This window comes from Paraburkholderia sp. TE9906 (assembly GCF_056279605.1).
Genome location: NZ_JBWCCT010000006.1, coordinates 1 through 57,671, shown reverse-complemented (window position 1 = coordinate 57,671; position 57,671 = coordinate 1). Strand labels below are relative to the sequence as shown.

Genomic DNA, 57,671 nt, shown 5'->3' with positions numbered 1-57,671 from the left:
CTTGCGGCGCAGGCCGCGTCGGGGTTCATCCGTTACGATCCCGAGACCACCCGTTATCGGCTCGATAACGAAATGGCCATGTGTTTCGCGGAAGAGACCAGCCCGACTTTCATTCCGGGCTTCTGCGACTGCGCCGAAGCCATGTTCCGCAGTTTGCCCAAACTTGAAGCGGCATTCCGCACGGGCCTCGGTGTCGGATGGCATCAACATCATCCATCGCTGTTCAAGGGCACGGAGCGCTTCTTCCGTCCGGGCTATGCCGCGCACCTGGTTGCCGACTGGATACCCGCGCTCGATGGCGTCGAAGCGGTACTCAAGAAACGCGGCGCAATCGTTGCCGACGTCGGCTGCGGACATGGCGCATCCACGATACTGATGGCGCAGGCTTACCCCGGCGCGACGTTCGTCGGCTTCGACTATCACGAACCGTCCGTGCAGAGAGCGCGCGAACTCGCTAACGAGGCGGGTCTCGGCGATCGCGTCACCTTCGAAGTCGCGAGCGCGCAGGCGTTTCCCGGCAACGACTACGATCTCGTCGCCTTCTTCGATTGCCTTCACGACATGGGCGACCCCACGGGCGCCGCGGCACACGTATTGCGGTCGTTGAAACCCGATGGATCGTGGATGATCGTCGAGCCCTTTGCGAACGACAGGCTCGAAGACAATCTCAACCCGGTGGGGCGCGTGTTCTATTCGGCGTCGACGATGATCTGCACGGGTGCGTCGTTGTCGCAGGAAGGCAGACGAGCGCTCGGGGCGCAGGCCGGCGAGGCGCGTCTCAGGGAAGTCGTGACGGCGGGCGGCTTCACGCGTTTCAGGCGCGCGACGCAAACGCCGTTCAATCTGATTTTTCAGGCGCAGGCTTGAGCGCTGTTGCTTCGACCGCGGGCCGCCCGTTGCGGCCTGCTCGTCACAGTGCTATAAAGCGGTGTCGGAAAAGGCAGACTTGGTTTGGTAAGCCCAAGTCCTTTCGGTAACGAAAGCTCTGGTCTTTGGCCTCGTGCATGAGATCCCCACGACGAACATCGGACGCTATAGAGGCGCCCGAACGTTCGTCCGTGTGGCTCTCAATCTGAGGAACGCTCCGGTCGGACATCGACAAAGGAGTCGTTCATGCACAAGCCTCATCCCCCTATCTATGACGTCGTGATCGCCGGGGCCGGTCCCGTCGGCCTCTTTCTCGCCTGCGAGCTGCGCTTGCAGGACCTCTCGGTCCTGGTGTTGGAGCGAGCCGAAGACCCTCACTCGCCCTTGAAGCGCCTACCGTTCGGAATGCGCGGCCTTTCGGCTCCCACGCTTGAAGCCTTTTACCGCCGCGGATTGCTGGACGAACTGGTCGCGGCGCAGCATGCGAATGATGACGCCGGCAAGACTGCAGCGGCAGCGCATTGGCTCCAGCAACCGCGCCGGCCAGCCGGCCATTTCGCGGGCATCCAGTTCTATCACGACGACGTCGACACCTCGAAGTGGCCATATCGCCTGCCGAGCCCGGCCGACACCAGCATGGCAGTCACCTTGGAGACACTCGAAACCGTCCTGGCCCGCAGAGCCAGCGCGATGGGTGCTGAAATCCGGCGCGGCGTCAGCGTCGACGGTTTCCTCGCGTCAGACGCGGATGTGGCCGTTCATGCTGGCGGGGAGACTTTTCACGGGCGCTGGCTCGTCGGATGCGATGGCGGCCGCAGTTCGATACGCAAGGCAGGTGGCTTCGAATTCGTCGGCACCGATCCTGAGTTCACTGGCTATTCCGTCGAAGTCGAGGTGGCCGATCCGCAAGCGCTGCGCCCCGGCCGGCACTATACGCCGGCCGGCATGTACACCTATGCGCGTGCCGGCACGATTGCGATGGTCGAATTCGACGGCGGCGCATTTCACCGGATCCAGCCGATCACGCTGGAGCATGTGCAGGCGGTGTTGCGCCGCGTGTCGGGCACAGACGTCACCCTGACCGGCCTTCTGCTCGCTACCACCTGGACGGATCGCGCCTGTCAGGCCACAGCGTATTGCAAAGGACGGGTGCTGCTCGCCGGCGACGCCGCCCACATCCATTCGCCCTTGGGCGGCCAGGGACTCAATCTCGGGCTCGGCGACGCCATGAACCTGGGTTGGAAGCTGGCGTCCATAATCCGTGGCGACGCACCGGCTGGCCTGCTCGAGAGCTATCAACTGGAGCGGCATCCGGTGGGAGCACGGGTTCTCGATTGGTCGCGCGCGCAAGTCGTACTCATGCGGCCCACTCAAAGCACGCGCGCGCTCGAAGCCATTATTCGTGATCTCATCGAGACCCGCGATGGCGCGACGTATTTCGCCGAGCGCGTGTGGGGCGTGTCGCTCCGCTACGATCCTGGCGGCAGTCATCCTCTGGTAGACCGCAGCGTTCCTGATTTCGAACTGGCCGACGGAACGAAGGTCGGCAGCCTCCTGCGCGAAGGAAAAGGCCTGTTCCTGGACTTCGAGCCAGGCGCATCGCTTAAAACGCTTACGCGCCGCTGGCAAGAGCAGGTCACCTACATAGCACGCGACGCCAGGGATCGGCTAGGCCTGCGTGCTCTGCTGGTGCGTCCTGACGGATTCGTCGCCTGGGCAAGTGAAACCGTCCCTGACGATGAGGAGATCACTCAGGCCATAGCGCGATGGTTCGGCGAACCTGATGGCCCAAGGATGCGAAGGACAACATCGCCGACTACTACGTAGCCCTATTGAAAAGGTAACGGAAAACCGCATCGAATCAACTTCGCCTCGACGGGCCGTGCCTGACGGCCAGCGCGCCCCACTAGTCCCGACCGCTCGCCCGGTGCGCCGCTTCCTGCACGCCCCGTACAGCCGCCGCCACGATCAGCCCGGTGAACACCATGCCGATCAGCCCAAGCCATATTGCGTCGATCCGGCCGAACGTCGACGTAGGGACGACGTCGCCGTATCCGATGGTCAGCGCCGTGATCGCGCAGAAGTACAGGGTTTCTCCAAACGGCGAAGGCGTTCGCTTTACCGTCTCCACGGGATCTCCCATGTAATACATGGCGAGCGCCAGTAGCAGGAACAGCAACAGAATGCCAGCAAGAATCGAACGGAGATACCACAGCGTTCTGCCGGATTCCCGCAAGATCTCACGTGCTTGCACGCGCACGACCGCGTCGCTCGTCGTATTTCCCATTGCAAGCTACCTCCTTGACTGTGCTCTGACGGACGCCCATGTGAGCGGCGAGCAGAGACACGGATGATGCGCGCAGCGTCCTCACGCGGGACGGCGTTGCTCGAAAATCAGCAACATCAGACACGCGTACACCGTGACGGCCACGAAGAGCCCCATACGGACCGCGAACGCCGTATAAACATCCTTTCCCGCCGCACTGTCCTGCACCGATTGGCCCAGCAGAATGATCATGGTGACCAGGCTGTTCAGCCAGAAGCCCGGTGAATAACGCGTCGGGCTGAGGCGATAGAGCTTGCGTCCCACCAGCAGGCCGAACAGCAGCATCCACAGATAAAACATCCACAGGCCCACAAAGAGCCTGAGCGCAAACCAGAACACGATCGCGAGCAAGCCGCCGAGCAGCGTGGAGCCGATGAGATCGCGCGCTGCGCTACGAGCCGTCGTGGTGCAGCTTTGTCGACCGAGACTGACCGACTTCATAATGATCGGCATGTAGCTCGCTGGATCGGTGATGGCGAGCAGATACGCCGGCATGACCACCAGCGCCGCGCGCAGCGCAATGCGCACAGCCTCGCGGTCGGGCATGGCCTGAGCGGAAGGCTGCGGCCCCGTGCTCGCGGGCTCGGGAAACAGCACATGAGTCAATGCCGCCACCAGCACGGCCAGCACCAGGCCTTTCACCAACGCGCCGACGACCGTCACCGCCAATGGGAAGTCAGCGGTTCCCGCAGCGGAGACCATCGTCAGCCCGGCCACCAGAAAAGTGGAGACCAGGTTATTCCCGCCGCGCAATCCATAGCGAAACGCCAGGAAGAGCATGAGGCCCACAAGCATTACACCGGCGAATGCGTAATGGCGCAGCAACGGAACAAGAAGCAGCCCGCTGCCCGTCGTCAAAGCCACAACCAGCGCGAATACGACGCCGGCCTTGAACGACAGCGGCCGGTTTTGCGTCGCGAGAAGGAAGACGGCGAACACCGGCGCGATCACCGGGATCGACAGGTCCAGCGCGAAGCTGATCGTCAGGCACAGTGCCGTCCCTGTAGCAATGCGTAGCGTACGTCGCCCGAGAAGCTGAAGCCTGTGTTCCATAGATGCCGTGGCCAGTCATTCAGTAAAGGTAGGAGACCCAACTCATCACGCGCAAAAACACACGACCCAGCGGATTGAGCGGATTGCCCGGATCTGGAAACGCCATCACCTCCGCCTGCCCGCCGACGCGAACGTTGCGAAGGCGCGCCCTCTCACCCGCTTCGAACTCGACGATCACCGGAAAGCGTTGCGCGGGGCGCAGCCAGTCGCGGCTGTTCTGTACCGTGGGCAGACTGCCGGGCGGCGTGCTCTGCCCCACGCTCACGCCATATCCGATACTGCGCAGCCGCCCCTCGAAAACCTCGCCCGGCAGCGCGTCGAGCGCAATCGCCACGGGCGTGCCAGGCCGCAGATGCCCCAGATTGTTTTCGGTCAGATCCGCACTGACCCACACGTCGCGGATTCCAATCAGCGTCATGACCGGGCTGCCCGCCGCGACGAACTGCCCGACTTCCGTGCGCAGATCCGTGATGACGCCACCTGAGCGCGCCGTGACGCGGGTGTTGGCAAGATCGAGTTCGGCCTTTTTCAGCGCCGCGCCAGCGCTGCGCAACTGTGCGTTGTCTGCCTCATGGCCGCCCTGCTGCTCGCGAGCCCGCTCCACTTCGGCGCGCGCTGCCGCCACCTGGCTTTGGGCCTGCTCGTGAGTCGCTCGCGCCACTTCGAGGCGCCGCAGCGAGACGGTGCCCTCGTCATCGCGATACAGCCTTTCGAGGCGCTCGCTATCTTGCCGTGCCTTGATTTCATTCGCGACGGCTGCGCGCAACGAGGCGAGCGCCGACTCGATCCCGGCCGTGCTCGCGCCGATCTGCCGGCGCGTCGATTCGAGGTCGGCCTGCGCGCGATCGACGGCGATCCGGTATTGCTCGTTATCGACCTCGAAGAGTACGTCGCCTGCTTTGACTTCCTGGTTGTTATGCACGAGAACGCGCGTCACTCGTCCCGATGCTTCTGCGGCGACGGAGACGACGTAGGCCTGAATACGCGCCTGTTGCGTATAAGGGGTGAAGCGATCGGCGAGCAGATACCAGATCAGGCTGACCGCGATCACGCAAACGACCCACTTCACCGCTTTGCCCGAGGGGTCGGCGGCAGGCGCCGGCGACGGTGGCTTCGCCGGTGGGCCTGCGGTGGGCTCGGGCTTGTCGCTCATCGTGACGAACCCTCGGATGAACGGGCGGTGGCGGACGGCGCATTCGTTTCGTTCAGCAAGTCGCCCCAGTCGGTGCGCTGCTGCATCTGCTGACGCGTCGCGGAATCGACGAGCGGCTGTTCCGAGTACCAGCCGCCTCCTAGCGCCTTGTAGAGCGCAATCAGACTGCCCACCGCGTTGCCGCGGTTGACGATGTACGCGTCCTGCTGCGCGAACAATGCACGCTGCGCGTCGAGAACGCGCTGAAAGTCCGAGTAGCCTTCCCGATAGATCGTATTGGCAAGCTTGAGCGAGCGCTGCGCGGCCCCTTGTGCGTCGTTCAGGATCGTGTCCCGTTGCCACGCGGCGATGATGGTCGTAGCGGCGTCGTCGGCCTCTCGGGCCGCTTCGCGCACGGTGTTCTGGTAGGCGACGGTCAGCTCCTGCAGCCGGGCGTCCTGCACGCGCACGTTGTTGCTTATCTTGCCGTGGTCGAACAGGTTCCACGTGACGCTTGGGCCGCCGATCAGGGCCAGCGTGCTCGGCGAACCGCTAACGGAACTCGCGCTCCAGACGAGGGAGCCTAGCAGCGATACGGAAGGGTAAAAATCGGCCTCCGCCACGCCGATAAGCGCGGACTGCGCGGCCATCTGCAATTCGGCCGCACGCACATCCGGACGGCGCAGCAGAAGATCGGCCGGGACATCCTGCAGCACGGCCCGATCCACGAGTGGCAGTACTTCCGCTTTGTCCGGCTGCACATTCAGTTCCGGCAATGGACCAGGCGGGCGGCCGAGCAGCACGGATAGCGCATGATGCGCGAGCACGATCTGGCTCTCGAAATCGGGGATGCTGCTCAGCGTGCCGAGATATTGCGTCTTCGCCTGCTGCAAGTCGAGTTCATCGGTCTCGCCGCTCCTGAAGAGCTTTTGCGCAATCTCGTAGCTGCGCTTTTGCAACTGGGCGTTCTCGCGCGCAATGCGCAGGCGCGCCTCGGCCGTGCGTAGCGTGAAATACGTATCGGCGACCTGCGCGTGCAGCAGAACCAATGCGTCATCGCGATTGGCTTGCGCCGCGAAAAACGAAGCGTTGGCCGATTCGATTGCGCGGCTGAAGCGCCCCCAGAAATCCAGCTCCCAACCCATGCTGAAGCCCGTCCCGTACTGCCAGTAGCCGCCTGAGTGCGGATTGACTCCATCCGAGCGTTTGCGCGTCGAATACAGGACGTCGGCATTGGCCTGTTGTACCTGCGGATAGCGGCCCGCGACCGCGATGCCCAGTTGGGCGCGCGCCTCGAGCACGCGCAGGCCCGCAATCTTCACATCGCCGTTGTTTGCATCGGCCTGTGCGATCAGACTTTCGAGGTTCTGGTCCGCGAAGATCCGCCACCATTGGCGAATGTCAGGCTGGGTTGCCTGCTGGGTGACCTGCTCGATTGACGTGCTGCTCCAGTGCTCGGTCCAGCTTTCGTGCTGCGGGTGAAAGTCCGGTCCGACGCGCATGCAGGCGCTCAGGCAGCCCGTGGCGAGAAGCGGCCAATACAGGCGTGCGTGCACTGCCGCCGGGGACACGGATCGCCTCCGCAAGCATCAGGCGTGATGCTCTTCTTTTAAGCGCGCCGGCTTCCCCTGGTCTTTGACCCATCGCCAGAACAGCTGATAACCCACCGCGAGCATGACGGGCCCGATGAACAGGCCGATGACGCCACCCGTCACCATGCCCCCGAGCGCGCCGATCAGCACCACAGGCATGGGTACGGCGACGCCGCGGCCCAGCAGCAATGGTTTGAGCACATTATCCGCAAGTCCCGCGACGAACACGTAGACCGAGAAGATAACCGTCATGGTACTCACGCCTTGCGTGACGATCACGAACGCAATCACGGGAACCGTGATCAGCGTGGCGGGCAACTGCATGATGCCGATCAGCAGCACCGCCAGTGCGAGCAGGCCCGCGCCGGGAATTCCCATGAGGACGAACGCGATGCCGATGAGCAGCATCTGGATGAACGCGATCCCCACCACGCCTTGAGCAACCGCGCGAATCGTGGCCGTGCAAAGTTCCGTGATTTGCGGGCCGTTCTCGGGACCGGAGATGCGCGAAGCAATCTGCACCGCACTGTTGTGGCCTTTCTCACCATGCGCCATCAAGATCCCGGCAACGATCAGGGCAACGAAGAAAATCAGCAGCCCCGCGCCCAACCCGGTTACCGTTCCGAGCACAGCGAGACCGGCCTCCTTGAGTTGCGGAGCGAACTTCTGCACCAATCCTGTGAGGTCGATCGAAGCCTGCTGCCAGAAGTCGTAGACGCGCTGGCCAATAATCGGCCAGCCAGCCACCGATTCGTCCGGAGGTGGAATCTGGAAGGTGCCGCTCTTGAAAATGGCCATTCCATGCTCGATCGAATTAGCCACCGCGACGCCCAGCAGATAGGTCGGCACGAGGATGATGCCGAACGCGACGAGGATGATCAGCGTCGAGATCAAACCATCCTTGTTCGCGAGCGTACGCCGCAGCCTGACCTGAAGCGGATACAGCGTAATCGCGAGGATCAACGCCCATACCATGAGGTTCAGGAACGGGACGAATATCCGGAAACAGAAAATGGCCAGAACGGCAACCAGTCCTGCGCGAATCAGCACATCGAGCAATTCTCTGGACTGAACCCGTTCGGTAATCGGTGTGAGCAGCATCACTTGCCTCCCGCAGATCATCTTGAGAATCCGCTGGCGGCAATCCAGGGCACGTCCATCACCATGGCAGTCGGAACAGAACCATGCCGCCGCGCAGTCATGCAGTGCAGTTCAGTGCAGGCATCAGATGTCCAGCCTGCTGACCTTCGTGCCTTCAAAGCTAAGGTTGGCCATCAGGCCCGAGTTCGTCAGCACGAAACCGACGATCGGCGCATTGGTCGTTGCCGTGTCGAGAGTACCGTTGGCACCCGTCTTCGCCACCGCTACCGAACCATCCACGCCGGCTGTCCAGCCCTTGTCGCTCGTGCGGAATTTCTGGAGCGCGTCATCGGTCATGAACATCATGATCACTGCCTTGGACTGCGCGCCAATCTGCAGGCCGAACGATGCGGTACTGGTCTTGTAATAGCCGACGGACTTGCCTCCCTGACGGAGCGCGCCTTCGCCATATTCGCCGCCCACGACGAGTCCCGCCGCGATCACCGAAGGAAACACGAGAATGGCCTTGGCCTTGTCTGCCTGCGCCTGCGCGCCCGGCGTCGTGCTGAACAGCTTCTTGAGCGCGGCATCGACGCCGGCGTCGATTTCCTGGCGCTTGCCGGCCGCTTCCGTCGGTGTCGAGGTCGTGTTGCAAGCGGCCAGCGAGGCGGCCAGTGCGATGCACGTGAGCGATAAGAAGGCACGACGTTCCATGAGACTCTCCTCCGATGAAGTGCGGCAGAGCTGGATCCGACGCACATGAGAATGCTTGTCTACATCTATTGAAAACGCTTGAAGCAACGAACTCATGCTGGCTGAGGGTTTGCGTAAATCACGAAGGGAAGCGGTAGCGGCTTCTCCGCAGGCATCCTCTCTGGACTCTCTGCGTCAACGCGTTCGGACGAGTCAATCAACGTCGTGATGGGAAGTCTTTCAGCTCTGGGAGATTGGGCCAGGCGGGCTCGACATGTCGCTGATGTCAAACCGGTACGCATGTGCCACGGTCCGCAACAGCCCTGCCGACATCGACATGGCGATCGCCGAACAAAATTGCATCGGATCAAGGATAGGCCTGAGGCAGGGCGGTCGATATTGGACCTTGGTCGTATGCCGAGGCGAGAAGTACCGACCGACGGGCGCTTCACTAGCGCCAAACCCTGTTCTCTTCGTCATCCATTGCGGAATGACCAGACGGTCCGCGTGATGTACTGTCACGCGCCGCCAACGGCTCGATATCCCCGCCTGTCTTTATCGCTGGCCAACCACCGATGGTGACGTCACCGATTCTTCGAAAAATGTTAATAGCCGTCCGTTCGTGGCATATGTATGCGCCGCACGTCAGGTCTCGACAGGTACGCTAACGGCAGGTGATCGTCATTGCCGATCGCTGTCGACGCCTCGCCGTTGCGCACAAACACGGCGAGCAATGCGGCCATGACATACGCTGGCAGTCTGAATGAATTGGCCGAACTTCCCGAAGAACTCAGGAAGCCTTATGAAGGTGGTCTTTCAGTTACGTAAAGTGAGCACTGCAACGGCCGAAGGCACCCGGCGATCAGGCTGATCGCCGGGCCCATTCCCTTTCCGCCTGTTCGCCGCCGCTCAATGATGGGCACCCCCGCCCGCATCGTCCAGTTGTCGCATCACGGCGTCGAGATTGAATGACGCAGGCTTCTGGCGCGGAGGATACGCCTTGAAGTTGTCGATCTGCGACGCCACGACCGCTTGCATCGCATAGAGCAGATAAGCGTGAGAGATCATCCAGTCGTAGTAAGTGTTGGAGCTTTCATCCGCGCGCTCGAACGGGTCCCGCCGAAGATTGAACATCTTCGGAATCCGCAGCCGAACGAAGGGTTCCGCCCAGCACGCCAACTGTTTGGCACGCTGTTCCAGCAATACCATTTTCCAGTCACGCACACGGACTGCCATCACGTCGCCGTCGTCACTGATATAGAAAAACGACTCGCGCGGACTCTCGTTCACTTCTCCCGTCAGATACGGGAGCATGTTGAACCCGTCCAGGTGCACCTTATACGTTTTCCCGCCGGCCTTGTGCCCCTTAAGCAGCTTCTCCTTGATCTCCGGTTCACCGGCCGCCGCGAGAAGGGTCGTCATCCAGTCCTGGTGCGTGACGATACCGTTAAGCACCGTACCGGCAGGAAACTTCCCCGGCCATCGGACGAACGCAGGAACGCGCCACCCTCCTTCCCAGTTGGTATTCTTTTCAGAGCGGAATGGAGTGATTCCCGCATCTGGCCAACTATTGAAGTGCGGTCCGTTATCCGTCGAATACATGACGATGGTATCGTCGGCAATTCCCAGGTCATCCAGTTTCGCCAGCATCTTGCCGATGTTCTCGTCGTGCGCCACCATCACGTCGTTATATTCTCCCTGTCCGCTCTTTCCCTTATGCTTCTCGGCACAGTGGGTCCGGAAATGCATTGCCGTCGTGTTGTACCAGAGGAAGAACGGTTTGCCATCCTTATTAGCTTTATCGATGAATGTGCAGGCACGTTCGGTGGTTTCGTCATCGATCGTCTCCATGCGCTTTTTGGTCAGCGCGCCGGTATCCTCGATCGTTTGACCACCCTTGCCATCCGACTTGCAGTGGAGCACGCCTCTCGGACCAAAACGTTTCCTGAATGCTGGATCCTTCGGATAGTCAGGGTCCTCAGGCTCCTCTTCCGCATTCAGGTGATACAGGTTGCCGAAGAACTCGTCGAACCCATGCATGGTCGGCAAAAACTCGTCCTTGTCGCCCAGGTGGTTCTTGCCGAACTGCCCGGTGACGTAGCCAAGCGGCTTGAGCATCTCCGCGATAGTGGGGTCTTCAGCCGATAATCCGACATCGGCCCCCGGCATACCAACCTTGGTCAGCCCCGTGCGGACCGGATTCTGCCCGGTAATGAATGCCGCACGTCCCGCCGTACAACTCTGCTGAGCGTAGTAGTCCGTAAACGCCACACCCTCATTGGCAATGCGATCGATATTCGGTGTGCGATAACCCATCTGCCCACGACTGTTGAAGCTGATGTTCCACCATCCTATATCGTCACCCCACAGAATCAGGATATTCGGTTGCTTTGTCGCCATGATTGCTTCCACTCCTTTCAGGTAAGGCCCGGTCAGCTGTGCGCGGGCGGGCGAAGAGGCTGCACCCACCGAGCAGCACGACGCTCGCTGAGCCCTGCTCTGCGCAGGATGTGACGGCCACGGACGTCTTTGGGCACATCGCTCCTATCAGGAGATGCGCCTCCCGTCATTGCTCGCCGGCTCGAACGAGCGCTGCGGTGCGTTATTGCCGTGACAGAATCTGAATTTCCTGCCGCTGCCACACGGACAGGGCGCATACGGGCCGCGCCGTTTGTCTTCGATCGCGGTCATCGCCATCACGTCGGACGGAGGCCGGCCCTCGCGAAGGAGCCTGGCCATTGTTTGCATCGCATGGCGCGAGTGGGTGAAAAACAATTCGAGCCCGGGGCAGAGATAGTTCTGCCCTGCCTCGCCATCGCGTGAAAGCGCGAAGCGGTCCTTCGGACATCCACCGTTGCACAGCGCCCTCACTTCGCAACGCCTGCACTGCGCGGTCAGCGACTCGCGCTTGTCCAGTCCGAACTTGCGCTGTTCCGGCGACGCCATGAGCTTCAACATGTGCGTTTCGTGAATATTGCCCAAGCGGTATCCGGGTTCGACAAAGTGATCGCAGGAATACAGATCGCCGTTGTACTCGAGCGCGGGGCCGAGGCCGCAGGTCGGAGCGTGAATGCACAACAGATGGCGCCCGAACAAAGCTTCGAGCGTGACATCGAACAATTGCACGAAGACGCGGCCGACGTCGTGGCGCACCCACTCTTCGAAGATGTCCATGAGAAAAAGGCCATACTGCTTTGCGCCGACTGAACGTTCCGTCACCCGATTGCCGGTCTGTGTGTACAACACGCGTTGGCGGCCGGGCTGTTCGCTCCAGCCCCGATTCGCCAGTTCGATGGTCTGTTCCGTCGCGCGTTCGATGATCGGAATGAACTGGACCCACCGTGCGCCGAGTTCATCGCGAAAGAAGCGGTACACCTCGCGACCATGGTGCTGGTTGGCGGCGTTGACCGTGCACAGGATGTTGAACTCGACGCCATGCTTGCGCAGCTGGTTCCACCCTTTCATGACCAGGTCGAAAGTACCCTGCGCACGACGATCGACGCGAAAGGTGTCGTGCAGTTCACGCGGGCCGTCGACACTCAGGCCCACAAGAAAGTCGTGCTGCCTGAAAAACTCGCACCATTCGTCGTCGAGAAGAATGCCGTTGGTCTGAAAGGTGTGCTTCACCGCCTGTCCCGGCCGACGATACTTTTCGACGAACTCGACGGCTTGCCTGAAGAATTCGACCTTCATGAGCGTGGGTTCGCCGCCTTGCCATGCGACCGTGACTTCAGGGGTGCGATGCGACTCCAGCAGCTGGCGGATATAGGTCTCCAACGTCACCTGAGACATCCGGTGCTTTTCGTTGGGATACAGCGCCTCTTTCGACAGAAAAAAGCAATACTTGCAGTCGATGTTGCAAGTCGAGCCGCTTGGCTTGGCCAGCAAATGAAAGCACGGCGGCGCATCCTCTGGTCGGCGTTCGGCGCTCTGAAGATCCTCGATACTCGATGTTGCAGTGCGAGACAGCAACGTGGCTTCCATCGCCGTAATCCCCTTGATTGTCAGCGTGACAAAATCTTTTTTGCGGCGCCGTCCGCCAGGCGCCTCAACAATTCAGCGGATACGTATCCGAAGGGTGCGGGGCGCAGACACAAACGTGATTCGTATTTAAGGCAGCTTGCGTCCGGAATGCAAACGCAATTTCGTGATTCCCGAATAAAACGCATTGCGCGAACATGCCTGTGTCGTTCATGACGATTAATACGCACACCATTCAAGCGCACAAAGCGTTGAATATTGGCAACGCCGCCGACATCATTCTTATAGAAGCAGATACATAAGTTCGGCAGCTCGCAATCGCGCCTCCCATGAACTAGATTAACGTTGACGCATGTGAACGCCTCGATCGTCGTTTGTGACTGTACCCGGAATTCGCTGCTGCCAACCGGGCTGACGAACCCATCCGGAGAGTGGTGTGGCTAACGTGGAAGCGCGCTCATCGAACCAGTTGGCCGGGGACCGCACTGACCTCGCGACGGTACGCACGCTGATGGCAGCCGACCGTACCTTGATGGCGTGGATTCGTACCGCGCTTTCGATGATCAGCTTCGGCTTTACGATCTACAAGGTACTCGAGGGATTCACGGAAGCGGGCGTTCATCTGGCCCATCCGCATAGCCCTCGAAGCATTGGCCTCTTTCTCACGGGAATGGGCACGATTTCAATGGTGCTCGGCACGATCGAGTACTGGCGAAGCATCGTCGGTCTGCGCGAGTATCAACCGGTCAGCATCTGGCGGCCCACTTTTTTCGTCGCGTTGGTGATGGCCTGTTCGGGCAGCTTCGTCTTTCTGAGCATCATCATCAGGTTGCTCTGAGCCTACGCAAGTCGCAGCGTACAGCCGCGGCCGCGCCAGCAGGGATTCGCGAATCAATGCTTTGACGGATCGAGCGCGCTCGCGATCACATGGTCGCTGTACCTATTCGAAGGTGCCAGTGTCGTGACTGAAACCGTGATGATCCTGCTGAAGATTTCCATCGCCGTGCTTATCGCTGGCGTCGGTGCGGGAACTTCGCCTTCCGAGCTGACTTATCTATGGCGGCGGCCCGGGCTCCTATTCCGTTCTCTTGCGGCAATGTATCTGCTCGTTCCCGCGGTCGCGTTCGGCCTTGTGCTGATCATGCCCATCGAACGCGGGGTCAAGGCGGCGATGCTGGTGATCGCCGTGTCTGCCGGCGCCCCGCTGCTTTCCAGAAGGCTCAAGAAACTGAATAGTCAGGAATACATCTTTAGCCTGCTGATCACGTCCTCGCTCGTCGCCATTGTCGTCGTTCCGGTGTGGGCGGCATCGCTAGCCGCCTACTTCGACGTAACGGTCGACCTGTCCACAAGCACGGTCGTGTTGGACATCGCCAAAACCATTCTGCTGCCGATCATGATCGGCATGGCGGCGCGCGCCATGTTCCCGGCCTCGTCGGCGCGCCTGTCGGACCGGGTGCTCATGATTGCCGGGATTGTCCTCGTGGCGTCCGCCATCGCCCTGCTGGTCATTCACCGGGAGCACCTGGCGGGTCTCACCTGGCCTGGCATGCTCACACTCGTCATGCTGATCCTGTTCGCCCTGCTCATCGGTCAGCTTCTTGGCGGACCCAACCCGGACGACCGGACGGCGCTGGCCATCGCCTGCGCAACCCGGCATGTTGGCGTTGCGCTGATCGTCGCAACGGAGTTTGCCGGCGTGAAGACACTGGTACTTGTCGTTGCGTATTTCGTCACCGCATTTATAGTGTCGAGCATTTACCTAACCTGGCGGCGACGCTAGCTTCTTCGTGACGTGGGTACGCCAGTCGGTCGGTCACTCGCTAGCGGCGCAAACGCCCGCCGAATCCACCACCGCCAAAGCCGCCTGCGCCGAATCGATCCGCGCCTCCGAAGCGGTCGCCACCGAATCCGCCAGCACCGCCGAAGTTGCCCGCCAGCGAACCGCGGCTCGCTTCGCCGCGCTGCAGGTCCTCACGCGCGCCGGTGCCATCGCCGGCGTCGCGCAGCGCGTTGTCGCGATTCACATAGTCTGCGTTGCTTTTCAGATCGCTCGCGTTGAAGCCGCCCTTGTCGATAGCCTGCAAGCGCTGGCTCGCCGAACCCGAGAGATTCTCGCCGGTGCGGCTCTCGAAGGTCTGCATCGCCTGGGTGCGTGAGGTGTCGTATCCACGGTAAGGTTTGTTTTGCACACCGCCGACGTTCGCGTTGCGGTTCCATGTCGAGGTACTGGCACTTGCGCTGATGCGGTTGTTGACGTTGATGCTGTTGTAGCGGTTCACGTTCACGTTGACGTCGTGATTGTTCCAGTCGAAGCCGCCCCACAGCGCGTTCGTCACCGCGATGCCGGCACCGAAAGCAATTCCCGTTGCGAAACCGGCGGCGACCGCATAGCCGGGCGGCGGCGGCAGATAGACTGGCGGATAGGCAGGATAGAGCCACGGCCCGTACACGTATGCCGGGTTGTAAGTCGGCACATACACGACCTGAGGATTCACAGGCTGAATCTGGATGGTGCTCTGCGCGACCACCACCTTCTGCTGCTCGCCCGATTTCAGATTGCCCGCCTCGTGTGCCTGCTTGCGCAGCCGCTGGACGGAATCCATCACGTCGTTCGGCTGGGCGAGAAACGTGTTGCCGATCTGCTTCACCCATTCAGGCTTCGACGCCATGGTGGCGAGCACCTGCGGAAACGCAACGAGCGACTGCACGCTCGGATCCCAGGGTTTCGATGCGGCGGCCTTGACGGCTTCGTCGCCGGTCATTTGTGTGTTCGTCTTCGACCAGGCAGCGGCGGCTGCCACTTCTTGCGGAAACGTCGTGGCCATCAGTACCTGCGCCAGCAATGGATCGGGATAGAGCGCAATCGGCGCGGTCAACGAATCGAGTTGCTGGTTGGAGACTTTAGCCGCGGATTGCGCCGTGGCCATGGTGGGTAACGCTATGGCGATGAAAAGCACCGCAATCAACGCCGCGCCAATCGCAAGGAAACCTCGCACGCGTGCTCCGATTGGTTTCACGATCCTGTACTCCTACGACGCGTGCTCATTTACCAGAGCACGCATGGCATTCATGTTTCAGAACCTGATGTGCACGCCGGCAAATGGACCCGCCGTCCTGACGTTGTAGTAGAAGGATGAGGTGTTGTAGTCCTGCGCGAGTATCCGGTAGCCGGCGGTCACACCAATGGTTTTCGACGCATCCCACGACACCGACGCCACCACTTGCCACGAATACTTGGCCCCGCCGGTACCGACATCCGCGTAGCCCATGACCGACCACTTGTCCGTCAAGCGGTAAATGCCCCGCACGCCCACCAGGCCGTCAACCCAGTCGACGCTCGTGCTGCGATCGATACCGTCCGGAAACTCGGGGCTGGAAGAGAAGGAAAGTTTGGCGTTGAGGTTCGTATAGCGCAGGCCGGCAATCAGGTCCACCGGTGTCTTGTCGCTCGCGAGAATGCGGTAGGCACCCGCCACCTGAACGATTCCATTGTCCAGTTGCAAGCGTGCCGTGCCCAGCTTCCCGCCGAGTATCGGGTCCGAGGTGGTCGAGACGTTCACGTAGAACCCATCGACGATGATCGCCCAGCGATCCTTGCGCGCTTCGAACGTGCCCATCACGCCGAAGTCGAGATCGCGCCAGATATTGGAGAAGTGGGCGTCTACGTTCTGGCCGGGAATGACGTGCCCGACACGGACATTGCCGCTCTGCCCTGCCAGCCAGAGGTACGGTGTGAACGAGAACTGCCAGCCTCCCTGCGTGCTCGATGCCGACTGATCCGCCGCCTGATCCGCGGCGTGTGCCGGTATTGTCAGAACGCTCAGCGATGCGCCCACCACCCATGCTGCCATTCGCCGCGACGATTTCGTTTGCATGTCTGCAACCTCATCCAGGCCAGCGTGCGTTTGCCGGGCACGCCGAATCGATTCACTTGCCCGCGACCATCCGGTTCAAGTCCTGCCCCTGCAGTGCAAAAACGGATTGCACGTATGCAGGCTGTTCGATCCAAAGCGTTCCATGAGGGCAAGGATCGTTGGCAGAGGCGCCCGTGTTCGGCATGTAGGACTGCGGCTGCGGGGGATGTGTACTGCACCCAGCCGGCGCAAGCGAGAGGCACTCAACCTGGGCCGAAAAAGACTAGTCGCACGCAATACCACTCCGGCCTGGCTCCTTGGGTGAGCACCCTTAAGCGCTTCACGTAGATCGACATATCCGGATCAATTGGACGTGGGAGCATCTTCGTCGACCCGGCATAGTTCTGATTCCGGGATTGCCGCGCGATGTCCCTTTCCTGTGGCTCGCAACGCAGCCGCACTGTTACCAAAGCGGGATCCGGCCACGATCACGCCGAGATCAAACGCGCTCATTGCTTCGCCTCTTGCGATGCGCGGCGCGTGCGACGAGGGATAGCCGCGCTTAAGGTGGCTTTTGATCCGCGACTCACGAACTGGCGAACTGGCGAACCGAAGTCCTTCCCAAGGATATGCCGCGCCTCGTCGTAGCACTATCGGACTTTGGTCCCATACGTTCTGCGTGGCCTCGATGCTCGGCATTCCCAGGCAACATCTTGCGGCCGCAGGCTCACACCGACCAAAGTCCGATTGGGTCCGAGCACGTTGCTTCGTAGGCTACGGCAACGGACGCGGCGGCTGCGCAAGCGCTTGCGCAATCCACACCGCCGTCAGCGTGAGCGGCCGACCGCTGCCGTGCCCTGCGCGGATTTTTCGCGCAGCGTTGAAGTCGCCGGCAGCGCCTTCGTGGCGACACCTGGCGCACCGAGTTCATCCAGCGGCGTGCGATATGTCTCCCGCGCGGTCCAGGCGGCGAGTGCGGCGAGGCCAGCGATCACGAGTGTCGCGGTGCCGATCACAAGCGGGATATCTTTTGTTCCGGGCGGAGCAATCGCAGCGAACAGCGATGGCAGCAGCGCCGTTAATGCCATCCCGATGTTCTGTCCGATCGACATGGCCGACACTCGCGTACGAGTCGGGAACAACTCGGGCATGAAGCTCGGAAACACCGCGTTGAATCCCTGATAGATCACACCCCACATCAGCACCGACGTGACGATCGCAACCGGTGCATTTTTTGCGCTGATCGCGTACAGATACACGTACGACAGCAACCCTGCGCCGACCGAGCCAACGATCACTGGAATCCGCCGCCCGATCCGGTCGGACAGTTTGCCGACAAACGGAATCACGAGCACGGCGACCAGGTTCCCGACGAGCGGAATCACGAGATACGTGTTCGCGTGAAAGCCGATCCCGTACGACGGTTGCACCGCGTACGCCGCACCGAAGATCGTTGCGACCATCGCAATCACCGCTGCGAGCGCCATGATCGCGATGCGCACGATATCGCGCCAGTTTTCGCGCAGCGCGACGGCGATCGGCGATGCGGGCACACCGCCGTTCGAATCCTCCTGAATGAACGCCGGCGATTCCGACACCTTGCGGCGAATCACGAAACCGGCAGCGAGCACGAGCGCGCTCAGCAGGAACGGAATGCGCCAGCCCCATGACGCGAACGCGTCAGCCGGCATGTAGTAGGCGAGCGGCATGAAAATCGCGGCGGCGAAGATCTGACCGGCCTGAGTGCCCTGCAACGCGAAGCTGGCGTAAAAGCCGCGCTGGCCGAACGGTGCCTGTTCGAGAATCATCGAGCTGGCCCCGGAAATTTCGCCCGCCACCGCGAAGCCCTGGATGAGACGCAGCACGACGAGCGCGATCGGTGCGAGAACGCCGACCTGATGGTAGGTCGGCAGCAGTCCGACAGCAAACGTCGAGACGCCCATCAGGAACATGCACAGCAACAGCAGATGCTTGCGCCCATGCGTGTCGCCGCGCCGCCCAAGCACGAAGCCGCCGATCGGCCGCGCGACATAACCGACGCCGTAGGTCGCAAGCGACGCGACGATCGCGAGCTTCGGGTTGCCGGACGGGAAAAACAGCTGCGGAAAAACCATCGCCGCTGCCTGCGCGTAGATAAAGAAATCATAGTATTCGAGTGCCGAGCCGATCCAGCCGCTGGCTGTCGCGCGCCGGGTCTGCTGCGCAGACGGATGGGGTGCTGCGTGTTGAGTCTGCATCGTTGCGTCTCCTGATTGGTTTTGATGTGCCGCCATGGCGAACCGATCCATCGCGGCGGGCTTGCCCGTGTTGCCGCTGCTGCGACATGCAGGCCGGTTCGGATGCCGGGCCGTGCATGCGTCGTTCGAGGTCAGTGAGCCGACGACGATCAGGCTTCCAGTGGCGTCATCTTCATGAACGCGCCGAGGTTGCCGAATTGCGCCAACGCCATTTCGGCGCCGGTCTGGATGCGGCACCCTGCTTCGCGCGCGACCTCGAGAAAACGCGTGACATCGGGCGAGGTGACCACGTCCGCAACGAGGACGCCGGCATTCAACGTCGCCATCTGTTCCGGCGGAAGCGGCAACATCTCATGACCGCTCATGCCGACAGGCGACGCATTGACGACGAGATCGAACGACGCCAGCGATGCGAAATCCGACCCGGTCACGACACCCGGGTAATGCGTCGCCAACAATGCGCGCAACCGCTGCGTGCGCGAGGCGTCCAGGTCCGTCAACGTGATCGACGCGGCACCGTGTTCGCAGAGTGACCACGCGATCGCGCTGCCCACGCCGCCGGCACCGATCACCAGCGCACGCGCGCCCTTTGGCTCGAAGCCGTGAGGGCGTGCGGCGTTCATGAAGCCATCGCCATCGACCATGTCGCCGATCAGCGTGCCATCCGCTTCGCGGCGAATCACGTTCACGCAGCCGAGCGCCTTCGCCCTATCGCTCAGCTGATCGACGCGCCTCGCCATGTCCTGCTTGTACGGGACGGTGACGACGCAGCCGCGCAGATTGCGCCATGCGCGCATCGCCTCGATGAACTGATCCACCGACCCGCTTTCTAGATCGATCGGAATCATCGAAGCGTCCTTGCCATGCCGTTCGAACCAAACGTTGAAGTTGTGCGGCGATTTCACCTGCGCGATGGGGGACCCTACGATGGCCAATAGTTCGGTCGTGCCGCTGATCATGAATTGCACCGGAAGAGCGTTGTAAGTGAGCGCTGATGATGCGGCGAGGCGCGAGCCCGGGCAACGCCGGAATCAGGCGAATAGCCCGCTTATCGGCGACTTGATGCGATAATCGCGTCGTTTTAATGCTTACACGACAGGAACCGATGAAAACGCCGCTGATCCATGAACGCGATCTGATCGTCGGCCTTCAGAAAGGGTTGGCGCTGATTCAGCTCTTTACCGACGAAACACCCCGGCTCAGCGTGCCCGACGCGGCCCGGCTTGCCGGGTTGACGAAGAGCGCCGCGCGGCGTTTTCTTTTGACGCTCGTGCACGACGGCTATGCACAAACCGATGGCCGTCATTACTGGCTCACGGCGAGGACACTGCGCCTCGGGCAGGCCTATGTCGATTCGGCGCGGTTGCCGAGGATGCTCCGGCCGATCGTGGAGAAGGTGGCGACCGAAACACGCGAACACGTGTCGGTCGCGGTGCGCGATGGCGACGAGGTCGTGCATATCGTCCGCAGCCGCGTCGCCAACGTATCGTCGCTGTCGATCCGTCAGGGATTTCGGCTGCCCATGTATTGCACCGGCAGCGGGCGGCTATGGCTGGCGTCGATGCCGGACGACGAACTCGACGCCTATCTGACGCGCGTCGACCTGCAGCCGCTGACGCCGTTTACCCGCATGTCGATCGACGACATCAAGGGGGTGGTTGCCCAGGTCCGCGCGCAGGGCTACGTGGAGCTGGATCAGGAATACGAAGTGGGTATGCGAATTCTCGGGGTGCCGCTGACTAACCGGAGCGGCGAGATGCGAGCGAGCCTGACGATCACGATGCAGGTGTCATCGATGACGCCGGCGGATATTCGCGAGCGGTATCTGCGCTACCTTTATGAAGGGCAGGCGTTGCTTCGGCCGATCATCGATATCTAAGACCATCCATTAGCCGGTTCACGCCCGTAGCAGTTGTGGTCGAAGACAGCGCCAGGGGGGTAATAGCCGCTGCCCGTGCGTGCTCGTGGACGGCGCCGCTCAAGGTCGCTCACGTCGAGGCGTCTGGAAGCCGCCCTAGGCCGACGGTGGCCGATCGGGAAACGTGTCGCCGTTCCAGGTCGCGTCGCCGGCATTCGCCACCGGGGGCCGGCGAATGTCAGCTTTCGTCGTTGACGAACGAGTCTTCTCGACCCACAAGGGACCGTCGCCTTTCTCGATAGCGGCCGTTGGTTGGGGAGGCCGAGCACGAAGTTTTGACATACATTTTTAATCTCCGGGACCAACTACATGAGGACGCTCATGCTCACTCGCGATCTCAAATTTCGTAGCACCGGCAACCTTGACGTTGCTTACGGCTTGATTACTTCTCATCCCCGTCTTTGCGCGCTGGTGATTGCCGTGATCGCCATGACTACATGGCAAGCTGCGCAGGCTGCAAACCTTGAACCGCGCACGGTTGGCCAGATCACCTATCTGTGCGGCGGGGTAGGCCGGGACGAACAGCAAGCGATGCGTGAGCAGGCCGGAAATTTCGACAGGGGGGTTCGTATCACAGACACCGCCTTCGTACTGATTGTCGTACCAGTAGAGTTGATGAGCGCGGTCCATGATCGGGCGAATCGCTTCGCGTGAGGCGCTTGAGAACGCGCCGAAAATCACATCGGGCTTGTCCGTCTGGACGAGATGCCGTGCGAGTTCCTGAAACTTGGTGTTGTCCGATTGCGTGTCGTAGGCAATCAGCTCCGCTGGACGTCCGAGAATGCCGCCTTTCGCGTTGATCTCGGCGACTGCGAGCTGCGTAGCGTGGATCTTCGGAATCGTTGCCAGTGCGAAATTTCCCGAAGCGTCTTCCAGCAAGCCAATTTGCTCGGGATCGGCGGCGCTCGATGCGAGCGAGGTCAGTGCAAGTCCTGCGGTGAGAGCGAGACGCATCCAGCCCGACGGCTTCAGCAACATGCGGGTTCTCCAGAAATGAGCGCTAGAAAAGAGGAAAAATTCGGACAAAAAAAAGCCCCCTGACGAACCGACGGTTCGTCAGGGGGCTTCTGTGCCGGGTCCTCGGGCGGACATCTTTGTCGGGCCTCGAGGGATGGCTCAAGTTTGAAGCGCTGTATTTTTGCGTGTCAACAGTGGTCAACAATCGACTCAAGCCCAAAGTCGGAGCGTGCCGAAGCACGACGGCGATCGTGACCACTACGGAGAACGTATCGACTACTCCGATTCGCGCCACATCCAGCCGATCGATCTGTTCGGCGACAGCCCGCACATTTCTCTGATCGCGGATGTCACCGTATTCCCGAGGCGGGCGCAGTGCTTGAATAGAGCGGCTGCGTCGCGGAAAAATGTCACAGTTCAGGTCGCGCCGAATACAGCACCGACCGCGGATGCCACACCCATCGACAGCGCGCTCCAGAAGGTGACCCGCAAGACACCGGGTCCCACTTTCGCGCCCCCGACGCGCGCGGCCAGTCCGCCGAGTATCGCGAGGGAAATCAACGCCGTCACCGCGATACTCACAGCGACCCATTGCTGCGGGGCGAGCGCAGTGACGATGAGCGGCAACGCGGCTCCCACAGAAAAGCTGCAGGCCGACGCCAGCGCGGCCTGCAATGGATTGGCCGCGGTCGTTTCCGAAATGCCCAATTCGTCCCGTGCGTGAGCGCCGAGTGCGTCGTGCGCCATGAGGGCCTGCGCGACCTGTTTGGCAAGCGCCATGTCGAGGCCGCGCCGCACGTAAATCGCCGCCAACTCCCGATGCTCGCGCGCGCCATCCGCATCGAGCTCCGCCTGCTCTTCGGCGAGCGCCGCTGTTTCTGTATCCGCCTGCGAGGAGACCGATACGTACTCGCCTGTCGCCATCGACATCGCACCGGCCACCAGCCCAGCCAGGCCGGTCAGCACCAGGTGGCCGTGCTCGGCGTGCGCGGACGCGACGCCCATTATCAGACTTGCCGTCGAAATGATGCCGTCGTTTGCGCCAAGCACCGCTGCGCGTAGCCAGCCAATCGCCTTGATGCGATGCGGTTCTTTGTGAGCCCTGGGCATTGGCGGACGTCAGCGGTCTCGAACCTGATCGCGCGACGGCCCCGCGTGGGGCAGCATCCGCTGCAGCACATGGTCCTTCAGGACAAAGCGGTGGAACAACGCTGCGACGACATGCAGACCAATCAATGCGAAGAGCACCCATGCGAGGATGCCGTGCACATCACCCATCTCGTGGCCAAAGGCCGAGCCCGGTTCGCTCAGTGCCGGATAGGGCACGACCCCCAGCAAGCGCACCGTCCAGCCACGTGAGGACGCGTTGATCCAGCCGAGCAGCGGCACCAGCACGAGCGCGGCATAGAGGAGAACATGCGTTATGTGCGAAACGACGCTGAGTAGCGGCGGGAGTTCGTCCGGCGTGGGCCAATGGGTCAATCGCCAGATCACGCGGATTGCCATCACGGCGACGAGCGTCGCGCCCACGCCAAGATGCCAGGCGATCAGATTAACGGGCTGCGTGTCCTTGTGGACATCCGGCATCGTCCAGCCGATCGCAAATTGCATGGCGACCAACAGGACGGTTAGCCAGTGCAGCGTGCGCGCCACTCCATCATATGCCGGACGCTTCATTTCGTAGACTTTGGCCATTCCTGCTCCTCAAGTTGTCACGACTTGATAAATTGATGAAGCGCGCAGTCTGCGAATTTTGAACCATTAGCCCGAAAAAAGCACTGCACAAAAACGACAGACGCTACCGCCTGGACCTTAAGGAGACCTGATGCCCGGCAGGGGGCGATACGGATGCTCGACTCCGCTGCTGTTTCCGCATGGCCGCGAAGGTATCGCCAGCAAGACCCGGAAGGCGGGAGGCCGAAGTGTTCCGCTCGAATCACAGAGCAGTTTTCGCCTTGGCAGGCAACGTCACGGGCCGGACTACGGACATCAGGGCGCGCCAGCCGCTTTCATCGGCGGCGAGGCGGCGCGCGACATCCAATGGGCAAATCGATGCAGGGGGAGCACGACGGCCAGGCAACGCCCGCACGCAGGGTTGATGTCGAGCTTGATACGGGCCTCGTCGCTAGCGCATGGCTCACCCGAACAGCGCTATTCCACCCGACGCCGCGTCGAAATCGCCGATGCCGTCGAAATGACCAGATCGGCGAAGCGCCGCTCGTCGCGGTCGGCGTGCCAGCGCGACCTCGCCACCGCAATGTTCACGGCGCCGACACCCCGCCCGTGCGCATTAGTGATCGCCGCCGCCGTCGAAATGTCGCTGACGAAGTACTCGTCCTCGGTGTGGGCGTACCCCTGCTTGCGAATCTGCGCGATGCGGTCCTTGATCTTGCGCGGCTGATAAACGGTTGACGATGTGTAGGGCACGAGATTCGTACGCGACAGAATATCGTCAATTTCTCCATCGGGAAGCGTCGCGAGTATCGCGAGCCCAGGGGCAGTGCAGTACGCGGGCAGGCGCGAGCCCGTAATCACATGGGCGTTGAACACGTTGCGGCTGACGATCCGCAGTACGAATACGATGTCCCTATCGTCCAGCACCGTGAGATTGGTGGCTTCCTCCGTCTCCGAGCCCAGTTGCTGAAGATACGGCGTCGCGCGGCTCACGAGCTCGTTCGATGTCAGATAATGGTAGGTAAAGTCCAGCAGCCTTGGCGACAGCTCGTACTTGCGGCTGTCGGGATCCTTGAAAAGATAGCCTAGCGCGGCGAGCGTGAAGGTGAAGCGCTGCGTCGCGCTCATGTCGAAGCCGGTGAGCGACGATATCTCCGACAAGGACAGCTGACGCTTGCTGCCGTCGAAGGCGGTGAGCACTTTCATCGCCTTTTCGACGGACTGCACGTACAGCGACGATGTACTGGGATCCACCGCCTCGACTGGCGGCTTCGTTGCCGGACTCTTGCGCTTGCGCGGGACTTTGGGCGCTTCGATCATCACATGTTCTTCTTCAGGATCATGGGTGAATTATCGCATAGCCCTAACATCCTATCGAAATCCAATATCAAACCAGCGTCAGACCGGCGCTTTGACCATGCGATCCCACGCGTCGTCCACACTGCGCGGCAGCAGATGCTTCTTGATCCGCTCGCTGGCCGTCAGTTCGAAGCTCGCCACCGCGCGGTAGTAACGCGGCAACTGGAAACTCGCGAGCCGTTCGCGCGCCCACGCATGCATGATCTCCCACGCCACCGGTTCCTCCTTGAACTGCACGTTAAGAAGGATGTCCTGCTCGCCGATCGGTGATGCCACACCGATCGCAGCACTCGCACGCACCGCCGGATGCGCCGCGAAAATCCGCTCGATCTCCCACGCCGACACATTCTCGCCGCGCACGCGCATGCTATCCGTCTGCCGGCCGATGAAGAAGAGATCGCCGTCGGCATCGCGCCGCGCGCGATCGCCCGTGTGCAGTTTGCCGTTGCGCAGCGCAGCCTGGGTCGCATCCTCATTCTTGAGGTAGGTCGGCAGAAACGTGCCATCCACCTTGCTCGAGAGCACGATCTCGCCCGCCTCGCCTCCTTTCACCGGCTGGCCGTTTTCGTCGAGCAGTTCGACCTCGATCCACGGCAGCGCGCGACCAATCGACCCCGGCTTGCCCGTGGCATTCGCAGTCGCAAAGCTCGAGCATTCGGTCATGCCATAGCACTCGCGCAAGCGCACCTTGAGGCGCTCCTGCACCGGCGCCCAGGCGGCGGCGCTGACGCCCGCGCCCCACGCGACGCGCAGCGTGTGCGCCTCGGGTTGTGCGTCCAATGGCAGTTGCATGAGGATATCGAGCACGCCGCCGAGATAATGGAGTTGCGTGGCACCCGCGCGTTCGACCTGAGACCAGAACTGCGACGCCGAAAAGCGCGGCACCGCGTGCAAGGTCACCGGCTCAAGGAACGGCAGCATCAGCATCTGCGCGCCGCCAATATGGCACAGCGGCTCCCACAGGAAGAGCCGGTCGCCTTCGCGCACGTCGGCGACGCGCAGCGCGGCCTCGCTCGCGATGCGCATCATCCGGTGCGTGAAGACGACACCCTTCGGCGCGCCCGTCGTGCCCGACGTGTAGATGACGCACAGCGGATCGTGCACGCCGATCTCCGGGCTCGTGAATGCCGCCGCCGGTTTCTGTGCATCGAATGCGGGCAGATGCACGCGTCGAGTCGTCCCGCAATCGATCGCCGCAGTCATGGCGTCGAATTCGTCCTCGATGACGAGCAGTTTCGGCTCGGCGTGCTGCAGCAGATATTCGAGGCCCGCCCCGCGCAGCTTCGTGTTCACCGGCACCCAGACCAGCCCGCTCAGCATGAGCGCATAGATCAGGTGAACGTGACCCGCGCCGTTGCCGAGCATGACGGCGACGCGGTCGCCCTGTACGAGTCCCTCGTCCGCGAACCAGCGTTGCAACTGGGCGACATGCCGCGCGATGTCGTCGCAGGTGATCGCCTGATTGTCGAAGTGCGCGACGATGCGCGACTGCTCGCGGCGCAATCCGGCCGCGAGCAGGGGCACGCAGTCGAGTTCGTCGTCTGCGTGGCGGTGAGCGAAATATGTCGAGTAGCGATGCATAGTGATATCGATTGAAAAGCGGGATTCAGCGCGCGCGGCGCTTGAGCCAGGATGAAACCGCCACGACCAGCGCGATCAGAATGACCAGCGTGGTCGACACGGCCGCGAGCGTCGGCGTGATCGCCAGCTGGATGTCGTCCCACATCTGCTTCGGCAGCGTCGAATTGATGCCACCGCTCACGAAGATCGCGATGGTCAGATCGTCGAAGGAAACGAGGAACGCGAACAGAAACGCCGCGCTCACGCTCGCCATGAGCAGCGGCAGCACGATTGACGTGATGCGTCGCAACGGCGATGCCCCCATCACGCGGGCCGCGTCGTCCAGCCGCCAGTCGAAGCGCTGGAACCCCGCCGCGAGCGTGACGACCACATAGGGGATCGCAAGCACGGTATGTCCGATCACGAGGCCGAGATTGGTACCCGTGAGTCCCAGTCGGCCGAACAGATACAGCAGGCCCACCGCGACCACGATACGCGGCACGATCAGCGGTGCGACCAGCAGCGCGAACACTGGCTTGCTCGCACGGCGCGGCATGCGCGTCATCGCGAGCGTCGCGCCGAAGCCGAGCAGCAGGGACAGCAGCGCAGTGCCCAGACCCACTTCGAACGACCGGATGATCGCGCTGCGCCACACGGGCGAATCCATGAAGGTGCCGAACCATCGCGTGCTGAAGAACTTCGGCGGAAACGCGATGTAGTCGCTCGTCGTGAACGCATAGGGAATCACGGAGAGCACCGGCGCCACGAGCACGATCATGATGATGCACGTGTAGAGTCCGAGCGGGCTCGCGGCACGCGCGGTCGTGTCCGCGTGCGCCTTGCGGCGCATCACGAATGGCGCGAAAGCCCGGCCCGCTGTCATCAGCAGCGCGAGCCTGACGCCCTGTGCGCGCGAGCCGCGCGAACGCTCCGTCACCTCGCCCGTCAACGACGTCAGCCCGACCATGCGGTCATAGACGAAAAAGATGACGACCGAGCAGATCAGAAGCACCGTCGAGAGCGCGCCGGCGAAACGCATATCGAAGAGTTCGAGCACGGCCGAGATCACGAGCTGCGCGATCATCGTTTCCTTCGGTGAGCCGAGCAGCGCCGGCACGATGAAGAAGCCGAGGCTCGAGATGAACACGAGCAGCCCCGCCGCCGCCACGCCGGGCGACGAAAGCGGCAAAAACACCGTGAAGAAACTCATGCTGCGTTGCGCGCCGAGCGTTTCCGCCGCCTGCGCGAGGCGCTCGTCGATGCCGCGCATTACCGGAAGCATCGTCATGACCGCGAGCGGCAGCATCGAATGCACCATGCCGATGAGCACGCCCGTCAGCGACGGGATGGTGCCGCTCGTCTCGTGCACGAGGCCGAGCGAGAGCGCGATGGTGGACAGCACGCCGGTCTTGGACAGCAGCAGCATCCACGCGTAAGTCTTGACGAGATAGCTGGTCCAGAAAGGCAGCATGACCCACAGCAGCCAGCGTTCACGCACGCGCTCCGGGAGCCGGCTCAGCATGTATGCGACCGGATAGCCGAGCAGAATGGACAGCGCCGCCGTCAGGAACGAGATGGCGAAAGTGATCCACAGCACCTTCGCGTAGACGGGCGTGCGCGCGATGCGCTCGAACTGCGCAAAGCCGATCTGGCCGTCGGCGCTGACGAGACCGCCTTGCAGGATCTCTCCGACCGGCACGATGAAAAACACCAGCAGGAACAGCAGCGTGGGCACGATCGGCAAAAAGCGCAGACAGCGCGCGAGCACGATGGACAGGCCACGCCGCGCAGTTTCGTTCTCGCGCTGCGCATGTAGAGCGATGGTCATGACGATTCCTCAGGCGTGTAACAGCGTCGTGCGGTGCGGATCCCACGTCAGGCCGACCCGGTCGCCGACGCGCGGCGTCACGCTGCGCTCACAGCGCACGGTCAGCTCCGTGCCGTCGCTCATGGCGAGCTGTACGCGCGTGTCGCTGCCGAAGAACACGACATCCGAGATCGTGCCGTCGACAAAGCCGCTACGCGGTTCAACGAGGCGCGGCGCTTCGGGACGCAGGAGCAACGTGTGACGCGCGGCGGGCGCACCCGCTGCGCTCATCGGCAACGGAATGCGGCCGCCCGCCGCGAGCAGGATCGGCTCGCCGCCCACGCCGCGCGCGGCGTCGAGCTCGCCTTCGAGCAGGTTCGAGTGCCCGATGAAACCCGCGGCGAAACGTGTGGCCGGACGATCGTAGAGATCGGACGGCGTGCCCACCTGCTCGATGCGCGCCTGGTTCATCAGGCAGATGCGATCGGACAGCGTGAGGGCTTCGTCCTGATCGTGCGTCACATAGACGAAGGTCGCGCCGAGTTCCTTGTGCAGGCGTCGAATCTCGGCCTGCATGTGTTCGCGCAGTTTCTTGTCGAGCGCGCCGAGCGGCTCGTCGAGCAGAATCACCGAAGGCCGGTAAGCGAAGCAGCGCGCGAGCGCAATGCGCTGCTGCTGCCCGCCGGACAATTCCTTCGGATAGCGCTTTGCGTATTCGCTCATGCGCACCATCGCGAGCGCGTCGTCCACCGCGGCGCGCACGTCCTCGCGCGACTTGCGTCGCATGCGCAAGCCGTAGGCGACGTTGTCCCACACGCTCATGTGCGGGAACAGCGCATAACTCTGAAACACCATGCCGATGCCGCGCTTGCCCGGTTCGACGTGCGTGACGTCGTGTCCGTCGATCTCGATGCGCCCCGCGCTCGGCGCGACGAGCCCGGAGATCATCTGCAGCAAGGTCGTTTTGCCGGAACCCGAAGGACCGAGCAGCGTCAGGAATTCGCCCGCCTGCACGGCGAGATCCGTCGGTTCCAGCGCGAGCGCATCGCCATAGCGCTTGGCAATGCCGATCGCTTCGAGTTTCGAGCTCATCGTGCCGTCCTCAGGAAATGATCCAGGAATTGAACCGCTCGGTGACCTTCTGGCGGTTGGCCTCCCACCATTGCGGGCTGGGCAGCTTCATGTCCTCGATGTTCTCCGGCGAGGTCGGCAGCAGCGCGGCGCGCTCCTTGCTAATGGTTTCGAAGGACTTCCTGTTGGTCGGGCCGTAGGCCAGCGTGCGCGTCAGCGCGGCCTGACGTTTCGCGTCGGCGCAGAAGCGTACGAACTGCCTGGCCGCGTCGGCGCGGGGCGTGCCCTTCGGGATGCCCCAGCCCTCGATCGAATAAAGGCCCTGCTTCCAGACGATCGTCACCGGCGCGCCGCTGTCCTTTGCGGCTTGCGCGCGGCCGTTCCAGGTCGAAATCATGTCGACGTCGCCGCTCTGGATCGCCTGCATCGCCTGCGCGCCCGACGTCCACCAGATGTTGATGTGCGGCTTGATCTTGTCCAGACTCCTGAACGCGCGGTCCACGTCGAGCGGATAAAGCTTGTCGAGCGGCACGCCGTCCGCGAGCAACGCCTGCTCGAGCGTGTCGAGCGGACTGCGACGCAGGCAGCGGCGGCCGGGAAATTTCTTCACGTCCCAGAAGTCCGCCCACGACTTCGGGCCGTTGTCCTTGAACTTGTCCGCGCGATACGCCAGCACGGTCGAATACACGTCGACGCCGAGCCAGTTCGGCGTGACCGCCTCGGGCATGATGTCCGGGAAATCGCTCGCCTTCAGGCCGATCGGCTCCAGCAGGCCTTTTGCTTCGAGATACGGAATGTCCGCCGACAGCGTCAGCGTGGTGACGTCCCACACGTAGTTCTTCGTTTGCACCATCGCGGCGAATTGCGCGACCGGCTGCGATTCGCGCGCGACGCTGACGACCTTGATGCCGGTCGCTTTCTCGAACGGGTCATAGAAGGCTTCGCGATACGCGGTCGTATACGGACCGCCCGGGTCCGATACGACGATCTGGCTGGATTGAGCGCGCGCGGCAAGCGGCATTGAGCCGGCCACTGCCAGCGCGCCCGCGCCTTGCAGAATGCGCCGGCGCGTCGGGTTGAAGTCTTGCGTCATGATTCAGGTCTCCCGCACTGGGGTTGAGAAGAAACGGCTCGACTTCAGCCCGGTCTATTTGGCGCGCTTTTTGAAGAACTCTTCCATCATGCGAGCGGGCTCGCCGGAGTCGTACGCCTCGCGCTGGATACGCTCACCCGCCTCGATGCAGTCCACGAACCCCGGCTCGGTCATCTCGCGGAAACGCTGCTTGTCCAGACGCATGGCGACGGGCGGCTTGGCGGCGAGTTCGGTGGCGATTTCCAGGGCCTTCTCGAAGACCTTGTCCTGCTCGACGATGTGATGAATCAATCCGATGCGATGACACTCGTCGGCATCCATCAAACGGCCGGAGAGCGTGAGTTCGATGGTGCGCGACATGCCGAGCATCGAATTCATGATCCATGGGCCGGTCGTGCTGGCGATGCCCGCATTGATTTCCGGCTGCCCCATGCGCACGCCCGGGTGCCCCACGCGAATGTCGCCCAGCAAGGCAACCTGGAACGCCGAACCCGCCGCCGTGCCGTTGAGCGCCATCACGAGCGGCTTGCTCAGGCCGCGCAGTGTCGCGTAGTAGCGCTGCCACTCCTTGACCCACGCCACCGCGCGCTCGCCGTCGAAGTCATGCGCCTCCGCCAGATCCTGCCCCGCCGAGAATGCGCGATCGCCCGCGCCCGTCATGATGATCGCGGCGACAGCGTCGTCGGCATTGAGGCGCTCGAGCGCCGCGATGATCGCTTCGCGCATGGGTGTGGTCCAGGCGTTCAGGCGCTCAGGACGATTCAGCGTGATGACCGCAACGCGGCCGTGATTCGAAAACAGAACTTCGTCACTCATGATTTATCGCATCGCAATAGTTGATGGTGAAATGCAATATAGATCCATCAAAAATAAGGTGCAAGCGGGTTTACGCGGAAAAGTGCAACTCGGCGAAGAAAAACGCACGCGAGCGAAGCGGATGCGTCGTGCGGTCAAGAAAAAAATCGGCGGTAAACGGGCGTGCGACTGCATCGATCGGGCCACTTTCGGCCCGATGCGGTCGCCACAAGAAAGAGAGGAGGAAGCGCGGGGACGCCGCTTCAGGCACCCTGCTGCTGCACGCGTGCATTCACGCAGGCCGCGGCCGGGGCTCGCTCCGGGTTCGCCGCGTTGGTCTTCCGATTCATGAGCCGCGGGTCGATCAAATGCTTCTGCGCCGCAGGCGATCGGCAACCGGGATCAGAATCGAAATGAACACGAACAGACACGTCGACACTACGGCGATCACCGGCGAGATCTGCTTGCTGGTCTCATACCAGAACTGCCTGGGCAGCGTCGCACTCAACCCGACCGACGAGAACGGCGCCGGGGGGACAGCATCGCGCCTCTGCATACGGCAGGATGCGTGCAACCGGCCAGTTGCGGACGTCGGCGGGCGCTATCGCATAGACATTCGAATATCGCCTGCACAGAAGCAGCGGACATTCGCGCGAATTCCGTGTACGGAGGTTCGTTGGCCTTTCCAGACAATCCGGATCGTGGGTAAAGGCTGGGCAGGACCGTCATCTGGAAGTCTGCGCACCGACGCGCAGACGCATCATCCGCTCCCTGAACCTGATTGCCCGGACGTATCGGACGCATGTTCTGGACGCGCCTTCAACTCGTCCCCGGCGTGACACCTGTCCGATTTCCGTCGTCCCGATCCCATGGAGGCGCCCCGCCGAACGCTTCGACCAGGAAATCGATCATGACACGCACTCTGGCGCTGAGGTGTCGACGGCTCGGGTACATGGCGAGTATGTCGATCTCAGGCAGGCGATACTCAGGCAACACGTGAACGAGCGTGCCGGCACGTAGGTCGTTGCCGATCAGGAAGGTGGGTTGCCAGATCACGCCTTGCCCGGCGAGCGCTGCTGCGCGCGCCGTATCGCCGTTGTTCGTGTGCATGTGACAGTCGACCTTCACGGAGTGAGTCTTGCCGCCACCGTCGATCAGTTGCCACTCATCGCCGGTGGCCGCATAGGTGTACCCGATGCAGCGATGGCCGACCAGGTCCGCTGGCGCTGCCGGCACGCCGGCGCGAGCCAGATAGGCCGGCGACGCGCACAGAATGTTTTGCGATGTCGCCAGCTTGCGGGCTGCGTGGCTAGTGGAGCCGGCGCGCGAAATGCGAATGGCGAGATCGTAGCCTTCATCGACGATATCGACGACGCGGTCAATCAGGCCAACGTCGAGTTCGATGCGAGGATATTTCCTCATGAACTCGGGCCATAGCGGCGCCAGATACAGAATGCCAAAGCTCACGGGCGCGTTGATGCGCAGGCGTCCGCGTGGTTCGACCGACGCGGATGACACCAGCCCCTCGGTCTCGGCGACATCGTCGAGGATGGACTTGCAGCGGGAGTAAAGCGTCTCGCCGCCCTCGGTCAGCGACAGCGTGCGAGACGTGCGATTCAGCAGGCGCGTGCCCAAATGCGCTTCCAGTTCATTCACATAGCGGGTCACGTTGGCGGCCGACGTGCCGAGCGCATCCGCTGCGCGCGCAAAGCCGCCACGGCTCACCACCGTCACGAAAACCTCGAAGGCACGCAGGCGGTCCATGCCACTCTCCTATCATTCACAAAAACTGAATGATAGGACCATGTTTTAGGCCTTTCTACCACCAGGACTGAAGCCTATATTGCTTTCACGGGCCAAGGCATAGGGCACTGGCCGATCAAATGTATCGGGAGATAGAACATGCAGCGCTTGACGGGAAAAGTCGCCATCGTGACGGGTGCCAGCGCAGGAATTGGCCGCGCTACTGCAAAGCTGTTCGCGAAGGAAGGCGCCAAGGTGGTCATTGCGGCGCGCCGCGCGGCGGAACTTGAAACGCTCGCTGCGGAGATCGTCAGCGAAGGCGGCGAAGCCGCGTACCTGGCCGGCGACGTGCAGTCGGAGGACTTCGCGAAGGCGCTGGTCGCACTCGCGGTGAGCCGCTTCGGCCGTCTGGACATCGCCTACAACAACGCCGGTACGCTGGGCGAGATGGGCCCGACCACCGGCATTTCCGAAGCTGGCTGGAACGCCGCGCTTGCGACCAACCTGACCAGTGCCTTCCTGGGAGCGAAGCACCAGATTCCGGAAATGCTGAAGCAAGGTGGTGGATCGATCATCTTCACGTCGACGTTCGTCGGTTACTCGTTCGCGTTTCCCGGCACCGCGGCCTATGCTGCGAGCAAGGCCGGACTGATCGGCTTGACGCAGGCCCTCGCCGCCGAGTACGGCGCGCAAGGCGTGCGCGTCAACGCGGTGTTGCCGGGCGCCGTGGACACGGAGATGTATCGCGACATGAACGACAGCGACGAATCGCAGGCGTTCGTCACCGGGCTGCATGCACTCAAGCGCGTCGCAAAGCCAGAAGAGCTGGCGCGTTCGGTGCTGTATCTCGCGTCGGACGATTCGTCCTTCGTGACCGGCACCGCCTCGCTGGTCGATGGTGGCGCATCGATTACACGGACGTGACCCTCCTGGCGGCATCCGACGTTCAAGCCGCGATGCCGCCATTTCTACTTCATCCATCGAAAGGACATCACTCATGGACCTGAATCTGACAGGCAAACTCGCGCTGGTGAGCGGCAGCACAGCTGGCATCGGTCTCGCTATCGCCAGCACGTTGGCACACGAGGGCGCTCGTGTGATCGTGAACGGCCGCTCCCAGTCATCTGTTGATGATGTGGTCGCGCAGCTGAAAGCGCAGACGGGCAGCGACGTGCAGGGATTTGCGGGCGACCTCAGTACGGCCGCTTCAGCGGAAGAGCTCGCGCGACGCTATCCGGAGGTGGAAATTCTGGTCAACAACCTGGGCATCTTCGAGCCCAAGCCGTTTGAAGAGATCCCCGACGCGGACTGGCAGCGGTTCTTCGACGTCAATGTCTTGAGTGGGGTACGCCTCGCTCGCCTGTTTTTGCCTGCGATGAGGCGGGCCAACTGGGGGCGCATCATTTTCATTTCGAGCGAAAGCGGGGTGCAGATTCCGGCTGAAATGATCCATTACGGGATGACCAAAACCGCGCAGCTGGCGGTCTCGCGCGGGCTCGCCGAAGCCGTCGCCGGCACGGGCATCACAGTCAATAGCGTGCTGCCGGGGCCAACGAAATCGCGGGGAGTGGGTGAATTCGTGGAGACCCTCGCAAAGGCCGACGGCAAATCGTTTGAAGCGTTCGAAAAGGAGTTCTTCGAGAAGGTCCGTCCCACATCGCTCATCAAGCGATTTGGTTCGCCGCAGGAAATCGCGTCGCTCGTGGCCTATATCGCCAGTCCGCTTTCGTCGGCCACGACGGGCGCTGCGTTGCGCGCCGACGGAGGCGTTATAAAGAGCGCCTTCTAAACTCACGCCAGCATTGGGCCGGGCTCTGCACCTGTTTCCTCGATCACTATTGCGACGCAACCGGCCCGGCTGAAGCGCTCCTTTCGTGAGCCACGTGACGATCAGCCATGGGTCGGGCTGATCGTCATTCCCGTGCTGGCGTGGTTTTTTGTAGCCTATTGGCAGCCTTGGAAAATAGCCCTGGGAAGTCGGGTAGCCGGCCGGACCCGAATGACGGGATCGACCCGTGATGGCCGAAGCGTGCGCATAGCTATTGCGGCAGGTACCAGAGTGCGCCTGCCGATGCCGTTGCGAGAACGACGCGCCATGCGCACATGCTCCGGGAAAGCGCGCTAAAGGATACTGTCCAACGCCTTGGCAAACCTGGCAACCGCACCTTCGACGTCATGCAGTTTGTCCAGGCCAAATAATCCGACGCGGAAGGTCTTGAAGTCATCAGGTTCGTCGCATTGAAGGGGAACACCGGGCGCGATCTGCAAGCCGGCATCAGCAAATTTCTTGCCGGATCGTATGCCGTCATCGTCGGTATAGCTGACCACGACGCCTGGGGCCTGAAAACCTTCGGCCGCCACGCTTTTGAACCCCCTGGCGCCGAGGAGCGAGCGAACGCGCGCGCCGAGTTCGACCTGCTCCGCCCTCACTTTGTCGAAGCCATATGCCTCGGTTTCCTTCATCACGTCGCGCAGCGTCGCGAGACTGTCCGTGGGCATCGTGGCGTGGTACGCGAACCCACCGCTCTCGTAGGCCTCCATAACCTGCAGCCACTTGCGAAGATCGCAAGCGAAACTGGTGCTGGTTGTCGCGTCGATTCTTTCGCGGGCGAGAGGGCTGAGCATGACCAGTGCGCAGCACGGTGATGCGCTCCATCCCTTTTGCGGTGCGCTGATCAGGACGTCGATGCCGCTCGCCTGCATGTCGACCCAGATCGTACCGGAGGCGATGCAATCCAGTACGAACATCCCGCCGACGGCATGAACAGCGTCGGACACCGCGCGTAAATAGGCATCCGGCAACATCATCCCGGATGCGGTTTCGACATGGGGTGCAAAAACCAGATCCGGCCTGCTTTCCCTGATCGCCGCGACCACTTCGTCAATCGGCGGCGGTGCATAGGCGGCCTGCCGTCCTTGTTCGACGGGGCGCGCCTTCAACACGATCGATTCAGACGGAATGCCGCCCATGTCGAAAATCTGCGACCAGCGGAAACTGAACCAGCCATTGCGAATCACCAGACACTTCTTGCCCGTCGCGAACTGCCGGGCGACGGCTTCCATGCCGAAAGTCCCACTGCCCGGGACGACAACGGCCGACTGCGCGTTGTAGACTTTTTTCAGGGCGCCGGAAATATCCCGTACGACTCCCTGAAAAAGCTGCGACATATGGTTGATGGATCGGTCGGTGTAAACGACTGAATATTCGAGGAGTCCCTCGCGGTCGACATCGGGGAGTAACCCTGGCACGTTCGCCTCCGGTAATAGACGAATTAAGGAATCGAACACAGATTCTAACGAAAGCCACCTGCACACGGTATCGGCCGAAACGCCCCGTTACCCATCCGGCACGTTTCGGCGCGGACCGCTAATGGGTGTCGACGATTTTGACCGCATCGCCGAGTCACCGAATCTGGCCGGGTCCTGCCTGAAATCGGCCAGGCCGAACGTAACGCCGCCGACCTGAAGCCGACAGTCGTCCGCCCCGGGTAGTGCCGCCGAAAAGCGGTCGCTCCACGCTGACGCTGAGCCGCAGACGGAGGTTCGCCTGCGGACGCCGGCTCAAGCGCCCGCCTGGATGGCAACTCGGCTTCCGTATGCGCTTCACTTGCGCGCCTGCCAAACCGACTCGCTCCAGGTCGGTGCCGCTGCCCGGATGATGTCGAGGACATCTGGCGGGACGTCGCCCGCTCCGGTGAGTTGGCGCACCTCCAGTACATCGTCCACACCGAGACCGCATGGCGCGCGCAATGCCCAGGAAATCGCCTCCTCAAGCGATCCAACTTCGACGATGTAAAAGCCACCGACCAGTTCCTTGGACTCGGCAAACGGGCCATCGACGATGTAGCGTTTCCCCTTGCTAACCGCAATTCGCGCTCCGGGCGCTGCTGGGTTCAAGCCTTCGGAAGCCACCAGAACACCGGCCTTGTGCATCTCCTCGTTGAACTTCATGTACGCCGTGAGAAGGGCCTCGTCCAAACCGCCGCCTGCAGCCGGCTCCTCATTGTCTGCGCTTGCTTGCGCTGTGATGATGAATCGCATCGTCGTTCTCCTGAGTTGATTGGTGCTTCAGGACCACGACGAACGAAGGGCTGTCGAATCGACACGTTGCGGCCGGTTTCGATCTTCACGACGGACTTGTGGCCAACCGCGGGCGAACGCCAAACCGGCGTCGCGCTCTGCCTGTCATCGATTCGCATCCGGCGCCGGTCGGTCGATGACAGTCGGTTACGGCCAGGCCGGAAATACTGACGGACCCAGTCGCGCGAAAGGACAGCTAGGAAAGGCCGACGCGAAGAAGTCGACCCGCGATGGTCGGCGTTTTCTTTAGTGATGGATATCCCAAAAACATAGGCTCCAAACGATCTGCTAGGTTTACGCCGCCACAAGCGACAGGAACCGGTGATGGGCGGCACTGAACTGAAAACAGATTCGTTGCAACGGTGGATGATGTACAGCAAGGATGCCTACGGGAGCGGGCGCATCTTTCTCACTACCGAGCAGAAACGGGCGGTCGATGAAGGCAAGAAGTTCTCCCAACGAGCATACGCCGATGTATGGGCAAAGGATGCCGCGCTCGTGCAGCGCGTCCGCTCGTTTCTCGGGACGTACTTCCACTGGCACCAGCGGCTGGCGAAGGCCGGCACGGATCTGGAAGTCATCCAGACCTTGCAGTCCATGATTCGCGGCGAGAGTGTCGTGTTAGTCGCCGAGCAATCCCGCTCAGGTGGCTCCGTTGCGGTCGCTACCCCGGCACAACCGAAAATGCGCAGCTTTCGCGAATCGTTGATGACCGGGTACGGCATGAGCTACGACGCTGCGACGGCCTACATCGAACGCTATAACGATAGGGTGGACCGCGTTAATTCGGTTGCGGACCGCTATGCGAACGGCGGCGCTTCGTCGCTGGCCGACACCGCGGGCGATCTGACGGAAACCGCTACACCGCTAGGCGATGCGCAGCCGTTCGAGTACACACCGGACGCGGTAAGTGGTGATGTCGAGCAATTGGCCGGCGGTGATGGCAGACCCGGAAACAATCAGGCGCAGAATAAGCAATTCAGGGCCGTGGTTAAGGCGCTTGGTCTGAGCCAGGACCAGGCGCGACAGCTCCATGATGAAATCCAAGATGATGAAGAGCTTAACTATCACGGATTGCTGGGGCGTGCTCAAGACATGTTTGGGGGGAGTGATTGAATGGTTGATACGCGGGAACAGGTAAGACAGCAACTATCGGCCCTCGTGGGCTTGGACGTTAGCGGTGTGGGTCACGCAGCCGACATGCTTACGCTGCAGTTCGGGCCACTTCGGGAGGTAACAACAAGGCGAGGAACCATCAAGCGCGTTGGGGCATGGGCGCTTCATATCCAGTGCGATTGGCGAATCGAGCAAGGGGAAATGGTTTTTGCGGCCTATTCGGATTTTGCAGTGTCGGAAGAAAGCACGCGCATTACAACGCGGCGGATACGCGACCTTCTCGTAGCAGACGGGCCCGCCGTAGTTGAGAGCATTATGGCCGGCGATAGCGGCGATGCGTGCATCTCGCTGGCGAGAGGGATACGCCTTGTGATTTGTGCGGATGCGATCCCGGGCGAAGAGGACTGGCGCTTGTTCCCGTCGAACTCCGATGCAAAGCACTTTGTGATCGAAGGCGGCGAGGTCGATCCTTCTTCGCTTTCTTGACTTCCCGATTGCAGCGCTCGAGAACATGAGCTCGACAACAAAGAAGGCGCGCATCGTTGGCGAACTCGGTTGCTTTGTACGGCGGTACGCGCGTAAGGCACAAAAGCAACGCGATCCAAACGACCGCCGATACGACAAGAGGGATGAAAAGGCGATGCAACGGATGCGGCCGGAGGACCTGTCAGAGTTCCTCACTGGTGATGGAGTCGATTGGTACTACCATCGAGATTGACGAAGACCGATAGGTTGACCGCCCTGACCACACCAGAAAGCCCGCCGGAGCGATCCGCGCGGGCCATTTGCGTCACGTGTAGCGGGTGGCACACCAGATGGTGTACGGCGCACCACATGGCCGCTGCAGTATTTAGGTTGGCCAAGGAAGTTGCACGCCGTCACTAGTCGGCCTTAGGATCCCGGATCCATTTCGATATTGAAGACGTCTACGATCGTCGCCAGTGCGTCGTCGCACTGCGCTGTCAGCGCCGTGAAATGCGACCGCAAGGTTCCATGCTCGGAGCGCGCTTGTTTCTGCGCAGCTTTCCTTTCGTTGGTAGATCCGTGCCCCTTCAGGGGATTGCGCATGCTGTGCAGCTTCGCAAGGGGCGCCCCTACGGCCCTTGCGTCCTCGGCACTCCGTCCCTTTGATTCGAGGTATTCCGGCAAGAGCCGCAGTGATTTCCACTGCTTGTCGATAGATCGCCCGGCATCCTCCGCCAGCTTCTGCAGTGGTTTGACGAGGAAACCCTCGTTTAGCTGTTGGTCAAGCGCTAGAATTTCGTCCGCCCACTCGGATACAGAGTCGGTCGCCGGATATCGCGCAGCGTCCAACAATTCATGGACACGCGGCTTCCGCCAGACCGGCGGCCTTTCATCGAGTTGCTGAATCTTGTACTTCAGAGCGCGGAGCGGGTCATACCCGCTGCTGAATTCGCCGAGGAAGTCGTTCTCGTAAGCTCGTTTGGAAATCGGGGCCCTTGGGCCACTCGTTGAAGGATTGCCAGTAACGCTGCTCTTCGATCGGTAGGTCGGCAAGGTAGCCGATATACGTGTGAACCTGTCCAGCCTCGTTGATATCATAAGTTTTGAGATACCAATGCATTTCGGATACGATCCACCGGACGGCTCCACGCTCTGAGTCAGTGGGTTCAGCATTTTGAGGGCGAGGCGCTGCGCTGTGCGCGGGAGCAGGCCGGACATGCACCGAGGCGCAAACAATAGCGGCGCGTGGTCATAGGAATTGTCAGGAATGGTCAAGGGCTTTGGGGCTGGATGACCGACAACATCGTTGGCACACGCGATGGCATACACAATTCCAAACGACAGCCACGGAGGCCCGCTGGCAAACGCCCCGAAAGAAGACACTAGCTTTTGGTCTACCAGGGAAACTGGACCAGTAATCGATCACCGACTCTGGCTGGCGAACCGACACACGCGGGGCACATCGTATCGACCTTCAACACCAGCCTCATGCTGCGTAGCGCGGTCAAGGCCGGCCTCGGTATCGGTGAGCTTCCGAGACATCTGGCTGAGCACGACGGCCTCGTGCAGATATGGCCGGAACCCGCACGTGGGGCGGTCTACGAAATCTGGCTCGTCACGCAGCAGGATCTTCGGCATACCGCGCGCATCACAGCGATGATTGAGCACATCGTCGCCGCGTTCGAAGATCACACAACCCACACAAAACAGGCATGCACGCGTAGCGACGACCGGATGAAGCGGTTCTAATCGGCACGATAATCTTGCGTCCGCCCGGCTTCGGAGCAAAGCAGCAGCGTTGTGTCATTTGCCGGCCGGCGCGGTGTCAGCCGATTTGTCGTCGTTACGCGGCGCGACTCGCCATACAGCGTTACCGACATCGTCGGCCACGAGCAAGGCCCCGTGCGCGTCCAGTGCGACGCCAACGGGTCGACCCATGGCGTAGCCGTCTGCCGTCAGAAAGCCGCTCAGAAAATCCTCAGGCGCGCCAGCAGGTTTTCCATCGACAAATGGCACGAACACCACCTTGTAGCCGGCACGCGGTTTACGGTTCCATGATCCGTGCTGGCCAACAAACGCGCCGCCACGATAGTGAGGCGGGAACAGCGTCCGGTCGTAAAAGACGAGACCTAGCGAAGCCGTATGATTGCCGAGCGCATAGTCAGGCGCGATGGCCCTGGCAACCAGATCGGGGCGTTGCGGTTCAACGCGGGTGTCGACGTGCCGGCCGTAATAGCTGTATGGAAAACCGTAGAACGCCCCGTCTTTTACTGCTGTCATGTAGTCTGGGACGAGGTTGTTGCCGAGATCGTCCCGCTCGTTGACTGCTGTCCACAATGCGCCGCTGTCCGGTTGCCACGAGAGCCCATTGGGGTTACGCAACCCTGTCGCGTAGGGCAGCAAGCGCCCATTGTCCACGTCGAACACGAGGATTCGCGCTCGGCCGTCTTCGGCGCCGACTCCATTTTCCCCTGCGTTGCTGTTCGATCCCACCGTGATGTACAGATGCTTGCCGGAGCGATCAGCCAGGATATTTTTGGTCCAGTGATGGTTGATCGGCCCGGCCGGCAAGTCGGCAACCTTGACGCCGGAACTCGTAATCTGGGTGGTGCCCGTCACATAGTCGAAACGCAGCAGAGCGTCCGTATCGGCAACATAGAGTTGATTGCCAATGAGCGCCATCCCGAACGGCGAGTGCAGGCCGCGCAGAAACACGGTCTGCGTTCTCGCGACGTCGCTGCCGTCCGCGTCGCGCAACAGCACAATGCGATCGGGGCTCGGCACACCAGCGCCTGCGCGCTTCATGACCTGCTTTCTGACCCAGCCGAACAGGCCGCTGCCTTCATCGTGTTCATTGGGCGCGTCGCTTTCCGCTACCAGTACGTCACCATTGGGCAGCGTGTAGAGCCAGCGCGGGTGCGCGAGGCCACCGGCAAACTCGGTGACGACAAAGCCGGCAGGAGCCGTGGGTATGAAACCGTCGGGGCGCGCCCGGACGGGCGCGATGTTGACCATCGGAACCAGCCTCGATTCGGGCGCCGGCATGGCGGGCGACGCACCGAAGCCCGCATCGTTTGAACTTGATGGTCCGACCGCGCAGGAGGCCAGCGGCAGAACCATTGAAATAGCCAGACGGTTTAGCAGGCGCATGTGGGTTTCCAGCGAAGAGCGTCAATTGATGATGCATGGGAGGAATAGCAAGAAGCCGGCCCGCGACCTTGCCTGCGAAGGCGCAAACTGCTCCGTGACTCCAGCGGAAGACCTCGGCCCCCGACCTCCCGGTCTTGCCGACGCTACGTTGGCGGCTGTGCGGAACCAGCAGCGGAGTCGAACATCCAGATCGCCCCTGGCGAACATCACGGTAAGTCGTGACAACTTGAGGAGCCGGAATGGAACCGGACTCGGCCTTCGGCCACGAGATGGGTGATGTGCACGGCATCCTCGCATGGGCGCAAGCGGCGCCTATACGCCGCTTGCGATCGCTCCCTGCTCGATTCGCACACATTCGATATCTCGCCGATCCTCCGCGAATCGCTGCCAGCCGAGAACCTGGCGCCGGCGTTTGATTGCGAACTGCTCGCGCTCGTCGAGGACCGTCCTGTTGCAATCGAGGAGTTCGCCCGTCAGATGATCGATGTCGAAGAATTGCACGCGGGCGAGGCCGACAGGATGCTGCGCCGCTCTGGAGAAGTGACGGCATCGGCGGAACGCATGGCGGGCCCGCCCTGATCAAACGGACCATGGCGGCATGTGCGTGGCGCGCCCACGCACGATGGCGCGTCCCGTCGACCTATCTGGCTGGAAGACCCAGTATTTCACGCGCTCGTGCAGCGCTCGCCACGGGTCGGCCATATTCGCCGCACAATGAGGCCACCCGCGCAACCAGTTGCGCGTTGCTCTTCGCCAGCGTGTCCTTGTCCCAGCGAACGTTGTCTTCCAGACCCGTGCGGCAGTGGCCGCCCATTTCGAGAGTCCAGTGATTGACCTCCAACTGATGCCGCCCGATCCCGGCGGCGGTCCACGTTGCGTCCGGCAATAGCGCCTTGAGTTGTTGCACCTCGAACTCAAGAATCTCACGACGCGCGGGCAGCGCGTTTTTTACACCCATCACGAACTGAACGTGCACAGGGGATTTCAGCAGTCCTTGTTGCACCAGGTCCACCGTGCTGTACAACATCGCCAGATCAAAGATCTCGATTTCCGGTTTGACATCATAGTCGAGCATCATTTTCGCAAGCGCACGCACAAAGTCCGGCGGATTCTCATAAACAGTCGTCGGAAAATTGACAGAACCCGTAGCGAGCGATGCCATATCCGGGCGCAGATCGAGCATCGCTCCGCGTTGCTCGAACGAACGGCCACGACCGCCCGTTGAAAACTGGATGATGATGTCAGGGCAGTGGCTCCGGATGCCCTCCTGGAGAGCGGCGAAACTCGACCGGTCGGAACTGGAGTTCTCCTGCTCGTCACGCACGTGCAGATGAACGAGCGATGCTCCGGCTTCGTACGCTTCATGCGTACTTTCAATCTGCTCGGAGATCGTGATCGGCACCGCCGGGTTGTCCTTCTTGCGCGGAACTGAGCCAGTGATGGCAACGGAGATGACGCACGGTTCGCTCATGGCTCGCACTCCAGTTCAAGATTGACGTCCCATCCGTGTGACGGGCGACCATGACCGCATGCCTCGCGAAATGCCCGTGCACCACGTGTTCCAAGTCTAGTTCAAATGCGCGCAATGAGAATCGTGCCTCGGCGCGCTGGCCGCAACCCGCGTCGGACTCACGTCAGTCCGAAGGGCATTGATCTGCGCGCGGTAGCCGACAGGCTCGGTGACGTGCCGCCGAACACGACGGGTTTCTCCTTCATACGGAAGGAACAGGACAGGCGCATCGTTCAGCGGTGAAACGTCACCGGATAATCCGGGAAGAACAGCGCCCCCGGAAGTAGCTCAGTTTTTGATGTTTTCCTCGCAATCTTCCCAGTACCTCAGCGGGTCGTGATGTTGTGGATAGCGTGTGTCGAGCCATGCCGACAACCGGTTCCAATCGGGATGGTTGGTACCGGTTTGAGCCGACCAGGTCGACGACCTCTCAAGAATCTGACCGTTCCCGCGATCACGGACAAGCAAGCTGCCGAGTCCGCTTGAACTATTGGCCTGCGACTCGACCAGATACCGTGGCAGGATTCTGAGTTCAGCATCCTTGGCCCACCCGTATAAGGCGCGGACCATGCCGGACGGATCTCGCAACTCTATCGGGCCGCTTTCCGGGCGAACGGCAGTCCATCCTTCAGGAAACTCGGCGACAACCTCGTTTTTACCCTCCCTCACCCACTTCACGCGCCATGCCCGCGCGATCGCCTCGCGCATGTGCGATACCGACTCGTAGCCGTGCGGCAACTCGATCGCCATCGGGAGCGTAATAAGGTTGTCTTTCCAGAGTTTGGTTTCGTCGTCCACGCGCTCGACCGCGTCGAATGCCCCTGCTTCGAACGGGTTCTCGGGCCGGCTCGATACCCTCGCCTTCCCCTCGGGCAGCCCCTCGAAAAGGCGCTCGGCATCATGGCGGGTAAGTTTTGTCTTTCCTTTCTTCATGGGTCTCTCTGCAGCACAGTTGTCTCGCTAACGCCAGCCCTGGTGACCGAAGTCGGGCGCCATGTCCTCTCGCGCGCGTTTGAAGGCTCACGATTCCATTTTGCGCTATTCGCCCCTTCCCGGCGTGCGCGGTGGCGATGGCACGGTTTGTGCCGCGATTCCTGCCTCATGGGCGGCTCAAATCGTGGCCTGTCCGATACGTCTTGGCCACAAGGCTGTTTGCAAAGACGCAGTCTGCTCCTGATATTGCTTCGACACGACAGCGGCAGCCGACTTGAGGAAAGTGGGATGACTACGCCAACAGGCCCACCCGCAGATTCGCACCCAATATCTGCGAGTGTCAAAACAAAATTGAAACCCGACCTTGCTCGAGGCTGCTGGCGATAGCAAGGTGGCCTGAATTCATTTCAAGGATACGTTTGTTATCCGCGCAATTTGCCGGCGCGAAACTGACACCGGCCTCGTGTTGCCGCAAAGAGCAAAATGGACTCAAAAACTATGCCGCACTCCCGCCATCACGCCAAGCTGACCGATACCCGGCGCGGGGGTCGTGCCTCCGCCTCCCTGGCTGACCGTATACGCCGCCTTTTCGCTATTCCACAAATACGCTCCTTGCAAATACACTGCCGTGCGCTTGGATAGCAGATACGTCGTGCGTAATGCCGCAATCGTGCCACGCGTATCGTCACGATCGTTGATGATGTGATACACCCCGCCGTCGACGACTAACGCGGGCGTCACCGGATACGACGCTGTCAGATAGAACTGATCCGAATGCACGTTCGGCGTGGCCGCCGAAACCGTGTTGACGCGTCGTCCGAGCCAGCCGCCGCCCAGCCGTAGAGCCCCGATATGGCCATAGCCGTTTAATTGCATACGTACGTCGGTGTCGCCAGGGTTGGCGAACGCGAACGAAGGCGTCCCGTCGTACAGGTTCGCGAGCGCGCCCGGGCCGCCATGCTGTTGGTCGTAGGCCGCGGCGACGCCATAGCCGTTGCGATCGTAACGCAGCATCGCAGACCACTCGCGGCACGTTTGCGAGCTGCCTGGCACCGGGCCCACGCACGTACCCTGCCCCGGCGAATTGCCCGTGCCGGCCGAATCGCGGCCAAACGACCAGGTTGCGCCCAGCGTGAATCCCGCGTAGCTGCCTTTGTACGCGATGGTGTTGTCGGTGCGCGAGCTCGGCAGATACTGGTCGAACGAAGCCGTACCGCCGTAGATGTCAGGGCCGAGCAGGTCGGCATCGGCGATCGCCCAGAAAGTCATGGTGTACTGGCGTCCGAACGTCAGCGCACCATACGGCGTATTCACGCCGACCCATGCCTGGCGGCCGAACAGGCGGCCGCCCTGATTCAGCGTGCCGCTGCGCGTGTTGAAGCCGCTTTCGAGCGCGAAGATCGCCGACCACCCCCCGCCCAGCCCTTCCGTGCCGCGCAAGCCCCAGCGAGAGGGCATCTCCCCCGTGATACCCGGCATGCGCACGACGCTGTCGCCGGTCGCATTCGCGTGCGAAACGTATTCGATACCCGTATCGAGAATGCCGTAAAGCGTCACACTGCTTTGCGCACATGCAATCGTGCTCACGCCTGACAAGGCAAGTCCTGCTGCGATTCGAAATTTCATAGTCCCCATGGTTTCCTGTCTTTTCGGCCTGCCTGAATCAACACGCGACCGGTTCCTATTGGACGTGCACGACGATGCATGCTCGTCACATTCACTACATTTTGATTCGGATACCATATTAAATAGACGCGAGATAGCCACTTGTGAGACACAAGAAATGGCTAGCAGCAACGAAAGAGAATCAACCTATCCAGCCATGCCCCTCGCGATACGGACGCACCACGAGGGACGGCCGATCAGAGCCCTTGCGCAGCGCGCGCGGCCGGGATATGACGGCGCACCACCGCGAGCGCGATCAACACCATGACCATGGCGGTGCCGAGCATCAACAGATAGCCCGACGCACCGCCGGCGGTGATGACCGCCGCGCCCGCGAACGCGCTGAGAATCGCGCCGACGCGTCCGAACGCGAGTGCCGACGCCGTGCCTGTTGCACGCACGCTGGTCGGGTAGACGTAGGCACAAAGTGCATACATCGTCGACTGCACCGCGTTGACGAAGAGACCGTGCAGGCCGAGGCCGACAATCAGCAGTGCGGTGTGTTGCGTCGCATTGACCCCTGTCAGCATCCACGCGCTCGCCACACCGCCGAGGCAACAAAGCAGCAACGGCCAGCGCGAGCCGTAGCGCCCGATGGCGAGCGCGCACAGCAACGCGCCGATTACGCCGCCGAAGTTGTATGCACTGAGGCCATAGCCCGCGAGCGGCACGCTCAACCCTTCACTCGTCAACATGGACGGCAGCCAGCTGAATGCGGCGTACACCGCCAGCAAGCACATGAAGAACGCCCCCCAGATGGCGACGGTGTCGCGCGCGCAGCCGTCGCGGAACAACGCCGTGAAGCCAACATGCTTCTCCGCGCTCTGCTCGCGCACATCGGTGAAACTCGCATCGGCAGGGACTTCACGCGCCATGCGCCGCAGCAAACCGACGAGTTCCGGCCAGCGGCGCGGCCGGCGCGCCAGAAAGCGCGGCGACTCAGGCAGTGCGGCGAGCAGCACGACGGCCAGCACGAGCGGCAGCACGCCGCCCGCGACAAACAGGCCGCGCCAACCGTAGACCGGCAACACATGTCCGGCGAACAGTCCTGCGACCATGCCGCCAAGCGGCACGCAGAGAATCGTCGCCGTTACCGCGAAGGTGCGAAAACGTGCGGGCGTGAATTCGGCAGTCATCGTGGTCGAAGTGGGCAGCGCGCCGCCGATACCTAACCCTGCGATAAAGCGCAGCGCCGCGATGGCCGCGACATTCGGCGCGAGGCTAATCGCACAGGTCGCCGTGCCGAACACGAGCACGCTGCCGATCACGGCCCAGCGCCGGCCGAAGCGGTCCGCGAACAGACCGGCGAACGCACTGCCAATGCCCATGCCGATGAGCCCCGACGCCACCACGGGCGCAAACGCGTTGCGCGTGATGCCCCACTCTTTGGTGAGCAGCGGAATCGCAAAGCCGATCAGTTGGCTGTCGAATCCGTCAACGACAATCGACAGCGCCGCGAGCAACACCGCTATCTTTTGCAACAGCGTATAAGGACCGTCGTCGAGCGCATGACCGATGTCTACCACGCCTGCGCCGCGGCTTGTTCCCGCGAGGGTTGCGTCGTCATGCGCGGCCGGACTCGCTGCGCAAGCGGGGGGAACGTAACTCATGAGGCTGTCTCCGTTTGGTTGCGCTTCGCGCGCGTTTATAGATTTCTTGTTGTCGTCAGTATGGTCAGCGCAGCAGGTTATGGGTATTTCCGATTTGCGCCAAAGCCATGACGTTTATGCAAGTCTTCAGGGACCGCCCGACTTTGGGAATCAACGTGCGCCGCGCACGTCGACGAGCCGCACGAGTTGGAGCAGGCAGTCCGTGCATGGCACAGCAACGCCCACCGCGTGTGCCGCCGCGACGACCGCGCCATTGATTGCCTCGATCTCGGTCTTGCGGCCCGCGAGCACGTCCTGCAGCATCGATGGCCGATGCGCACGATGATTCGCGAGCGCATGGCGTACGTTGCCGACGACATGCGCTTCATCGACCGCAACGCCGCTTCCCCGCGCGACCGCGGCGACCTCTGCGACGATCTTCAGCGTCAGCGCCTCGCCGTCAGGCAGGCTCGAGAGTTCGCCCACCGTACATTGGGTGAGCGCGCAAACGCTGTTGAGCGCGGCGTTGAACGCGACTTTCTCCCAGATTGCGGACCATACGTCGGGGTCGGCCGTGCAGTTCAACGCGGCCGAATTCAGCGCATCGACCGTGCGCCGCACGTGCGCGTGCGCCTCACCGTCCGCGTTCATCAGGCGGATCTCGCCCGCGCCATGCGAGCTCACCTGCGCGGCACCAGGCTTGTCCGCCGGCCATGTGGTCATGCCCACCATCACGCGTTCACGCGGAACATGCCGCGCAATCCGTTCGACGTTGCCGAGGCCGTTCTGCAACGACAGCACCGCGGTATGCGGCCCGAGCAAGGCCTGGGCGGACGCGAGCGCCGCTTCGGTATGCATCGTCTTCGTGAAGACGATCAGTAGTTGCGGCGCAGCCGCGACCTGCTCGGGACGGCTCACGCACAGGTTGCTGACGACGCGCGAGCCCGTGTCCGTGGTCAGGTGCAGCCCCTCGCGACGAATCGCGTCGAGATGCGTGTCGTCGATATCGACAAGCGTCACACGGTGGTCCGCTTCGGCGAGCAAGCCGCCGAACAACGAACCCATCGCGCCCGCGCCGAGAATTGCAATGTCCAATGCCTGAAGCATCGCGGCCCTCCGGGTCAGAACGGATAGTGGCGTGGCGCCGTCTGGAGCGTGACCCAACGCAGATCGGTGAATTCCGCGATCCCCGCCTTGCCGCCGAAGTGGCCGAAGCCGCTTGCCTTCACGCCGCCGAACGGCATTTGCGCCTCGTCGTGCACAGTCGCACCGTTGATGTGGCAGATACCCGACTCGATACGCTTTGCGACGTTCCACGCGCGCGCAGTGTCGCGACTGAACACGGCGGCGGACAGGCCATACTCGTTGTCGTTCGCGCAGGCAATGGCGGCCTCTTCGCCGCGCACGCGCACGATCGCCTTCACGGGACCGAACGATTCCTCGTGGTAGATGCGCATGGCGGGGCTGACGCGATCGAGCAGCGTGGCAGGCATCAGCGTGGTCTCGCTCTTGCCGCCGCACACAAGCACCGCGCCTTTCGAGACCGCGTCGTCGATCAGCGCGTTGCAGCGCTCCACGGTGCTCATGTCGACCACGGAGCCAAGCACGACCGGCCCCTTGCGCGGATCGCCGATCGGCAACGCACGCGCGCGCACGGCGAGCTGGTCGACGAACGCATCGGCGATGCGCTCATCGACAACGATGCGCTCCGTCGACATGCAAATCTGCCCCGAGTTGGCAAATGCACCGAACACGGCAGCGTTCACGGCGGCGCCGATGTCGGCGTCGTCGAGCACGACAAGCGGCGCCTTGCCGCCGAGTTCGAGCACGGCGGGTTTCAAATGGCGCGCGCATGTTTCGGCGATGATGCGACCCACGCGCGTCGAGCCCGTGAAGTTCACGCGACGCACCTGCGGGTGTCTGATCATCGCGTCGACGATCGGCGCGGCATCGGCGGGTGCGTTGGTCACAAAGTTGACCGTGCCACGCGGCAAGCCCGCCTCCTGCATCGCTTCGACGATGAGGCCGTGGGTAGCGGGGCAAATCTCGGAGCCCTTGAGCACGACGGTGTTGCCGCACGCGAGCGGCAGCGCGATCGCGCGTACCGCGAGAATCACGGGCGCGTTCCACGGTGCCATGCCGAGCACCACGCCGGCGGCCTGGCGCACGCCCATCGCGAGGCTGCCGAGGACATCCGACGGAATCAGTTCGCCGGCGATCTGCGTCGTGAGCGCAGCCGCCTCGATCAGCCCCGCCGCGGCCAGGTGCACGTTGAACCCTGCCCAGATGCCCGAGGCGCCGGTCTCGGCGGCCATTGCGGCAGCAAACCCATCGGCCTTCGCTTCGAGCGCGTGCGCGGCCTTCGTCAACAGCGCACGCCGCTCGCTCGGGCCGAGTGCCGACCATACTGGAAACGCGGCGGCGGCAGCATCGACGGCAGCCACGGCGTCCTCGACCGTCGCGGCCGGCGCGCGTGTGGCGACCTCGCCGTCAAGAGGGTTGCGGCGCTCGAAGGTCGCACCGTTACGCGCCTGCACCTGTTCGCCGCCGATCAGCATCGATATGGCATTCATCGCCTGTCCCGTTGTTTGAATGAAAGAAATGCGCGTTACGCGACAACGACCTCGACGAGCGTCGGGCCGTCATCTGGAGCGCTTGTCGCGAGTGCACTACGCAACGCATCGGCGAGTCTGGCCGCCTCGCTCACACGTTCGCCGGGACACCCCATGCCCTTTGCGAGCATCACGAAGTCGAGACCCGGCAGATCCGTGCCCTGCACCGTCTCGTGCGGCGCGAACCCGAAAACGGGCGCAAAATCCTGCAGCGCGGCATAGCGCGTGTTGTTCAGGATGACGAACGTAATCGGCAGCTGCATCTGTACCGCGCTCCAGATCGCCTGGATCGAGTACATGCTGGAACCGTCGCCGATCAGCGCGATCACGCGCTCGCCGGGCCGCGCCAGCGCGACGCCGACCGCCGCCGGCATACCGTAGCCGAGGCCGCCGCTGTCCATCGTCATAAACGTGCCGGCGCGCGTGATCGGCAGATAGGTCTGCATCACGGGCCGCGCGCTCGGCGCTTCTTCGACGACCACGCCTGCGGGATCACGCACCTCTGCGAGCGTCTGCAGCGCGAACGCTACCGACATGCGCTCGCTGCCCGACGACGGCGGCAGTGCTCGCGGCGGCAGCGCGCGTGGCGCGGGCAATTCACGAGCTTTCGGCGCGGCCCGCGTGAGCAGGTCCTGCACGCCGAGCCGCACGTTGCCGACCGCGGCGATGCCTTGCGGCGTCCACGCGGCGACGCCGGGGTCGTCGATCAACTGGCACAACTGTGCGCCCGCCGGCACGTGCGGGCCGGAGCCTTCGACGTGATACGTAAACGCAGGTGCGCCAATCACGAAGATCGCGTCATGCCCACCGAGCAATTCGACGATGCGCTCGCGCATCGCGGGCAGAAAGCCCGCAAACAGACGATGGCTTTCGGGGAAGCTGCAGCGCCCCGTCATCGGCGCGACGTAGACACGCGCGTGATGGCGTTCCGCGAGCTGTACCACGTCGGGCACCGCGCCCGCTCGATCCACCGCGCCACCGACCACGAACGCGGGCCGCTCGCAGGCGTCGAGCAGCGCGCCGATACGTTCGAGCATCGCAGGCTCGGGACGCATCGTATGCGCGACCTCGCTCACCGGAACAGGTTCGGCGGGCTGATCCCAGTCGTCGGCGGGAATCGAGACGAACACCGGGCCGCGTGGCTCCTGCATCGCGATTGCATACGCGCGCGCAATCGCGAGGGGCACGTCCTGCGCACGCGCTGGCTCGATGCTCCATTTCACATAGGGCTTAGGCAACTCGGTGGCTTGTGTCGCGGCGAGAAACGGATCGAACGGCAGGATCGAGCGGGCCTGCTGGCCGGCAGTGACCACGAGCGGCGTGCGGTTGCGAAACGCCGTGAAGATGTTGCCCATTGCATTGCCGACGCCTGCCGCCGAGTGCAGGTTCACCAGCGCCGCGTTGCCCGTGGCCTGCGCGTAGCCGTCGGCCATGCCGACCACCACGGCTTCCTGCAGGCCGAGCACATAGCGGAAATCCGCCGGGAAGTCGCGAAACATCGGTAATTCGGTCGAGCCGGGGTTCGCGAAGATCGACGTCATGCCGACGCGGCGCGCGAAGTCGATGACCGCGTCGCGTACGGTCCATTGGCGGGCGCCACGGGCGCCATATTCATTAACCTGCCCGTGATTCTGCTGCGGCGCACTGCCTGTCATGCGAGGCCTCCACTGTGGTGAACACGAAAAATCCGAGGGTCATTATCGTGGCAGGCCGGATGACTTTAAATTGCCTATTCCGCCAAAAGGCATTACCTTTTGGCATGACTTACAACCTTCAGCAACTCCAGGCGTTCACGATCATCGTCGAAAGCGGCAGCCTCGGCCGCGCGGCCGAAGCCCTGCACATCACCCAGCCGGCGCTGAGCCGGGCCATCCGGCGTCTCGAGGAACAGGTCGGTGCGCCGCTTTTCGAGCGCCATTCGCGAGGCATGCATCTGACGGCAGTCGGCGAGGCGCTGCTGCCGCACGCCGTTCTGCTACAGCGCGAAGCCGAGCAGGCGCGCGAGGAAATCGACGCGCTACGGGGACTCGCGCGCGGCACGATCCGCGTCGGTGCGGTTGGCAGCATCGCGAGCCTCGTGTTGCCGCTCGCGGTGAGCGGCGTGCTCGGCAAATGGCCGAATTTGCGCGTGCAGATCATCGAGGGGGTGTGGGACCGGCTCGCCGATGCGCTCGTCAAGCGCGAGATCGATCTCGCGCTCAGCATGGCCGTGCCCGATACTGACGAGATCATGGCCATCGCCGATTGCCGTTGGGAAGATGCAAGCTACGTGGTGGCGGCGCTCGATCATCCGTTGCGGCGCAAGCCCAAACTCACGCTCGCCGACACGCTGGGCGAGCGCTGGGCCATTCCGCCGCGCGGCACCGGCCCGTTCGAGCACATGCAGCGCGTATTTGCGGAACAGGGACTGGGCCTGCCGAATATAGTCGTCGAAACGCGCTCGATCACCGCGCTGAAAAGCCTCGTTGCCCGTTCCGGTTTTTTGAGCTGGATGGCATCGACCATGTATGTCACCGAAAGCAAGGCTGGAGTGTTCGATACGCTCGGCGTGCCCGGCGTGCTCGGGCGGCGCACACTCACGGCGTTCCGGCGGCGGCAAGGCATCCTGCCGAGCCCTGCAGTGAAGCTACTGGAGCAGTTACGGCAATTGACGGCCGCCGGGTCAACTCAGCCTGAGGCATGAGGGGCGCGAAGGGTACGCGGAAGGTCGCGCTTATGGTCGACCGGTCACACCCGTTGGAAGGCGGACGATGGGCGTTCGTCGATCCATAGCGCAAGAAGCGTATATCCAGTACAGGATGATTGCGCGAAAGACTTCGGGCCGTCGCATCATGCACAATGACTCGGCCTATGCATGCCTTTCCATCGCAATGCGCAATTGTTGTGCATAGTCACGTGGCGCGTGGATCCAACGCGAGGCCTGCGGACGGGATACAGAAGCGTCACGAGCAAGTTGAGCGAACGGGGTTCCAAGCCACGCTCGCTCGGCGCACACGGGTGAAGTGGCGCTTAATGCCGGCCGGCCTGATGCCCTCAACGGAATACCGCTACAGAACACCAACCGTCGCAAAGCGCCGCCTCCGCTAATGCAGCGTCAGGTCCCAACCGGACGGATTGACAGTGCGTTTCTTACGGAGACCACGCCGGGTACGCCCTTGGCCACCTCGGTTGCCCGGTCGCTTTGCGCCTGAAGAGGGACGCTGCCTTGCAACGTGACGGCACCATCACGAGCGCGGATGGTGACGTTGGACATCGCGATCCCTCTATCCTTCACCAACGCCGAACGAACCTGGCGCTGTAGCGCCCGGTTCGCCGCTTTCAGCGATTTGTAGTGCTGCCGTGCGCCAGCCGTTGTACTTGCGGGGGTCGCCGGGGCGGCCTCGCTCGACTGTGCGTAGGCATGGATCGAACTCAGGATGAGAAGTGCTGCGCCTGCGGTCTTGACTGTGCGAATTACGTTCATGCATTTTCTCCTGCTGTCAAAATTGTCAACGGTCCAAAATAGGGAACGCTGCACCGTTAAGGACTTGTCAAGCGAACTCTGATAGAACGATATTGCAACACTGCGTGGGTCAGCGATATGCAGACGCAAGCAACCGTAACCACTAAAAAAAGTCTGATGCGTCCGGTAGCAACAATACCTCAACTCTTGGCAGAGTGAAAAAAAAGAGGCTTTGACGCGACGTTCCGCGGGGAATCATACAAGCGTCGTAAAGCGCTTTTCATTCCTGCTGATGCACTTTAACTCAGTCTACGCGGCATCGAAGAGCTGCGGGTCGAGCGTGTGTGCGATAAGGTCAGCGCATGCTTCGCTCGCCGTATGAAAGCAGCGCCGCCAGCGTCGCAGCACATGGCACCTTGGCGAAGTGTCTGTAGCGTTGCGCGGCGAGCTTTACCGGTGTAGCACGCCGTTGATCAACACAGGACTCAACCTGAATCAACGACACCAGACCCAGCGCCCGGCGCTCCGCATACACCGATTGCGTTTGACGTCCCAAAACACGGGTCTTCTGTGATGCTGACACCGCGGCGTCAGGTGTACCTACTGTTCCCGTATCCATTCAACTCCGCAGAGTAAATCCGGTATGGGTTGCGAGAACGCGAGTTCAATGAATACGGTCGATTGCGCCTTCTGATACCAGACGGCCGTCGGGACGATGCAGGACTGACCGGAAGTCGCAGAAACGTGAACGCGGAAAGCTCCGAACGGATGCGCACGCTCACGGCGTGCTTCCCCTTCTGCACGGACTATGTCGCTCAGGATCCTGACGGCAATATCGTAGATAGCGGTCTCCTGCCCCAGTCGACGCGATGCGTGGCATCGTACGTTGTAGCAGTTGCGGCCGACAGATGGCCCTGAAGCGCCGCTGCGGAGCGCGAGTGCCCCCGGTGGTTGTGTTTTATCCGGTGAGCTACCTGGGTCAAGCTGCCGCGGTCACCTACACGCATGTCAGTACGCATATTTTTCAGCGTATGCAGAGGGTTTTCACCGACCCCGGATCGCTTGTTTATCAGGCTCCTTGATAATAGACTTTTATATCAGGCAACCTGATAACTAGAACTGTCGGCAATGCAGCGACGTTCACACCATCCATGATCTGCAACTTCGGCCGGGCACATCCATGCAAAAGTTCATCCGACTTCTGTTAACAACCGTTTTGACCACCCTCACCTTCTCTCACGCGCTCGCTTCGGAATCGGATGCGGGCCACGCCGAATTCGAACCGCCTAAACCCGGGTTGACGTACATGGGCCGCTTCTCGGTCGATCTGACCGCGCCGATCTGGGAATTGGGCAAGACTAGCGACGCGGGAAAGCGCCGCATCATCCCGATCACGGGTGGCAATATCAAGGGACCGCTGGTGAACGGCGAGATCCTGAATAACGGCGCTGACTGGCAGGTGGTGACGTCGGATGGACTTGCTGTGATCGACACGCGCTATCTTCTCAAGATGGACGACGGCGAACTGGTCTACCTGCAAACGAAGGGATTGCGATACGGTCCCGCCGATGTGATGGCAGATGTGGCGAAGGGCAAACCGGTGGATCCGAACAAGTACTACTCTCGGCTGTATATGACGTTCGAGACGACGTCCGCCAAATATGCGTGGCTGAATCGCGCGATGGCTGTGGGGTATGCGAGGGCGGCGTACCGGTAGGAAGCGCGATGCCGCCATTCAAGGGCGCTCTCAAAGAAGATGAAATCTGGAAAATCATCACTTATCTCCGGGTACTTTAGACCCGAAACCGCGCCGCTTTCCCGGCAAGGTGGACTGCAGGCTCACCATGCAAGGCAAGCTTGCGAGCCGAGTTTTGCCGCGCGTCAAGACTGTCCTGCGAATGCTCGCACAGTACCGCGAGGGCGAAGTCCATATGCGGGCAAGCTGGATTTGCACACGTGCTGATGTAGTTGCAAATCTCGGTGTTATCGCCTCCGGGCTGGTGATCCTGGCGACCGGATGGCGGTATGCCGACCTGTTCGTCGGTCTTGCAATCAGCACATACGTGGCGAAGGAAGCGGTTGAGATCTGGCAGCAGGCCAGCAAGTCGAGCGATCACGGCTCCGCTGTCTCAGGACACTGATGTGCCAAACAGCAACCTGCGCTGCCGGTCGCTCGGCTCGAGTACGAGTGATGCCAGAATCGCACCCCGAGCGTGCACCTCCCGAAGGTAGGCTACTTCAGCGACCTGCAGTCGTGTCCGCCGTCCGACCGAACAAGAGGAGCACGATGGTCAAGACGCAGAAACCTACTCCCGCGTAGAACGTCGCAGCCGCGCCCAAGCGGTCCCATAGGGCGCCCGCGATAACGCTCGACACAAGCGTAACGATACCGCTGAGTAGGTTGAAGAAGCCAAACGCGGTGCCGCGTAGTTGCGCGGGCGCGGTGTGAGCGACCATCGTGGCCATCAACCCCTGCGTCATTCCCATGTGCAGGCCCCACAGCCCGACACCCAGGAGCACGATGCTCCAGTGCGTACCATGCGCTAGCACGACATCCGACGCAATCAACATTACGAGGCCCGCAATCAGCAGCCTCGTGTGGTTCATCGTGTCGGCCAGTTTCCCCAAGGGATAAGCCGACAGTGCATACACGACGTTCATTGCGACCATCACGAGCGGAACCAGCGCAATCGGCACGCCGCTTCCCATTGCGCGCAACACGAGGAACGCTTCACTAAACCGGGCGAGTGCGAATACCCCGCCCACGACGACAACCCACCAGTAGCTCATGCCGAGTTGCCTGATGCTGTCCCAGCGAATCGGATTAACCCGCTTTGCGCCCGGCTCCCGCGCGGGCTCATCGATGCCAAACGTTAGCAGAGCAACAGCGAACAGGCCGGGAATGACAGCAAGCCAGAAAGCGAGGCGGAAATTATCGGCCCACACTAGCATGATGACAACGGCCAGCAGCGGCCCGAGGAATGCGCCAACGGTGTCCAGCGACTGGCGAAGCCCGAATGCAGCACCTCGCAGATGGGGCGGCGTGACGTCGGCGACGAGCGCATCGCGCGGCGCGCCTCTGATGCCTTTGCCTACCCGGTCCATGATGCGCGCGGTCACCACGATGCCGATGGTTGGTGCAATGGCAAATAGCGGTTTGCTTAGTGCCCCCAGTCCGTATCCGGCGACGGCAAGCCATTTGCGATTGCCCAGATAGTCGCTGAGAGTCCCGGAGAACACTTTGACGATGGGGGCGCTCGCCTCAGCGATGCCTTCGATGAGGCCAATCGTCGCCGCACTGGCACCGAGACTTGCCATTAAGAACATCGGCAACAGACTGTGGATGATTTCGGACGAGACATCCATGAAAAGGCTGACACAGCCGAGCACCCAGACGCTGCGCGGAATTTGCCGAAGAACACTGAGCGGCAGTTCGGTTTTCATCGAAAATTCTGATTTCTGAATGCACAACGTAGATGGTCGGAGCGCCGTCGGTCTGGGGCACACGAACTGTAGATGGCCCGTCAATTTTTCGGCTCGCGTCTTTACCCAACCGCTCTCCTAAGAATTTCCGAGGCCCTGGCGAGTATCGGAAATATTGTTGAGGAACTCGATTGGCTTCCGGAAAATTAACCAAATAGCTTCCGCTTTGAGCGATTTAAACGATCAAAACGAAGGTTTTTCGCTGAGACTGTTACCCAAATAACTTCCGAGGTCGCCAGTTTTTTACCCTAAAACTTCCATCATCGTAGAGGGCACGACCAAGATAGCGGTTAGCAGCTTCAAAGGCCGCCGTGAACGGCTCCGATGAATCGAGTCCGCACCGAGAGTGCCCGAGGACTCCGCCTAAGCCGCCGTTCGCATGCTGACGCTGGCATGCACGCTCACTGCATCGCAGCAGTCGTTCGACAGCGGCAGTCGCGGAACGGCCGCTGTGATATCGGCGAACGCGTAATTTCGACCCGAAGGCGACGATTGCGCTATTGCGAAGCACGTTCTGGATTTGAGTTCAGTGGCCGCCGAAGGCGGTCCGCTGGGACAATGAGTTAGCCCCCAATCCTCACCGGTAATGTTGATCCCGTGATTTGCACAAACGCATAGTTCTTCGACCGAAGCAGTTTGTTAAGGGCAAAGCGCACATTCTCTGGGTTGGCACAGGCCCATGGGCAATACGGGCTAGAGGCAGTCGGTTGTAGTTGGCGCCAGCCATCGGACTAACTGGAGTTGACCCTGTAATTCCGGACACAGCGTCACACTAAGGTTGCTGAATCCATCGCGCGGCGAAACGCTCGTGGCGAGCGGTATTTCAACGCG

General features: G+C 61.9%; 51 protein-coding genes and 1 pseudogene (1 of these 52 running past the window's edge). 14 read left to right on the top strand and 38 right to left on the bottom strand.

The genetic code is table 11. From position 1 onward, the window contains the following. Both ACZ9H4_RS17195 and ACZ9H4_RS17190 read left to right on the top strand, forming a co-directional pair. A protein-coding gene (locus ACZ9H4_RS17195; protein WP_476119914.1) for a class I SAM-dependent methyltransferase crosses the window boundary here: on the top strand, positions 1-867 show its 3' portion. It extends 195 nt beyond the left edge of the window; only the last 867 of its 1,062 coding nucleotides appear in the window; the start codon falls outside the window, past its left edge; its stop codon occupies positions 865-867. A gap of 246 nt (positions 868-1,113) precedes the next feature. Continuing rightward, positions 1,114-2,694 carry an FAD-dependent monooxygenase gene (locus ACZ9H4_RS17190; RefSeq protein WP_476119912.1) on the top strand — a complete coding sequence of 527 codons (1,581 nt, stop codon included), beginning with the start codon at positions 1,114-1,116 and terminating at the stop codon, positions 2,692-2,694. A gap of 79 nt (positions 2,695-2,773) precedes the next feature. Here the strand turns inward: ACZ9H4_RS17190 and ACZ9H4_RS17185 are convergent, their stop codons facing one another. From ACZ9H4_RS17185 to ACZ9H4_RS17150, 8 genes are all read right to left on the bottom strand, one after another. Next, on the bottom strand, positions 2,774-3,154 hold the full coding sequence (locus ACZ9H4_RS17185; protein ID WP_476119910.1) for a potassium channel family protein: 381 nt from the start codon (positions 3,152-3,154) through the stop codon (positions 2,774-2,776). Between the two features lie 81 nt (positions 3,155-3,235). Beyond that, positions 3,236-4,246: a DUF2955 domain-containing protein gene (locus ACZ9H4_RS17180; protein WP_408155449.1), complete on the bottom strand. Its 1,011-nt coding sequence runs from the start codon at positions 4,244-4,246 to the stop codon at positions 3,236-3,238. A gap of 19 nt (positions 4,247-4,265) precedes the next feature. Next, entirely contained in the window at positions 4,266-5,399 is a 1,134-nt protein-coding gene (locus tag ACZ9H4_RS17175; protein WP_408145339.1) for an HlyD family secretion protein, read from the bottom strand. Beyond that, on the bottom strand, positions 5,396-6,949 hold the full coding sequence (locus tag ACZ9H4_RS17170; protein ID WP_408145337.1) for a TolC family protein: 1,554 nt from the start codon (positions 6,947-6,949) through the stop codon (positions 5,396-5,398). Before ACZ9H4_RS17170 ends, ACZ9H4_RS17175 begins: the two co-directional genes overlap by 4 nt. Positions 6,950-6,967: 18 nt before the next feature. After that, the gene (locus ACZ9H4_RS17165) at positions 6,968-8,071 is read right to left on the bottom strand and encodes an AI-2E family transporter (RefSeq protein ID WP_476119907.1); all 1,104 of its coding nucleotides are present in this window, start codon (positions 8,069-8,071) and stop codon (positions 6,968-6,970) included. A gap of 123 nt (positions 8,072-8,194) precedes the next feature. Next, positions 8,195-8,764: a BPSL1445 family SYLF domain-containing lipoprotein gene (locus ACZ9H4_RS17160; protein WP_408145333.1), complete on the bottom strand. Its 570-nt coding sequence runs from the start codon at positions 8,762-8,764 to the stop codon at positions 8,195-8,197. A gap of 888 nt (positions 8,765-9,652) precedes the next feature. Beyond that, complete coding sequence (locus ACZ9H4_RS17155) at positions 9,653-11,143, bottom strand: arylsulfatase (protein ID WP_408145307.1); 1,491 nt, start codon at positions 11,141-11,143, stop codon at positions 9,653-9,655. 147 nt (positions 11,144-11,290) lie between these two features. Next, positions 11,291-12,727, bottom strand: coding sequence for an anaerobic sulfatase maturase (locus ACZ9H4_RS17150; protein ID WP_408145305.1), 1,437 nt, complete (start codon positions 12,725-12,727; stop codon positions 11,291-11,293). Positions 12,728-13,160: 433 nt separating this feature from the next. Between ACZ9H4_RS17150 and ACZ9H4_RS17145 the strand changes: the two genes are divergently transcribed. After that, a complete protein-coding gene (locus tag ACZ9H4_RS17145; RefSeq protein WP_408145303.1) occupies positions 13,161-13,562 on the top strand; it encodes a YidH family protein in 402 nt (133 codons plus the stop codon). Between the two features lie 123 nt (positions 13,563-13,685). Next, complete coding sequence (locus ACZ9H4_RS17140; protein WP_408145301.1) at positions 13,686-14,507, top strand: bile acid:sodium symporter family protein; 822 nt, start codon at positions 13,686-13,688, stop codon at positions 14,505-14,507. 40 nt (positions 14,508-14,547) lie between these two features. Here ACZ9H4_RS17140 and ACZ9H4_RS17135 read toward each other — a convergent pair whose 3' ends face one another. The 4 genes from ACZ9H4_RS17135 to ACZ9H4_RS17120 form a co-directional block, all read right to left on the bottom strand. Continuing rightward, positions 14,548-15,744 carry a DUF3300 domain-containing protein gene (locus ACZ9H4_RS17135; protein ID WP_476119903.1) on the bottom strand — a complete coding sequence of 399 codons (1,197 nt, stop codon included), beginning with the start codon at positions 15,742-15,744 and terminating at the stop codon, positions 14,548-14,550. Positions 15,745-15,801: 57 nt separating this feature from the next. Then, positions 15,802-16,602: a hypothetical protein gene (locus tag ACZ9H4_RS17130; RefSeq protein ID WP_408145297.1), complete on the bottom strand. Its 801-nt coding sequence runs from the start codon at positions 16,600-16,602 to the stop codon at positions 15,802-15,804. An 806-nt stretch (positions 16,603-17,408) separates the two neighbouring features. Then, positions 17,409-18,818 (bottom strand): MFS transporter, encoded by a 1,410-nt coding sequence (locus ACZ9H4_RS17125; RefSeq protein WP_476119901.1) that lies wholly within the window; start codon positions 18,816-18,818, stop codon positions 17,409-17,411. Positions 18,819-18,967: 149 nt separating this feature from the next. Further along, entirely contained in the window at positions 18,968-19,777 is an 810-nt protein-coding gene (locus ACZ9H4_RS17120) for a shikimate dehydrogenase family protein (RefSeq protein WP_408326866.1), read from the bottom strand. A 146-nt stretch (positions 19,778-19,923) separates the two neighbouring features. Here ACZ9H4_RS17120 and ACZ9H4_RS17115 point away from each other — a divergent pair, with 146 nt between their 5' ends. After that, complete coding sequence (locus ACZ9H4_RS17115; RefSeq protein ID WP_408145291.1) at positions 19,924-20,697, top strand: IclR family transcriptional regulator domain-containing protein; 774 nt, start codon at positions 19,924-19,926, stop codon at positions 20,695-20,697. Between the two features lie 606 nt (positions 20,698-21,303). Here ACZ9H4_RS17115 and ACZ9H4_RS17110 read toward each other — a convergent pair. From ACZ9H4_RS17110 to ACZ9H4_RS17055, 12 genes and pseudogenes are all read right to left on the bottom strand, one after another. Beyond that, a pseudogene (locus ACZ9H4_RS17110) lies at positions 21,304-21,714 on the bottom strand (transporter substrate-binding protein); the annotation flags it as partial. 396 nt (positions 21,715-22,110) lie between these two features. Further along, the gene (locus ACZ9H4_RS17105) at positions 22,111-22,803 is read right to left on the bottom strand and encodes a VIT1/CCC1 transporter family protein (RefSeq protein WP_476119899.1); all 693 of its coding nucleotides are present in this window, start codon (positions 22,801-22,803) and stop codon (positions 22,111-22,113) included. Positions 22,804-22,812: 9 nt separating this feature from the next. Beyond that, positions 22,813-23,388 (bottom strand): cytochrome b, encoded by a 576-nt coding sequence (locus tag ACZ9H4_RS17100; protein ID WP_476119897.1) that lies wholly within the window; start codon positions 23,386-23,388, stop codon positions 22,813-22,815. A gap of 241 nt (positions 23,389-23,629) precedes the next feature. Beyond that, positions 23,630-23,782 carry a DUF3253 domain-containing protein gene (locus tag ACZ9H4_RS17095; protein ID WP_408145770.1) on the bottom strand — a complete coding sequence of 51 codons (153 nt, stop codon included), beginning with the start codon at positions 23,780-23,782 and terminating at the stop codon, positions 23,630-23,632. A 62-nt stretch (positions 23,783-23,844) separates the two neighbouring features. Continuing rightward, positions 23,845-24,687, bottom strand: a complete 843-nt coding sequence (locus ACZ9H4_RS17090; protein ID WP_408145772.1) for an IclR family transcriptional regulator — start codon at positions 24,685-24,687, stop codon at positions 23,845-23,847. Positions 24,688-24,765: 78 nt separating this feature from the next. Then, positions 24,766-26,307: an AMP-binding protein gene (locus tag ACZ9H4_RS17085; protein WP_476119894.1), complete on the bottom strand. Its 1,542-nt coding sequence runs from the start codon at positions 26,305-26,307 to the stop codon at positions 24,766-24,768. Between the two features lie 25 nt (positions 26,308-26,332). After that, positions 26,333-28,114, bottom strand: coding sequence for an ABC transporter permease subunit (locus ACZ9H4_RS17080; protein WP_476119892.1), 1,782 nt, complete (start codon positions 28,112-28,114; stop codon positions 26,333-26,335). Positions 28,115-28,123: 9 nt separating this feature from the next. Next, positions 28,124-29,185 carry an ABC transporter ATP-binding protein gene (locus ACZ9H4_RS17075; protein ID WP_476119890.1) on the bottom strand — a complete coding sequence of 354 codons (1,062 nt, stop codon included), beginning with the start codon at positions 29,183-29,185 and terminating at the stop codon, positions 28,124-28,126. Positions 29,186-29,195: 10 nt separating this feature from the next. Beyond that, positions 29,196-30,257 carry an ABC transporter substrate-binding protein gene (locus tag ACZ9H4_RS17070; protein WP_408145780.1) on the bottom strand — a complete coding sequence of 354 codons (1,062 nt, stop codon included), beginning with the start codon at positions 30,255-30,257 and terminating at the stop codon, positions 29,196-29,198. Positions 30,258-30,311: 54 nt separating this feature from the next. Next, positions 30,312-31,073 carry an enoyl-CoA hydratase/isomerase family protein gene (locus ACZ9H4_RS17065; RefSeq protein ID WP_408145782.1) on the bottom strand — a complete coding sequence of 254 codons (762 nt, stop codon included), beginning with the start codon at positions 31,071-31,073 and terminating at the stop codon, positions 30,312-30,314. Positions 31,074-31,416: 343 nt separating this feature from the next. Continuing rightward, positions 31,417-31,608, bottom strand: a complete 192-nt coding sequence (locus ACZ9H4_RS17060; protein WP_408145996.1) for a hypothetical protein — start codon at positions 31,606-31,608, stop codon at positions 31,417-31,419. A gap of 263 nt (positions 31,609-31,871) precedes the next feature. Next, positions 31,872-32,816, bottom strand: coding sequence for a LysR family transcriptional regulator (locus tag ACZ9H4_RS17055; protein ID WP_408327859.1), 945 nt, complete (start codon positions 32,814-32,816; stop codon positions 31,872-31,874). Between the two features lie 138 nt (positions 32,817-32,954). On the opposite strand from ACZ9H4_RS17055, the gene ACZ9H4_RS17050 reads away from it, so the two are divergent. Together ACZ9H4_RS17050 and ACZ9H4_RS17045 are read left to right on the top strand one after the other, a co-directional pair. Next, positions 32,955-33,719 (top strand): SDR family oxidoreductase, encoded by a 765-nt coding sequence (locus ACZ9H4_RS17050; protein WP_408145788.1) that lies wholly within the window; start codon positions 32,955-32,957, stop codon positions 33,717-33,719. A 73-nt stretch (positions 33,720-33,792) separates the two neighbouring features. Further along, the gene (locus ACZ9H4_RS17045; protein WP_408145790.1) at positions 33,793-34,584 is read left to right on the top strand and encodes an SDR family NAD(P)-dependent oxidoreductase; all 792 of its coding nucleotides are present in this window, start codon (positions 33,793-33,795) and stop codon (positions 34,582-34,584) included. Positions 34,585-34,916: 332 nt separating this feature from the next. Here ACZ9H4_RS17045 and ACZ9H4_RS17040 read toward each other — a convergent pair whose 3' ends face one another. Both ACZ9H4_RS17040 and ACZ9H4_RS17035 read right to left on the bottom strand, forming a co-directional pair. Then, positions 34,917-36,044: an aminotransferase class V-fold PLP-dependent enzyme gene (locus ACZ9H4_RS17040; RefSeq protein WP_408145792.1), complete on the bottom strand. Its 1,128-nt coding sequence runs from the start codon at positions 36,042-36,044 to the stop codon at positions 34,917-34,919. Between the two features lie 354 nt (positions 36,045-36,398). Further along, the gene (locus ACZ9H4_RS17035; protein ID WP_408145794.1) at positions 36,399-36,836 is read right to left on the bottom strand and encodes a YciI family protein; all 438 of its coding nucleotides are present in this window, start codon (positions 36,834-36,836) and stop codon (positions 36,399-36,401) included. A gap of 363 nt (positions 36,837-37,199) precedes the next feature. Between ACZ9H4_RS17035 and ACZ9H4_RS17030 the strand changes: the two genes are divergently transcribed. Together ACZ9H4_RS17030 and ACZ9H4_RS17025 are read left to right on the top strand one after the other, a co-directional pair. Then, positions 37,200-37,991 carry a hypothetical protein gene (locus ACZ9H4_RS17030; RefSeq protein ID WP_476119886.1) on the top strand — a complete coding sequence of 264 codons (792 nt, stop codon included), beginning with the start codon at positions 37,200-37,202 and terminating at the stop codon, positions 37,989-37,991. An 84-nt stretch (positions 37,992-38,075) separates the two neighbouring features. Next, positions 38,076-38,477, top strand: coding sequence for a hypothetical protein (locus ACZ9H4_RS17025; RefSeq protein ID WP_408145798.1), 402 nt, complete (start codon positions 38,076-38,078; stop codon positions 38,475-38,477). A gap of 405 nt (positions 38,478-38,882) precedes the next feature. Here the strand turns inward: ACZ9H4_RS17025 and ACZ9H4_RS17020 are convergent, their stop codons facing one another. Next, entirely contained in the window at positions 38,883-39,731 is an 849-nt protein-coding gene (locus ACZ9H4_RS17020; RefSeq protein ID WP_476119884.1) for a hypothetical protein, read from the bottom strand. A gap of 114 nt (positions 39,732-39,845) precedes the next feature. On the opposite strand from ACZ9H4_RS17020, the gene ACZ9H4_RS17015 reads away from it, so the two are divergent. Beyond that, positions 39,846-40,205, top strand: coding sequence for a LysR substrate-binding domain-containing protein (locus ACZ9H4_RS17015; RefSeq protein WP_476119882.1), 360 nt, complete (start codon positions 39,846-39,848; stop codon positions 40,203-40,205). 54 nt (positions 40,206-40,259) lie between these two features. Here the strand turns inward: ACZ9H4_RS17015 and ACZ9H4_RS17010 are convergent, their stop codons facing one another. After that, on the bottom strand, positions 40,260-41,606 hold the full coding sequence (locus ACZ9H4_RS17010; protein ID WP_476119880.1) for a PQQ-dependent sugar dehydrogenase: 1,347 nt from the start codon (positions 41,604-41,606) through the stop codon (positions 40,260-40,262). 276 nt (positions 41,607-41,882) lie between these two features. Here ACZ9H4_RS17010 and ACZ9H4_RS17005 point away from each other — a divergent pair, with 276 nt between their 5' ends. After that, complete coding sequence (locus tag ACZ9H4_RS17005) at positions 41,883-42,185, top strand: hypothetical protein (protein ID WP_408145806.1); 303 nt, start codon at positions 41,883-41,885, stop codon at positions 42,183-42,185. A 61-nt stretch (positions 42,186-42,246) separates the two neighbouring features. On the opposite strand, the gene ACZ9H4_RS17000 is transcribed toward ACZ9H4_RS17005, so the two are convergent. The 7 genes from ACZ9H4_RS17000 to mdlC all read right to left on the bottom strand — a co-directional run bounded on the left by ACZ9H4_RS17000 (position 42,247) and on the right by mdlC (position 51,570). Continuing rightward, positions 42,247-43,077: a 3-oxoadipate:acetyl-CoA acetyltransferase gene (locus ACZ9H4_RS17000; RefSeq protein WP_408145808.1), complete on the bottom strand. Its 831-nt coding sequence runs from the start codon at positions 43,075-43,077 to the stop codon at positions 42,247-42,249. 327 nt (positions 43,078-43,404) lie between these two features. Then, complete coding sequence (locus tag ACZ9H4_RS16995; protein WP_476119877.1) at positions 43,405-44,049, bottom strand: hypothetical protein; 645 nt, start codon at positions 44,047-44,049, stop codon at positions 43,405-43,407. A 489-nt stretch (positions 44,050-44,538) separates the two neighbouring features. Then, the gene (locus ACZ9H4_RS16990; RefSeq protein WP_476119875.1) at positions 44,539-45,675 is read right to left on the bottom strand and encodes a porin; all 1,137 of its coding nucleotides are present in this window, start codon (positions 45,673-45,675) and stop codon (positions 44,539-44,541) included. A 236-nt stretch (positions 45,676-45,911) separates the two neighbouring features. Then, positions 45,912-47,324 carry an MFS transporter gene (locus ACZ9H4_RS16985; protein WP_408145813.1) on the bottom strand — a complete coding sequence of 471 codons (1,413 nt, stop codon included), beginning with the start codon at positions 47,322-47,324 and terminating at the stop codon, positions 45,912-45,914. Positions 47,325-47,474: 150 nt separating this feature from the next. Beyond that, positions 47,475-48,398: a ketopantoate reductase family protein gene (locus ACZ9H4_RS16980; RefSeq protein ID WP_476120368.1), complete on the bottom strand. Its 924-nt coding sequence runs from the start codon at positions 48,396-48,398 to the stop codon at positions 47,475-47,477. 26 nt (positions 48,399-48,424) lie between these two features. After that, complete coding sequence (locus tag ACZ9H4_RS16975) at positions 48,425-49,876, bottom strand: aldehyde dehydrogenase (RefSeq protein ID WP_476119873.1); 1,452 nt, start codon at positions 49,874-49,876, stop codon at positions 48,425-48,427. A gap of 35 nt (positions 49,877-49,911) precedes the next feature. Next, positions 49,912-51,570, bottom strand: a complete 1,659-nt coding sequence (gene mdlC, locus ACZ9H4_RS16970) for a benzoylformate decarboxylase (protein WP_408145816.1) — start codon at positions 51,568-51,570, stop codon at positions 49,912-49,914. 104 nt (positions 51,571-51,674) lie between these two features. Between mdlC and ACZ9H4_RS16965 the strand changes: the two genes are divergently transcribed. Next, on the top strand, positions 51,675-52,598 hold the full coding sequence (locus ACZ9H4_RS16965) for a LysR family transcriptional regulator (protein WP_408155518.1): 924 nt from the start codon (positions 51,675-51,677) through the stop codon (positions 52,596-52,598). A 411-nt stretch (positions 52,599-53,009) separates the two neighbouring features. Here ACZ9H4_RS16965 and ACZ9H4_RS16960 read toward each other — a convergent pair whose 3' ends face one another. Further along, entirely contained in the window at positions 53,010-53,378 is a 369-nt protein-coding gene (locus ACZ9H4_RS16960; RefSeq protein ID WP_408145820.1) for a BON domain-containing protein, read from the bottom strand. A gap of 334 nt (positions 53,379-53,712) precedes the next feature. Further along, entirely contained in the window at positions 53,713-53,976 is a 264-nt protein-coding gene (locus ACZ9H4_RS16955; protein ID WP_408145822.1) for a hypothetical protein, read from the bottom strand. A gap of 561 nt (positions 53,977-54,537) precedes the next feature. Here ACZ9H4_RS16955 and ACZ9H4_RS16950 point away from each other — a divergent pair. Together ACZ9H4_RS16950 and ACZ9H4_RS16945 are read left to right on the top strand one after the other, a co-directional pair. Next, positions 54,538-55,074 carry a DUF3237 domain-containing protein gene (locus ACZ9H4_RS16950; protein WP_476119869.1) on the top strand — a complete coding sequence of 179 codons (537 nt, stop codon included), beginning with the start codon at positions 54,538-54,540 and terminating at the stop codon, positions 55,072-55,074. A 127-nt stretch (positions 55,075-55,201) separates the two neighbouring features. Continuing rightward, positions 55,202-55,498: a cation efflux transmembrane domain-containing protein gene (locus ACZ9H4_RS16945; RefSeq protein ID WP_408145825.1), complete on the top strand. Its 297-nt coding sequence runs from the start codon at positions 55,202-55,204 to the stop codon at positions 55,496-55,498. Between the two features lie 97 nt (positions 55,499-55,595). On the opposite strand, the gene ACZ9H4_RS16940 is transcribed toward ACZ9H4_RS16945, so the two are convergent. After that, positions 55,596-56,801, bottom strand: coding sequence for an MFS transporter (locus tag ACZ9H4_RS16940; protein WP_476119866.1), 1,206 nt, complete (start codon positions 56,799-56,801; stop codon positions 55,596-55,598). Positions 56,802-57,671: the final 870 nt, after the last annotated feature.

What these genes read in the sequence shown, in the direction of transcription:
- ACZ9H4_RS17190 (WP_476119912.1), top strand. Translation starts at nt 1,114, where the DNA reads ATGCACAAGCCTCATCCCCCTATCTATGACGTCGTGATCGCCGGGGCC.
- ACZ9H4_RS17185 (WP_476119910.1), bottom strand. Translation starts at nt 3,154, where the DNA reads ATGGGAAATACGACGAGCGACGCGGTCGTGCGCGTGCAAGCACGTGAG.
- ACZ9H4_RS17180 (WP_408155449.1), bottom strand. Translation starts at nt 4,246, where the DNA reads ATGGAACACAGGCTTCAGCTTCTCGGGCGACGTACGCTACGCATTGCT.
- ACZ9H4_RS17175 (WP_408145339.1), bottom strand. Translation starts at nt 5,399, where the DNA reads ATGAGCGACAAGCCCGAGCCCACCGCAGGCCCACCGGCGAAGCCACCG.
- ACZ9H4_RS17165 (WP_476119907.1), bottom strand. Translation starts at nt 8,071, where the DNA reads ATGCTGCTCACACCGATTACCGAACGGGTTCAGTCCAGAGAATTGCTC.
- ACZ9H4_RS17160 (WP_408145333.1), bottom strand. Translation starts at nt 8,764, where the DNA reads ATGGAACGTCGTGCCTTCTTATCGCTCACGTGCATCGCACTGGCCGCC.
- ACZ9H4_RS17155 (WP_408145307.1), bottom strand. Translation starts at nt 11,143, where the DNA reads ATGGCGACAAAGCAACCGAATATCCTGATTCTGTGGGGTGACGATATA.
- ACZ9H4_RS17150 (WP_408145305.1), bottom strand. Translation starts at nt 12,727, where the DNA reads ATGGAAGCCACGTTGCTGTCTCGCACTGCAACATCGAGTATCGAGGAT.
- ACZ9H4_RS17130 (WP_408145297.1), bottom strand. Translation starts at nt 16,602, where the DNA reads ATGCAAACGAAATCGTCGCGGCGAATGGCAGCATGGGTGGTGGGCGCA.
- ACZ9H4_RS17125 (WP_476119901.1), bottom strand. Translation starts at nt 18,818, where the DNA reads ATGCAGACTCAACACGCAGCACCCCATCCGTCTGCGCAGCAGACCCGG.
- ACZ9H4_RS17120 (WP_408326866.1), bottom strand. Translation starts at nt 19,777, where the DNA reads ATGATCAGCGGCACGACCGAACTATTGGCCATCGTAGGGTCCCCCATC.
- ACZ9H4_RS17115 (WP_408145291.1), top strand. Translation starts at nt 19,924, where the DNA reads ATGAAAACGCCGCTGATCCATGAACGCGATCTGATCGTCGGCCTTCAG.
- ACZ9H4_RS17105 (WP_476119899.1), bottom strand. Translation starts at nt 22,803, where the DNA reads ATGCCCAGGGCTCACAAAGAACCGCATCGCATCAAGGCGATTGGCTGG.
- ACZ9H4_RS17100 (WP_476119897.1), bottom strand. Translation starts at nt 23,388, where the DNA reads ATGGCCAAAGTCTACGAAATGAAGCGTCCGGCATATGATGGAGTGGCG.
- ACZ9H4_RS17090 (WP_408145772.1), bottom strand. Translation starts at nt 24,687, where the DNA reads ATGATCGAAGCGCCCAAAGTCCCGCGCAAGCGCAAGAGTCCGGCAACG.
- ACZ9H4_RS17085 (WP_476119894.1), bottom strand. Translation starts at nt 26,307, where the DNA reads ATGCATCGCTACTCGACATATTTCGCTCACCGCCACGCAGACGACGAA.
- ACZ9H4_RS17080 (WP_476119892.1), bottom strand. Translation starts at nt 28,114, where the DNA reads ATGACCATCGCTCTACATGCGCAGCGCGAGAACGAAACTGCGCGGCGT.
- ACZ9H4_RS17075 (WP_476119890.1), bottom strand. Translation starts at nt 29,185, where the DNA reads ATGAGCTCGAAACTCGAAGCGATCGGCATTGCCAAGCGCTATGGCGAT.
- ACZ9H4_RS17070 (WP_408145780.1), bottom strand. Translation starts at nt 30,257, where the DNA reads ATGACGCAAGACTTCAACCCGACGCGCCGGCGCATTCTGCAAGGCGCG.
- ACZ9H4_RS17065 (WP_408145782.1), bottom strand. Translation starts at nt 31,073, where the DNA reads ATGAGTGACGAAGTTCTGTTTTCGAATCACGGCCGCGTTGCGGTCATC.
- ACZ9H4_RS17060 (WP_408145996.1), bottom strand. Translation starts at nt 31,608, where the DNA reads ATGCAGAGGCGCGATGCTGTCCCCCCGGCGCCGTTCTCGTCGGTCGGG.
- ACZ9H4_RS17055 (WP_408327859.1), bottom strand. Translation starts at nt 32,816, where the DNA reads ATGGACCGCCTGCGTGCCTTCGAGGTTTTCGTGACGGTGGTGAGCCGT.
- ACZ9H4_RS17050 (WP_408145788.1), top strand. Translation starts at nt 32,955, where the DNA reads ATGCAGCGCTTGACGGGAAAAGTCGCCATCGTGACGGGTGCCAGCGCA.
- ACZ9H4_RS17045 (WP_408145790.1), top strand. Translation starts at nt 33,793, where the DNA reads ATGGACCTGAATCTGACAGGCAAACTCGCGCTGGTGAGCGGCAGCACA.
- ACZ9H4_RS17035 (WP_408145794.1), bottom strand. Translation starts at nt 36,836, where the DNA reads ATGCGATTCATCATCACAGCGCAAGCAAGCGCAGACAATGAGGAGCCG.
- ACZ9H4_RS17030 (WP_476119886.1), top strand. Translation starts at nt 37,200, where the DNA reads ATGGGCGGCACTGAACTGAAAACAGATTCGTTGCAACGGTGGATGATG.
- ACZ9H4_RS17025 (WP_408145798.1), top strand. Translation starts at nt 38,076, where the DNA reads ATGCTTACGCTGCAGTTCGGGCCACTTCGGGAGGTAACAACAAGGCGA.
- ACZ9H4_RS17010 (WP_476119880.1), bottom strand. Translation starts at nt 41,606, where the DNA reads ATGCGCCTGCTAAACCGTCTGGCTATTTCAATGGTTCTGCCGCTGGCC.
- ACZ9H4_RS17005 (WP_408145806.1), top strand. Translation starts at nt 41,883, where the DNA reads ATGTGCACGGCATCCTCGCATGGGCGCAAGCGGCGCCTATACGCCGCT.
- ACZ9H4_RS17000 (WP_408145808.1), bottom strand. Translation starts at nt 43,077, where the DNA reads ATGAGCGAACCGTGCGTCATCTCCGTTGCCATCACTGGCTCAGTTCCG.
- ACZ9H4_RS16995 (WP_476119877.1), bottom strand. Translation starts at nt 44,049, where the DNA reads ATGAAGAAAGGAAAGACAAAACTTACCCGCCATGATGCCGAGCGCCTT.
- ACZ9H4_RS16990 (WP_476119875.1), bottom strand. Translation starts at nt 45,675, where the DNA reads ATGAAATTTCGAATCGCAGCAGGACTTGCCTTGTCAGGCGTGAGCACG.
- ACZ9H4_RS16985 (WP_408145813.1), bottom strand. Translation starts at nt 47,324, where the DNA reads ATGAGTTACGTTCCCCCCGCTTGCGCAGCGAGTCCGGCCGCGCATGAC.
- ACZ9H4_RS16975 (WP_476119873.1), bottom strand. Translation starts at nt 49,876, where the DNA reads ATGAATGCCATATCGATGCTGATCGGCGGCGAACAGGTGCAGGCGCGT.
- mdlC (WP_408145816.1), bottom strand. Translation starts at nt 51,570, where the DNA reads ATGACAGGCAGTGCGCCGCAGCAGAATCACGGGCAGGTTAATGAATAT.
- ACZ9H4_RS16965 (WP_408155518.1), top strand. Translation starts at nt 51,675, where the DNA reads ATGACTTACAACCTTCAGCAACTCCAGGCGTTCACGATCATCGTCGAA.
- ACZ9H4_RS16960 (WP_408145820.1), bottom strand. Translation starts at nt 53,378, where the DNA reads ATGAACGTAATTCGCACAGTCAAGACCGCAGGCGCAGCACTTCTCATC.
- ACZ9H4_RS16955 (WP_408145822.1), bottom strand. Translation starts at nt 53,976, where the DNA reads ATGGATACGGGAACAGTAGGTACACCTGACGCCGCGGTGTCAGCATCA.
- ACZ9H4_RS16950 (WP_476119869.1), top strand. Translation starts at nt 54,538, where the DNA reads ATGCAAAAGTTCATCCGACTTCTGTTAACAACCGTTTTGACCACCCTC.
- ACZ9H4_RS16945 (WP_408145825.1), top strand. Translation starts at nt 55,202, where the DNA reads ATGCAAGGCAAGCTTGCGAGCCGAGTTTTGCCGCGCGTCAAGACTGTC.
- ACZ9H4_RS16940 (WP_476119866.1), bottom strand. Translation starts at nt 56,801, where the DNA reads ATGAAAACCGAACTGCCGCTCAGTGTTCTTCGGCAAATTCCGCGCAGC.